Below are 54,192 nucleotides of genomic sequence, written 5' to 3'. Positions count from 1 at the left end.
ACCGCCCGCCTCGCCCGAAGGCCCCAAGGCCGGCGACGTGTACCAGAACGTGAAGGTGCTGGGCCACCTGAGCGTGGGCGACTTCACCAACCTGATGGCCTCCATGACGCAATGGGTGGCGCCTGAAAAGGGTTGCGTGCATTGCCACAACGCCGCCAACTTTGCCGACGACAGCCTGTACACCAAGCTGGTGGCGCGCGACATGATCAAGATGACGCAGACCATCAACGCCGACTGGAAGAACCACGTGTCGACCACCGGCGTGACCTGCTTCACCTGCCACCGCGGGGAACCGGTGCCCAAGTTCGTCTGGTTCAAGCCCGTGCCGCAAAACGCCGGCGCGGACTTCATCGGCAACAAGATGCGGCAGAACACGCCCGCGTCCAGCGTCAAGCTGGCCTCACTGCCCTACGACCCCTTCTCGTCCTACCTTCTGGGCAAGGAACCGATCCGCGTGGCAGCGACCAAGGCGCTTCCGACCGACCACAAGGCCAGCATCGCGCAGACCGAGAAAACCTACTCGCTCATGACGCACATGTCGGCCTCGCTCGGGGTGAACTGCACCTTCTGCCACGCCACGCAGTCGTTTGGCAAATGGGAAGGCGGCCCGCCGCAGCGCGTCACGGCGTACCACGGCATCCGCATGGTGCAGGCGCTCAACAACGAGCACATGCTGCCGCTCACCGACACCTTCCCGCCCAACCGCAAGGGCGAGCTGGGCGACGTGGCCAAGCTCAACTGCGCCACCTGCCACCAGGGCGCGTACAAGCCCGTGTTTGGCGCCCCGATGCTGAAAGACTCGCCGGGCCTGGCCGCGCTGCGCACCGCCTTCGAGAAGATGGCCACCGCGCCCACGGACGGCCCCGCTGCCGCGCCCGCTGCGGCGGCTCCTGCCACCCAGTGATGCGGTGACGCCATGAGCACCCCGGCCCACCACCTCGTCAAGCTCTCCGGGGTGGTGACGGTGGTGCTGGCCAACGTGCGGCGACCGCACCAGTCCTGGGCCTGGATGCGCCTGGTGCAAGGGCCCAGCCCGCTCAAGGCCACCCCCGGCCTGATGTTCTGCAAGGTCATGGGCAGCGGCGCGGGTGGCGGCTTCGGACTGCGGCCCAGCCCGAGCCACCAGGGCCTGATCACGCTGATGGACCACGCCGACCACGCCCGCGCCTTTCTCTCCAGCCCCGTCGTGCAGGCCTACCGCGAGCGCGCCGACGAGTTCTGGTGCGGCATGCTCGAAGTGGTGTCGGCCCGCGGGATGTGGGATGGCGAGGCCTGGGGCGTCACACCCGCCACCCAGCTGGGTGCGCATGGCATTGCCGCCAACGACGACCCCTCGTTCACCGACCCCAGGCCCCTGGCCGCGCTGACGCGCGCCAGCATCCGCCCGGGCAAGGCGGTGGCCTTCTGGCGCCATGCGCCGGCCGCGCATGCCGCCATGCAACAGGCGCGCGGCTGCACGCTGGCCATGGGCCTGGGCGAGATACCGCTGATCCGGCAGTGCACCTTCAGCCTGTGGCAAGACACGCCTTCGATGCTGGCCTATGCGCACCAGGGCGCGCACCAGCAGGCCCTGGCCGCGGCCTACAAAGACCAGTACTTCTCCGAGTCCCTGTTTGTGCGCATGCGCCTCCTGGAACAGCAAGGCCAGTGGCCCCGGCCCAACGACCTGGGCGATGGTCCCGCCGACAGCGGCGGCGTGCACCACCTGCCCGTGCAACGCCGACAGGGTCACCGGTCATGAGCGACCACCGCGTCGTCGTCGTGGGTGCGGGCATGGGCGGTCTCGCCTGCGCATTGCGCCTGGCGCAGCAAGGCCTGCACGTGACGGTGGTCGAGGCCGGCGCAGCGCCCGGCGGCAAGCTGCGCCAGTTGCAGGTGAACGGCGCGCCGGTCGACAGCGGCCCCACCGTGTTCACCATGCGCTGGGTGTTCGACCAGCTCTTTGCCGCCGTGGGCACCACGCTGGAGGCCGAGCTGCGCATCCAGCCGCTGCCGGTGCTGGCGCGCCACTGGTGGGACGACGGCAGCCAGCTCGACCTGCACGCCGACCCGGCCGCATCGCTCGACGCCGTGGCCCGCTTCGCCGGCGCAGCAGAGGCAGAGCGCTTTACCCGCTTCTGCACGCAGGCCCGCGCCGTGTACCAGACGCTGGAAACCCCCTACATGCGCCAGCCCCAACCCCACCCGGTGCGCCTGACGCGCGACATCGGTCTGAAGGGTCTGGCCATCCTCACCGCGCTCGGGCCGCTCACCAGCCTCTGGCGCAGCCTGGGCCGCCAGTTCGCCGACCCGCGCCTGCGCCAGCTGTTTGCGCGCTATGCCACCTACACCGGCTCGTCGCCCTGGCAGGCCCCCGCCACGCTGATGCTGATCGCCCAGGTGGAGATGGACGGTGTCTGGTCCATCGACGGCGGCATGCACGCGCTGGCGGCCTGCCTGGAGCGGCTCGCCCGCGCACGCGGCGCCGTGTTTCGCTACGGGCAGCGCTGCGAGCGCATCGAGCTGCACCACGGCCGTGTGTGCGGCGTGCGCCTGGCCGGTGGCGAGACGCTGCGGGCCGACAGCGTGGTCTTCAATGGCGACGCGGCCGCATTGCGCACCGGCCTGCTGGGTGCACCCGTGCAAGGCGCCGTGCCCGCGCGGGCACCGCAGCGCTCGCTCTCGGCGCTCACGTGGAGCCTGAACGCACCCACCGGCGCGCTGGCGCTGGACCGCCACAACGTGTTTTTTCAGCACCCCGGCACAGCGCCGTACGCCCGCGAATTCAGCGACGTGTTCGACCACCACCGCCTGCCCGCAGCACCCACCGTCTACGTCTGCGCACAGGACCGCGGCACCGCGTCTGCGCCCCCCGGCGGCGCGCCGGAGCGCCTGCTCGCCCTGGTCAACGCCCCTGCCACGGGCGACCAGCAAGACATCACCCACGAGGAACTTGACCGATGCGAGACTCAAGCCTTTCAGCTGCTGAGCCGCTGCGGCCTGCATCTCTCACCCCACAGCACGGGCGCCCTGCGCACGACCCCGGCGGACTTCCACCGCCTGTACCCGGCCACGGGCGGCGCGCTGTACGGGCAGGCGAGCCACGGCTGGGGCTCGGCGTTTGCCCGCCCGGTGGCGAGCACGCCGGTGCCGGGCCTGTTTCTGGCGGGGGGCAGCGTGCACCCGGGGCCCGGGGTGCCGATGGCGACCCTGTCGGGGCAGTTCGCGGCCGAGGCGCTGATGGCCAGCCCCGGTTTGACCAGGCGGTGGCACCCGGCGGCTACCTCTGGTGGTACCTCGATGCCCTCAGCGACGACGGCCAACACGGCCTGAGCCTGATCGCATTTGTCGGCAGCGTTTTTTCGCCCTACTACGCGTGGGCGCGCCGCAAGGGCCCCGGCAACCCGGACGACCACAACGCACTCAACGTCGCCCTCTACAGCCCCGGCGCCGGACGCTGGAGCATGACCGAGCGCGGCGCGCCGCACTGCCACCGCGAACCGGACCGCTTCACCATCGGCCCAAGCCAGCTGCGCTGGGACGGGCACGCGCTGAACATCGACATCGACGAAGTGGGCGTGCCGCTGCCGCGCCGCATCCGGGGCACCGTGCGCGTGGTGCCCGAACGGCTCTTCACCTTCAGCACCGCACTCGACCCCCATGGCCGCCACCACTGGGGCCCGCTGGCGCCCGCAGCCCGCATCGAGGTGGATCTGCAGCACCCGGCGCTGCGCTGGAGCGGCCACGCCTACCTCGACAGCAACGAAGGCAGCGAGCCGGTGGACCGCGCCTTCCGGGAATGGGACTGGTCGCGCAGCCCGCTGGCCGACGGCAGCACCGCGGTGATCTACGACGTCGAACCCGGCCAACCCCACGGCCGGCGGCTGGCCCTGCGCTTTCACCCGGACGGCCGCGTCACCCGCTTCGAAGCGCCCCCGCTGCAGCGCCTGGCGCGCACCGCGTGGCGCCTGCCCCGGCGCATGCGCAGCGACGGGCCGGTGAGCGTGGTGCAACAGCTCGAGGACACGCCCTTCTACCAGCGCGCCGTGCTGCGCAGCCAGCTGCTGGGCGAAGAGGTCACGAGCTTTCACGAAACCCTGAACGTGCCGCGCCTGGTGTCGCCCGCCGTGCAGGCCATGCTGCCGTGGCGCATGCCCCGGCGCGGCTAGCGCGCAAAATCGCCACCCATGCCCCATCCACTTGAAGCCGCCCTCAATGGCGAACGCCTGACGCTCCAGAGCGCCGGACACGCCGTGAACCTGTACGTGGCGGGCAGCGGCCCCGCGCTGCTGCTGGTCCACAGCGTGAATGCCGCCGCCTCGGCGGCCGAGGTGCGCCCGCTGCACGAGCACTTTCAGCGCACGCGCACGGTGTGCTCCATCGACCTGCCGGGCTACGGCTTCTCCGACCGCAGCGACCGGGACTACACGCCCCGCGTGATGACCGATGCGCTGCACGACGCCGTGGCGCTGATCCGCGAGCGCACGGGAAGCCCAGCCGTCGACGCGCTGGCCGTGTCCTTGTCGACCGAGTTTCTGGCCCGCGCCGCCACCGAAGCACCCGCGCACTTCCGCAGCCTGGCGCTGGTCAGCCCCACGGGCCTCGGCCGCAAGGACCAACGCCGTGGCCCGCCCGGCAGCACGCTGGCCATGCCCTGGCTGCTGGCGGCCCTGAAGGGTCCGGGCTGGGGTGGCGCGCTGTTCAGGGGGCTGACGCGGCCGGGCGTGATCCGCTTCTTTTTGAACAAGACCTGGGGCTCGAAACACATCGATGAGCGCATGTGGCGCCATGCCGTGGCCAGCGCGCAGCAGCCCGGGGCCGAGCACGCGCCCTTGCGGTTTATCTCGGGCGGTCTCTTCAGCCGCGACATCCAGACCGTGTACGAGCGCCTCACGCAGCCCGTCTGGTTGTCGCACGGCGTGCGCGGGGACTTCACCGACTACGGGCAGAAGTCGCTGTTGACCAGCAAGCCCCATGCACACGGCAGCGTGTTCCAGACCGGCGCCCTGCCGTACTTTGAACAACCGCAGGCGTTCTGCGCGCAGTACCAGGCGTTTCTGGACGGGGTCTGAGACAACGCCGCCGAGGCGTTCAGGGCGGGTCGCGTTCGGCCTTGTCCGCCGTGTCGCGCGCAGCCCGCCGGGCCTTTTCTTCCCGGGTGCGGGCCTGGGCTTTCTTCACGTCGCGCAGCTGCCAGAAGCCCCAGAGCAGCACCACGATGAACACGCCGAGTTCGAGCCAGATCCCCATGCTGCGGCTCCTTGCGTCAGTGCGCCACCCGCGCGCGGGCCGCCTCGTCCATGCGCTGTTGCTCCAGGCGTTCCATCAGCTCCAGCATCCACCCCACCCGGCCGATGTCGCTGCGCCGGGACGTGGCTGGCGGCTCCTTGCCATCGGCGCTGCAGCCGCAGTGCGCCACCAGGTAGGCAATGGCCGCCAGCGGTGGCGTGGCCGGCCCGGGCTGCTGCCGCCAGCCGGACTGCACACCCGCGCAGGCCAGCAGCACCAGCTTGCGCGAGGTGGGCACCACCGCGCGCCGGCTCACCGGGTCCAGGCCGTCGCGGCGCAGCTGCTGCCCGATTTCGGCATAGATGTGCCGCGCGGCCAGGATGGCCGAGCGGCAGTCGCGCGGCAGCATGGCCACGCCGGCGGTGGCCTGCGCGTAGAGCCGGTCCGCCTCTTGCAGCAGGCGCTCGATCACGCCCTGCAGCGCAGGTGTGCACACGGGTTTCTGCAGCCACGCATCAGCGTCGATGCCGGCCTCGGCCAGCCACTGGCGCGGCAGGTACAGGCGCCCGTTGCGCGCGTCTTCGCCCACGTCGCGGGCGATGTTGGTCAGCTGCATGGCCACACCGAGTTCGCAGGCGCGGGCCATGGCCTGCTCATGGCGCACGCCCATGATCCAGCACATCATGGCGCCCACACTGCCGGCCACACGCGCGCCGTAGTCGTGCACGTCTTCCAGCGTCTCGTAGCGGCGGCCTTCGGCGTCCCAGGCGAAGCCGTCGAGCAGCGCATCGAGCAGCGCGCGCGGCAGGGCGTGGCGCTGCACCACCACGGCCAGCGCGCGGTCTTCCACCGGGTCTTGCGGTTGGCCGGCGTAGACCGCATCCAGCCGCTGCGACAGCAGCGCCATGGCATCGGCCAGGCTGTGCCGCCCGCCATCGACCATGTCGTCGGCCACGCGGCAGAAGGCATAGAGCGCGATGGCCGAGGCGCGCACGCGCACGGGCAGCAGCCGGCTGGCGGCAAAGAAGGTCTTGGAGCCGGTGCGCATGAGCGCGTTGCAGGCCTCCAGGTCGAACGCGCCTGCGGCACCGGACGGCAGGCCCGCGGGCATGGTGCGCACAGACGGTGAAAAAGAGTCAGCGGCCAGTTCGTTCATGGGCGGTCCTTGCGAGAAAGGTGGTGGCGTCAGGCACCACCGAGTCGAGCGCCTTGGCCGACATCAGCACGCCCGGCACACCCGCACCGGGGTGGGTGCTGGCGCCGACCATGTACAGGCCGTCCACGTCTTCGCTGCGGTTGTGCGGCCGGAACCAGGCGCTCTGCATGAGCAGCGGCTCCAGCCCGAAGGCGGCACCCTTGAAGCTGAGCAGGCGGTCGTGAAAGGTTTGCGGTGTGGTGATCAGCGAGGCGCTGATGTGCTGCTCGAAGCCGGGCAGCACGGTGCGGTTCAGCACCTCGGCGATGGCGCGGCGCATCGGCTCGGCCTGGGTGGCCCAGTCGGTGCCGCTGTCCAGGTGGGTCACGGGCGCCAGCGCGTAGAAGGTGTCGTGCCCGGCGGGCGCCATGGAAGCGTCGCTCGCGGTGGGGCGGTGCAGGTAGAGGCTGAAGTCGTCGGCCAGCTTGTGGCGGCGGAAGATGTCGGTGAGCAGTTCCTTGTAGCGCGGGCCGAGCAGCATCATGTGGTGCGGCACGTCGCTGTACTGCCGGTGGGTGCCGAAGTACCAGACGAACAGGCTCATCGAGTAGCGGCCCTTGTCGATGCGGTGGTTGGTCCAGTGGCGGCGGTGCTGCGGCTCCACCAGGTGGCGGTAGGTCCAGGCGGTGTCGGCGTTGGAGACGACGATGTCCGCGGCGATGCGCTCGCCGCTGGCCAGCGTGACGCCGGTGGCGCGGCCCCGGTCCACTTCAATGCGGCGCACCTCGGCGTTGCAGCGCAGCGTGCCGCCCTGACCTTGCAGCAGCCGGGCCAGCCCCTGCACCAGTTTGCCGGTGCCGCCCACCGCCCAGTGCACGCCCCACTGCCGCTCCAGCGCGTTGATGAGGCTGTAGATGCAGGTGACGGCAAACGGGTTGCCACCGATCAAGAGGCTCTGCAGGCTCATCGCCATGCGCAGCTTGGGGTGCTTGAGGTGGCTGGCCACCATCGCGTGCAGGCTGCGCCAGCCGCGCATGCGGAAGATGGCCGGGCTGGCTTTGAGCAGGTCGCCCACGGTGTCAAAGGCCTTGGCCCCCAGCGCCTCGAAGCCCAGCCGGTAGCAGTGGTCGGCCTCGGCCATGAAGCGCTCGTAGCCGGCGGCATCGCCCGGGCTGATGCGGCGCACTTCGGCGCGCATCTTGTCCGGGTCGCCGCTGTAGTGAAAGACGTCGCCGTCGTCAAAGCGGATTTGGTAGAACGGGTCGAGCGAGCGCAGCTCCACGTCGTCGCTCAGTTTCTTGCCCGCCAGCGCCCACAGCTCGTCGAAGAGAAACGGCACGGTGATGATGGTCGGGCCCGCATCGAACACATGGCCGTTCTGCTCGTGCACATACGCGCGGCCGCCGGGCGCGTCCAGCTTTTCCAGCACCGTCACGCGCCAGCCCTTGGCCGAGAGGCGAACGGCCGAGGCAAGGCCACCAAAGCCGCTGCCGATCACGATGGCGTGCGGCGCGTGCGCATGGCGGCGCGAGGCGGGGCCCGAAGGCGGTTCGTCGGATGAGCGCGGCGGCCAGAATTCGTCGGACGTGCGCAGGGTACCGGTGGCGATGGTCATGAGGGCGTTCAGGCGGCGGGCGCCTGGTCCGGTTGGATCGGCACCGGCGCTGCAGCGGCAACCACGGCAGGCGGATGGCGATCACTCGCCGGGCTGCGCGACATGGCCCAGCCCCAGAGTTTCTGCATGGGCGTGGGAAACGCCATGATCACGTGCTCGACGATGGCCAGCCCCAGCAGGCTGGCCAGCAGCACCCAGCCGGTGGACACGACCACACGGCCGCTCACCACTTCCCACACGATCCAGGCCCACACGGCGCACGAGGCGCTCACGCTGAGATAGAAGAACGCGCTGAGGCGGCCCTTGCGAAAGTAGCTGCCAAGGTAGACCAGGTGGCGCGGCAGGTACTGCTCGCCCACTTCGGGCACGCCGAAGAAAAGATTGAGCTTGGCCGAGAAGCGCATGCACCACAGCACGGCAAAGGTGCACAGCGCCACGTGGCTGGGCTGGCCCTGCTGCATCCACACCAGCACGCCGAAGTTGAGCAGCAGTGCGAGCTCGTGCCAGATCACCACCTGCGTGGACTGGCTGAAGCGCTGCCAGCCGCGCGCCCCCGGCTCCAGCGGCACGCGGCGCGGGCCGGTGACCGAGCCGGTGAGAAAGGCCAGCTCGTGCCAGCCCCACATCACGATCACGCTGGCAAAGCCGAGGTAGGCGTTGCCCACCGTCTGCGCCTGCATGCTGAGCTGCGTGGTCCAGAGGCTGAGCGCCAGCAGCACGCTGCAGACCACCAGGCTGCGGCGAAAGGCCGCCGGCGGGCGCCGCACCAGCCACAGGATGGCCCCGGTGCCAAACCACCAGCACAGCAGCGCAAACAGCGCAGCCGCGGCGATGGAGCTGGACAGCCCGGTCATGTCAGTCGCCCTCGTAGGCAAACAGCCGACGAGCGAAGGAGCCCCACCCAGAGACACCGCCGGGCTGGCTTTGCCAGACGGCTGGTGTCGCCCCCTCGAGGGGGTCGCGCGCAGCGCGGCGGGGGTGTTTCATTGTTCACCAGACGGGGTCGAGCCGGATGTCCTTGGGCAACTCGTGCTGCTTCACCGGCACGAGGAACAGCCGGCCGAAGGTGAAGAAAGCCTGGACCGCACACACACCACGCTGCACCGCGCCGACCACGCCCCCGCGCGCCACGGCGCGGTCGTTGGCCTGCGAGATCGACAGCAGCCGCGCCAGGCAGGCGCGGAAGGTGGGGTGGTCGATGTCGACCTCGACCGGAAACACCTGGCGGCAGATCTGGCTGGTGATGCGGAACACCTCGTAGTCGTACTCGGTGGACTTGAAGCCCATGGCCTCGTGCAGCATGGGGCGCGTGTGGTCGCGCACGTACATGGTGGCGTACACGGCGAGGATGAAGAAGCGGATCCAGAGCTTGTTCACACCGGTGAGCAGGTGCGGCTGGGCGCGCATCATCAGCGCGAAGGATTCGCCGTGGCGGAATTCGTCGTTGCACCAGCGCTCGAACCAGCGAAAGATCGGGTGGAAGCGCTTGTCGGGGTGGCGCTCGAGCTGGCGGAAGATGGTGATGTAGCGCGCGTAGCCGATCTTCTCGCTGAGGTAGGTGGCGTAGAAGATGTACTTGGGCTTGAAGTAGGTGTAGGCCTTCACGCGCTTCAAGCTGCCCAGGTCGATGCCGAGGTTGAAGTCTTTGAGCGACTGGTTGATGAAGCCGGCGTGGCGCGATTCGTCGCGCGCCATGTAGGCCATCAGCTGCTTGATGTCGGGGTTGCTGACGTTCTTGCGGATCTCGTTGTAGAGGATGCAGCCCGAAAACTCCGAGGTGCAGGAGCTGATGAGGAAGTCCATGAACTCCTGGCGCAGCTCGGGCGAGAGCTGGGGCATCAGCACCTTGAGCTCTTCGCCAAACGCGGCGTCGCGCTTGAAGTGGTCCTGGTTGTTGTCGCCTTCGTACTCGGCCATCATGCGGTCCCACTCGGCGCGCACGGGCGAGACGTCCAGCGCGTCCATGGCCTTGAAGTCGGTGGTGTAGAAGCGCGGCGTGAGCATGGTGCTTTTGGCGGCGCGTTCGGTGGCGCTTTCGACGTTCTTCATGCCGTCCATCAGCAGGGCGACGTGATCGGTCTCGACGTCGGTGCGGTCTTCGGTGGTGGTGCTCATGGCGGTGCTCCAGAAGAAAAACGGGGGGTCACTGCGCCCACTGCAACTGCGAGAACACAGCCGAGTTGGTGGGGCCAAAGGATTCGAGGGCGATGCGCTGGCCGGTGGCGGTGTCGCGCAGGGTCAGGCGGCCATCCACGTGGCCGGTGAGTTCAAACGCGGCCTGCGGCCCCATGCCACGGCGCTGGCGTTCGCGGGCCAGCGCGCGCAGGCTGCCGCGCAGAAAGCCCTGCTCGCCCTGGAAGCGCGCCACTTCGCGCTGGCTGGCGGCGTCGAGCACGGCGATGTCGCCGTTGGGCCGGTCTTCAAACCGCAGGCTGCGCTGCCACTGCACCGAAGGCACGTCGTCTTTCACCGGCCCGCCCCCGATCTGGCTCTGCCAGGCCACCACGGCCAGCGTGAGCAGCAGCAGGCCGCCCAGCGCCCAGATGGGCCAGGGCGTGCCCTGGCCGAGGGGGGAGTCGTTGTGGGTGTGCATGGCGAGACCTTCGGCGGTGGTGAGGGATCAGGCGGCGCTGGGCATGCCGCGTTCGCGCACCGGGCGCGCCACGGGGGTGGACGCGGGAACCTGCACCGGTGAAGCCACCGGCGAGGCCTCGGGCATGCCCACCAGGACCGCGGCCTGCGGGTGGGCGGCAAGCCAGGCTTGCTGGATGCGCTCGCCCACAGCGGCGGCGCCGGGCACGCAGCGCAGGCTGGGCTGCGGGTTCTTCAGCTGCCAGGGGCGTGCGTGCGGCCACAGGTTGAGGTAGGCGATGCGGTCCTTGCCCGCCAGGGTGAGGGCAATGTCGCCGTGGCCACCGGCCTGGGGCTTGAAGGCCGCGCCCGCGATCTGCTTGAGCGGCAGGTTCAGCGTGAGCGTGAGCACCACGCCGATGCGCATCACGATGCGGCGGTCGGTGAGCGTGTAGAGCGTGGTGCGCGCAGCAAACCAGGCGGTGACACCCAGCAACAGCAGCGCCAGCGACGCCATGACCGCGCTGGTCAGCAGCGGCTTGAGCAGGGCGGCCTGCGGCTCGCCGAGCAGGTAGAGCCACTGCAGCCCCAGCATGGCGCTGAAGTAGATGGCGAGCTTGCGCACATGGAAGGCATGCACGGCGAGCTGCACCCAGTCGGGGCTGCCCTGCCAGATCAGGCGCTCACCGCGCGGCAGCGGTTCGGGCAGCCCGGGGGCGGCCTCGAACTCGTGTTCGTGGTGCGCATTCACAGCAGCGGCTCCTGGCGCTGGGGCGTGGCGTACAGCGTGCCGGCGCCGTAGTAGGCGGTGATCTTTTCTTCTTCGAGCATCGTCACCTGCTCGGGGTGGCGCGTGGTGGGCACCAGGGCGAACTGCTCGGCCAGCAGCGCGTCCACGAACACGCCGTGGCGCTTGATCACCGAGAAGGTCATGGGCAGCAGCACCGAGGCACCGCTGGGCAGGCCCACTTCGAGGTAGCGAAACATCATTTCCGACTTGTCCACCCACAGGTCGCGGACGGTGCCGGCCTGTTCGCGGTCGGCGCCGATCACGGGCAGGCCGCGCGGGTCGGTGTCCTGCACGGCCACGCCGTGGTCGCCGGCCACGCGCAGCGGCACGATCTTGGCTTCGCCTTCAAAGGTCATGTCGGGCACGTCGGCGCGCTTGGCCCAGGCGCCCGGGCCCACACCGGCCAGCAGCGGGTTGCCCACCGGCTCCAGCGGTGCGCCGATCCAGCCATGGGCGGGCTGGCCGTTGTAGTCACCGTCGGCGCGCGCATGGTCGGGCGAGAGCACCTCGTGGCCGTTGGCGAGCTTGTAGACCTTGGGTGTGGGCACGGCCGGCCAGCCGTCGGTCTTGGGTCCGTTCTCGCGGCCCGGGGCCATGGGGTAGCCCTCGCGGTGGTTCTCGCGCAGCAGGTAGTAGATCAAGCCGGCAAAGAAGGCCCAGAAGGCGTACAGCACGAGCTGTGCCACGTCGACGTACTGGGTGATGGCGCCTGTTTCCATGGGATTCTCCTTCGGTGAGGGACGGGCAAAAAAGTGCAGGTTCAGCCGGGCAGCTCGGCCAGGCCAATGGGGTGAGCGGAACGGGAAGCGGTGTTGGCGCTGCGCCGGACCAGCGGGCCCAGGGCGATCAGCACCACGAAGAGCAGGTAGATCTCGAGGTGGAACACGAAGCTGTAGCCGGTGACGGGCGAGTTGAGCGCCGAGCCCAGCCAGCCGCCGGTGGCCAGGCTGCCGACCACATCGCGCAGCACGCCACCGATGGCCATGGACACGCCGGCCGCCGTGGCCTGCACCGCGCCCCAGGCGCCCAGCACCAGGCCGGTGAGTTCGCGCTCGGGCAGCTCCATGGCGGTGAGCAGCATGCCGACCGAGAACAGTCCGCCTGCAAAGCCGATCAGCGCCGCGCCGGTCTGGAACAGCCAGGGCGCGTCCAGCGGGGCCGAGAAGATCACGCAGGCAAACGCCGGCAGCCCGAGCAGCGCGCCCGAGGCGGCCAGGCGGATGGTGTCCATGCCGCGCGAGAGGATGCGCGACGACATCGCAAAGGCCAGCAGCGCGCCACCGGCGCTCATCGCGGTGAGCGAGCTGGTCAGGCCCACGTTCATGCCGAGCACTTCGCCGCCGAAGGGTTCGAGCACCACGTCCTGCATGCTGAAGGCCACCGTGCCCAGGCCCACGGTCCAGAGGAAGCGGCGGATTTTCGGTATGGCCATCAGGCGCGCCCAGCTGCGGCTGAAGCCGTCGGGCGCCCGCGCACCGCGCCGGGCACCGCGCGCTTCCTGTTTCCACAGCGAGGTCACATTGAGCAGCACCACGACCACCGCCGAGCCCTGCACCACCTGCACCAGCCGCGTGGGGCTGAATTCGGTGAGCACCCAGCCCAGCAAGGCGCTGCCCACGATCATGCCCAGCAGCAGCGTGCTGTAGAGCAAGGCGACCACGCGCGGGCGCTTCTCTTCGGGCGAGATGTCGCTCGCCAGCGCCAGGCCGGCGGTCTGGGTGATCTGCATGCCAGCACCCACCAGCAGGAAAGCCAGCGCCGCGCCGATGCGCCCGGCCCAGACCTCCACACCGTGGCCTGCAGGCAGCGAAAGCAGCAGCAGCGCAAACGGCATGATGGCCAGGCCACCAAACATGAGGATGGTGCCGATCCACATGTAGGGCATGCGCTTGAGGCCCAGTGCAGACGGGTGCGTGTCGCTGCGGTAGCCGATCAGTGCGCGCAGCGGCGCAAACACCAGCGGCAGCGCCACCGACAGCGCCACCCACCAGGCCGGCACACCCAGCTCCACAATCATCACGCGGTTGAGCGTGCCCACCAGCAGCGCCATCGTCATGCCGATGGACAGCTGGAACAGCGAGAGGCGCAGCAGCCGGCCCAGCGGCAGTTCGCTCGACGCGGCGTCGGCAAACGGCACATACCGCTGGGTGATCTTCATCGCCCAGGCGGGGGAGAGCAGGCGCTGCAGGTTCACCGCGTCCACTCCCAGGCTTGCGAGGTGTAGAAGCCGCTGGCCACGCGCAGGCTGCGGCCTTCGCGCCAGCACGCCACGCCGATGCTCTCTTGCAAGCCCTGCCGCAGCCGGGGCTGTGCCACAGGGGTGAGCGCGGGGGAGCGGTCGCTGCGCGGAAACAGCCGCCCCACGCTGTGCATGGCCGCCAGCAGCGGCGTGCGCGGCGCGAACGTGAAGAGCAGGCTGCCGCGCGTGCGCAGCGAGAGGCGCTCCAGCGCGGCCACGATGTCGGGCGTGTCGTAGTGGATCAGCGAGTCCATCGCGACCACGTGGTCGAAGTGGCCCAGCGATTCGTCGAGCATGTCGCCCGAGGTGAAGTGGATGCGGCCGCCACTCAAGTGGGCGGGCAGGCTCTGGTGGCGCTCGCGCGCGAGTTGCACCAGCGTGGGCGAGAGGTCGATGGCCACCACCTCGGCGCCGCGCGCTGCGGCCTCCATGGCCAGCGCGCCGGTGCCGCAGCCGGCATCGAGCAGGCGCAGACCGCGCATGTCCTGGGGCAACCACGAGAGCAAGGTGCCGCGCATCTGGTCGCGCCCGGCGCGCACCGTGGCGCGGATGCGGCCCACCGGGGCATTGGAGGTCAGGCGCTCCCAGGCTTGCGCGGCGGTGCGGTCGAAATAGGTTTCGATCTGCTCGCGGCGTTCGAGGTAATTGGTGTGGGCCATGGTGTGTGCCTTGGTGTGTCGGGCCGGTTCAGTCAAAGCCCAGCAGGTCGAAGATGTCGCGGTCTTTCATGGGCACGGCCGCCAGCGGCTCCACACCCAGCCAGAGCGATGCGGCCAGGCGCATGTACTCGGCCTTGACCAGCTCCAGCTCGGGCGAGGTCTCCATCTCGAACAGCGTGCTTTTCTTCAGGCGGCTGCGGCGGATCACGTCGAGGTCGGGGAAGTGCGCCGCGAGCTTCAGGCCGATCTGCTGGTTGTATTTGTCGATCTGGTCGGTGGCGGCGCTGCGGTTGGCGATCACACCGCCCAGGCGCACGTTGTAGTTCTTGGCCTTGGCGCCGATGGCCTGCACGATGCGGTTCATCGCGAAGATCGAGTCGAAGTCGTTGGCGGTGACGATGAGCGCGCGGTCGGCGTGCTGCAGCGGGGCGGCAAAGCCACCGCAGACCACATCGCCCAGCACGTCGAAGATCACCACATCGGTGTCTTCGAGCAGGTGGTGCTCCTTGAGCAGCTTCACCGTCTGGCCCACCACGTAACCGCCGCAGCCGGTGCCCGCCGGCGGGCCACCGGCCTCCACGCACATCACGCCGTTGTAGCCGGGGAACACGAAGTCGTCGGGGCGCAGCTCTTCGGGGTGGAAGTCCACCGTTTCGAGCACGTCGATCACGGTGGGCAGCATCTTCTTGGTGAGCGTGAAGGTGCTGTCGTGCTTGGGGTCGCAGCCGATCTGCAGCACGCGCTTGCCCAGGTGCGAGAAGGCAGCGGACAGGTTGGAGCTGGTGGTGCTCTTGCCGATGCCGCCCTTGCCGTAGATGGCGAACACCTTGGCGTTGCCGATCTTCATCGACGGATCGAGCTGCACCTGCAGGCTGCCCTCGCCATCGGTGCGCGAGGGGCGCCCTGCCGCCCGCCTCAGGTCGGTCAGGGGAACGCTGGTTTCGGTGATCATGCGGGGGCTCCTTCAAATACGCCTTCAAGCCGGTCTTCCAGCTCTTCGCTGGCTTCGCGCAGCGCCTTCAGGACCGAAGGATCGGGTTGCCAGAACTGGCGGTCGGACGCTTCCAGCAGGCGGCTGGCCAGCCGCGCGGAAGCCGTGGGGTTGAGCTCGGCCAGGCGCCGGCGCATCTCCGGGTCGAGCATGAAAGCCTGCGTCAGCTGCTCATACACCCAGGGCTGCACCTGGCCGGTGGTGGCCGACCAGCCCATGGTGTTGGTGAGGTGCACCTCGATCTGGCGCACACCCTCAAAGCCGTGCTTGAGCATGCCTTCGGTCCACTTCGGGTTGAGCATGCGGGTGCGGGTTTCGATGGCGACCTGCTCGCCCAGCGTGCGCACCGTGCCACCGCCCAGGCTGTCGCGCGTCTGGTCGCCGATGTAGACCGGCGCCACCGCCGCGCCCGCGCCATCGCGCTGCGCCTTGGCGCGCTGGATCGCGCGGCTCACGCCGCCCAGCGTGTCGAAGTAGGTGTCCACCGTGGTCACGCCCAGCTCCACGGAGTCGAGGTTCTGGTAGGCCAGCTTCACGTCGGCCAGCACGCTCTTGAGCAACTGCGCCTGCGCCACCGGCTGGCCGGCGCGGCCATACGCAAAGCCCTTGCGGCGGCTGTAGGTCTCGGCGAGTTCGTCGGGGTCTTGCCAGCGGCTGTTGTCGATGAGGCTGTTGACGTTGGAGCCGTAGGCGCCTTCGGCGTTGCCGAACACGCGCAGCGAGGCGGTTTCCAGATCGACACCGTGCTCGGCCTGGTAGGCCAGCGCGTGGCGGCGAATCGCGTTCTGGTCGGCCGGCTCGTCGGCGCCGGCGGCCAGGAAGGCGGCTTCGGCCAGCAGGCGGATCTGCAGCGGCAGCAGGTCGCGGAAGATGCCCGAGAGCGAGATCACCACATCGATGCGCGGGCGGCCCAGCTCGGCCAGCGGGATCAGCTCGGCGCCGGCGAGACGGCCATAGCTGTCAAAGCGCGGGCGCGCGCCCATGAGCGCCAGCGCCTGCCCGATCGGGCCGCCTTCGCTTTTGAGGTTGTCGGTGCCCCAGAGCACCATGGCGATGGAATCGGGAAAGCTGTTGCCGTCGGCCATGTGGCGCTCGATCAGGCGCTCGGCCTGGCGCGCGCCGTCTTTCACCGCGTAGGCGCTTGGAATGCGGAACGGGTCGAAGCCGTGCACGTTGCGGCCGGTGGGCAGGATCGCGGGCGTGCGCAGCAGGTCACCGCCCGGCGCAGGACGCAGGAAGCGCCCATCGAGCGCGCGCAGGATGCCGTCCATTTCGTGGTCTTCGCACAGCAGCGCATCGGTCTTGGCGAGCTCGCGCAGCACGCCGAGCAGCCGGGCCTGGGGGTCGGCATCGGGCGCCACGGCGGTGGGCGCGCGCTGCAGCAGCACGGCCAGTGCGGCCTCTGGCGTGGCACCGGCCACCAGCGCTTCAATGGCCGGGCGCAGCACCTGTTCGCCACCGGGTTGCCCGTGCGCGGCCTCTGCGCAGGCCAGCAGCAGCTCAATGCGCTCGCTGGCATTGGGCGCCTGCCCCACCACGTGCAGGCCGCAGGGGATCAGCGTGTATTCCAGCTCCAGCACCGCGTCGGTCAGGCGGACCACCTGCGCTTCGGGGTCGTTCCAGGCGCTGCCTTCTGCACACAGTTCGAGCTCCTGCGCCAGCGTCTGGATCATCGGCAGCATCTCGTCGCGCTCGGCTTGCGCCTCGGGCTCCAGGCTGCGAAAACGCTCCAGCAGGCCCTTGAGTTCCACCAGCCCCTTGTAGAGGCCCGCCTGCGCCACTGGCGGCGTGAGGTAGCTGATCAGCGTGGCCGCGGCGCGGCGCTTGGCGATGGTGCCTTCCGACGGGTTGTTGGAGGCGTAGAGGTACATGTTGGGCATGTCGCCGATCAGCCGGTCGGGCCAGCAGTCGGCGGTCAGGCCGTTCTGCTTGCCGGGCATGAATTCGAGCGCGCCGTGGGTGCCGAAGTGCAGCGCGGCGTGGGCACCGAAGTCTTCGCGGATCCAGCGGTAGAAGGCCGAAAACGCGTGGGTGGGAGCGAAGCCCTGCTCGAACAGCAGGCGCATCGGGTCGCCCTCGTAGCCCATGCCCGGCTGTATACCGACGAACACATTGCCGAAGCGCTCGCCCATGATGAAAATGCGCTGGCCGTCGCTCAGCAGCTGGCCGGGCGCCGGGCCCCACTGGGCCTCGATCTGCCGCAGGTGCCGTTCGCGCCGCACGTGGTCGTCCACCGCCACCAGGGCGTGCACGTTGGCCGGTGCGCCGTACTGTGCGGCGTTGCCCGTGATGATGCGTTCGCGCAGCGCGTCGACGCTGGCGGGCAGCTCCACCGTGTAGCCCTGGCGCTGCAGGGCGGTCAGGGTGTTGAAGAGCGACTCGAACACCGCGAGGTGTGCGGCGGTGCCGGTGTTGCCGGCGTTGGGCGGGAAATTGAAGATGACCGCGGCCACCTTGCGCTGGGCACGATCGGAGCGGCGCAGGGCGATCAGCTTGCCCACGCGCGCGGCCAGTGCGTCGGCGCGCTCGCTGCAGGTCTGCATGTCGTGGGCATCTTCGGCGCTGTCGAAGGTGCAGGCCTTGTCGCAGCCGTGGCAGCTGATGTGCCGGGCGCCACCGCGCCCGCCATACACCATGGAGCCGGTGGCGCCGTCGAGCTCGGGAATCGCCACCATCATGGTCGACTCAACGGGCAGCAGGCCGCGCTTGGAGGCGCCCCAGTGGTCCAGCGTCTGGAACTCCACCGGCGTGACCGCGAGGTAGGGCACGTCCAGCTTCGCGAGGATGTGTTCGGCGGCGTGCGCGTCGTTGTAGGCCGGTCCGCCGATCAGCGAGAAACCGGTGAGCGAGACCATGGCGTCAATCGCGGGCTGACCGTCCTTGAAGAAATACGCGTCGATGGCCGGGCGGTTGTCCAGCCCGGTGGCGAAGGCGGGAATCACCTTCATGCCGCGCGCCTCCAGCGCCGTGATCACGCCGTCGTAATGGCCGGTGTTGCCCGCCAGCAGATAGGAGCGCATCACCAGCAGCCCCACGGTGCCCCCTTTGCCGCTGGTGGCCACGCGCGGCAGGTCGCCCAGCCCGGCCGACAGGCGCTGCGCCATGCGCGGGTGGTACACGCCCACCTCCGGGTACTCCAGCGGAACGCCGGGCTTGAGGGTGCCGCGCAGCCCGCGCCGCGCGCCTGCGGCGTAGCGGTCCACCAGGAACTGCACCAGGTTGAACATGTTTTGTTCGGAGCCGGCCAGCCAGTACTGCATGGTCAGGAAGTACGCGCGCACGTCCTGTGCGGTGCCGGGGATGAAGCGCAGGATCTTGGGCAGGCGGCGCAGCATGCGCATCTGCCGCGCGCCGGCGGTGGTCTTGTCCTCGGCCGAGGTGTTGACGTCGGCGCTGCTCTTGCCGCGCAGCTTCTTCAGAAAGGCCATCGGCCCGGTGCTGGGCGCGCTCATGTCGAACTTGCCCATGCGGGTGAGCCGGGTGACCTCGGCGGCCGACATCAGGCAGACCATGGCGTCGCACTGGTCGCGGCGCGCCTGCAGCGCGGGCAGCACCGGCAGGAAGTGGTCTTCCATGAAAAGCATGCTGACGAGCACGATGTCGCCACGGTGGATGTCGTCGATGCAGCGTTGCAGCGCAGCGGCATCGTCGCGCCATTCGGATGCCGCGTGCACCACCAGCGACAGCCCCGGCACGGCCCGCGCCAGGCTGCGGTGGGCGCGCTCGGCGGCGCTGGCGAGGTGGCTGTCCATCGTCACCAGCACCACCCGCATGCCAGGCACCACGGTGGCCGTGCCCGGCCTGCCGTCAGCGGCTGAAGTGAGCTTTGGCATCGTAGAGGGTCTCCAGGGTGATCACGGGCAGGCCTTTGTCCCTGGCATAGGTTTCGGTGTTGCGGCGGGCCTTGCCGCGAACAAAAAACGGAATCTTGCGAAGCTCTTTCTCGGCCTCGGCGGCCCAGGTGGCGACCACTTGCGCGGAGCTGTCGGCCGCGGCAGCGATGGCCGCTTCGGCCTGCGCGGCGATGGCTTCGGGCATCTCGGCTTCGGTGGCTTCAACCGCTGTCGGTGCGGCCACCGGACGCGCTGCGCTGCCGCCCAGGTGCGACGGCGCGGCGTCTTCGTGGAACTCGGCGTCGCCGCGGAACATGCCGATCAGGTGCTCTTCCAGCCCCATCATGAGCGGGTGCACCCAGGTGTCGAACAGCACGTTCGCGCCTTCAAAACCCATTTGCGGCGAGTAGCGCGCGGGGAAGTCCTGCACATGCACCGGTGCCGAGATCACCGCGCAGGGAATGCCCAGGCGTTTGGCGATGTGGCGCTCCATCTGCGAGCCGAGCACCAGCTCGGGCTGCAGTTCGGCGATGCGCGCTTCCACGTCCAGGTAGTCGTCGCTGATGAGGGCCTCGACTCCGTAGCGCGCGGCAGCTTCGCGCACATCGCGCGCGAACTCGCGGCTGTAGGTGCCCAGACCCACCACGGTGAAGCCCATCTCGTCCTGCGCAATGCGCGCGGCAGCCACCACATGGGTGGCGTCGCCGTACACGAACACGCGCTTGGAGGTGAGGTAGGTGGAATCGACCGAGCGCGCGTACCAGGGCGCGCGGGCATTCGGGCCTTCGCAACGGCTGAGCGCCTCGTCCGCATCGAGGCCGGCCAGGGTGGCGACCTCGCGGATGAAGTCGCGCGTGGCACCGCTGCCGATGGGCACCACCTTCGTCGCGGGCTGCCCGAAGGTGCGCTGGAGCCAGCCGGCCGCGACCGAGGCGATCTCGGGATAGAGCACGACGTTGAAATCGGCGTCGCCGATGCGGGCCAGGTCGGCCGGGGTGGCGCCCAGCGGCGCGGTGACGTTGATGTCCACCCCCAACTGCCCGAGCAGGCCGGTGATCTCGCGCAGGTCGTCGCGGTGGCGAAAGCCCAGCGCGGCCGGGCCGAGGATGTTGCAGCGGGCGCGCTGGCCGGATTCGCGCGGCGCGCGGCGCTGCGTGGTGTCGGCCAGCTGGCGCACCATCTGGTAGAAGGTTTCGGCAGCGCCCCAGTTTTCCTTGCGCTGGTACGAAGGCAGCTCCAGCGCCACCACCGGCACCGGCAGATCCAGTGCCTTGCACAGGCCGCCCGGGTCGTCCTGGATCAGCTCGGCGGTGCACGACGAGCCCACCATCATGGCTTGCGGTGCAAAGCGCTCAAAGGCTTCACGCGCGGCGTTCTTGAAGAGCTCGGCCGTGTCGCCACCGAGGTCTCGCGCCTGGAAAGTGGTGTAGGTCACGGGCGGGCGCTGGGCGTCGCGCTCGATCATGGTGAAGAGCAGGTCGGCGTAGGTGTCGCCCTGCGGAGCGTGCAGCACGTAGTGCACGCCTTTCATGGCGGTGGCGATGCGCATGGCGCCCACGTGCGGCGGGCCTTCGTAGGTCCAGAGCGTCAGTTGCATGGCAATGCCTCCGTGCGCGCAGCGCCTGCGGGCAAGGGTGTGGCGGTGCGCGCGCCTGTCGGGCTCACCGACAGCCGCGTGCGGCGCACCAGCGGTCGGGCAAACAGCTCGGCCAGATCGGGCGCCTGCTCATAGCCCTGGATGGGCGTGAACACCAGCTCGATGGCCCACTTGGTGGTCATGCCTTCGGCCTCCAGCGGGTTGGCCAGCCCCAGGCCGCAGACCACGATGTCGGGCTGCGCGGCACGGCAGCGGTCGAGCTGCTTTTCCACGTCCTGCCCTTCGCTCAACAAGGTGCCTTCGGGCAACAACGCCAGCTCGTCAGCCAGGTGGCTGCGGTGCAGGTAGGGCGTGCCGACTTCGGCCAGCGACATGCCGAGCTCGCGCGAAAGAAAGCGGGCCAGCGGAATCTCGAGCTGCGAGTCGGGAAAGAAAAAGATCGTCTTGCCGGCCAGCTGGGCGCGCTGGCGGGCGAGCGCTGCGGTGGCGCGCTCGCGGGCCGGCGCGGTCACGTCGGCCAAGGTCTGGTCGCTCACGCCGAAGGCACGTGCGGCCGCCTGGAGCCAGGCCGTGGTGCCCTCCACGCCGAGCGGAAACGGTGCCGCCAGCCGCTGCGCGCCACGCGCCTCCAGGGCCGCTGCGGTGTCGGCCAGGAAAGGCTGGGCCAGCAGGAAGCGGGTGTGGGGGCCCACCGGCGGCAGATCGGTGGCCTGGCGCGGCGGGAAGAAGCGCACCGGGCCAATGCCCAGCTGCTTGAACACGCGGGCAAACTGGTCTTCAACCACATCGGCCAGGGTGCCGACCACCATCAACTCGGCCGGTGCATGGGGCGTGGGCGCGGGCAGGCTGGGCACGAGCGACGCCAAGCACGCGTCTTCGCCCTGGGTGAACGTGGTCTCGATGCCGCTGCCCGAATAGTTCAGCACGCGCACGCTGGGGTTGAAGCTTGTGGACAGCCGCTGCGCCGCGCGCGAGAGGTCCAGCTTGATCACCTCGGAGGGGCAGGAACCCACGAGGAACAACAACTTGATCTCGGGCCTGCGCTGGATCAGCCGCGTGACCACGCGGTCCAGTTCTTCGTTGCAGTCGGCCAGGCCGGCGAGGTCTCGCTCGTCGATGATGGCCGTGGCAAACCGGGGCTCGGCAAAGATCATCACGCCCGCCGCGCTCTGGATCAGGTGCGCACAGGTGCGCGAGCCGACCACCAGGAAAAACGCGTCCTGGATCTTGCGGTGCAGCCAGATGATGCCGGTCAGACCACAGAACACCTCGCGCTGGCCGCGCTCCTTGAGCACCGGCGCATCGCTGCACCCGCGCGAAACGGCCTGGATCGGAATCACGGTGGCGGTGCTCATGCCGTTGCTCCGGTGGGCGTCAGGGTGGCCTGGCCGTGCAACCGCGCCATGCGCAGCTTGTAGAGGAACTGGGCGGCATTGACCACGTACGTGGCATAGGCCGCCAGGGCCAGCCACATCAGGCCGTGCGCATCGAGCCAGCCGTTGAACAGGGCCAGCAGGTAGGCGGTGTGCAGCGCCAGCACCGCCATGCTGAACACGTCTTCCCAGAAGAAGGCGGGCGCAAACAGGTACTGCCCGAACACCACCTTTTCCCAGATGCAACCGGTCACCATGATCGTGTAGAGCGTGAGCGTCTTGACCACCACCGACAGCGTGGCGGCCTGCTCGCCTTCGCCGGTGACCAGAAAGCGCAGCACCAGCGCCAGGCTCACCAGAAACACCAGGAACTGCACCGGGGCCAGCACACCCTGCACCAGCGTCCACACCGACCCGTCACGGCGCTGGCGCTGCAGCGGCGTGTAAAGCGGTGGGCGCTCAGGTGTCACCCCGTGGGTCTCGGCAAGCATCGGTCATGTCTCCTGTGGCTGCGGAACCCAATTTAGAACTTCCCGATGGAAGTGTCAATTTAAATTGACGTATATTTTTCTTGACACCAAAACGGCCCGAGCTAAAGTGCCTGCAGGTTTCTTCACAAATGTTTTGACGATCGCAGTGGTCAGCAGTACAAACGGACACAGTCGGAGGCGCCTCGGATTTGGGAAGGGCGTCCATCCGGCGCGGAAATGCCCCGACGCAAATCATTTGCGGCCGTAAGAAAGCACCGGCAAAAGTACCGTGGCCCCTGCGTGAACCGGCAGTAGCGCACCAGCGCAAGGAGACATGGATGGGCTCTTTTTCAAGGGAAAGGTCTCCGCACGAGACCGACGCCCCGACCAATCGGTTTGCCGACGAGTGGGCCGAAGGCCTCGCCTCGGCGGGCGTGCCGCCGGGCATCGAAGAGCTGCTGCGCTCCTCCGTCGACATGCCGCTCAACGAAGACGGCCTGCGTGCGGTGCTGCTGTCCAAGGCTGTCGAGTACGAGATCATTCCCCGGCTCATGCTGGCCCACCGTGTTCCCGAGGAATGCGCGTCTTCCCCCATCGCCACCAACCAGCGGGTCACGCCCGAAGACGTGGCCTTGTTTGCCGAGCTGGTGCTGCACGAGGACGACCGCGCGGTGCGCGACTGCGTAATCGCGCTGCGCGACCGGGGCGTGCCGACGGAGGCCATCTTTCTTGAGCTGCTCTCTCCGGTAGCCCGGCACCTGGGCGAGATGTGGGAGCGCGACCTGTGCACCTTTTCCGAAGTCACGGTCGGCCTGGGCCGCCTGCAGAAGGTGCTGCGGGAGAACAGTGCGGCCGCCAGCCAGTTCGACCAGGACGCACAGAGCGGGCAGCGCCAGCGCATCCTGCTCATGCCCTGCCCCGGCGAGCAACATACCTTTGGCCTGTCCATCGTGGCAGAGCTGTTTCACCGGGCGGGCTGGGACGTGGTGACCTGCTTCCTGGCCACCGATTCGGCGGCCACGATGGTGCAGAAAGACTGGTACGACGTGGTGGGGTTCTCGCTGGGCAGCGCGGCCGGTGTGCCCAGGTTGCGGGCGGCCATGGAGCTGGTGCGCCAGGTCAGCCAGAACCCCCATCTCCCTATAATCGCCGGAGGTCCTATTTTCCAGCTGCACCCCGAGTTCGGGGAGCAGATCCAGGCCGACGCCATCATCACCCACGGCGCGCACGCTCCCTCGCAGGCCGACAAACTGGTGGCTGCCAGCCGCTTGCGCCCCTAGGCCACTGGCAACCACAAGACGCTATTGCGTTCACATACCGGAAGGCACAGATGACCCAGGGCATTCAAGCGATGGTGAAGGGGCAGTTTCTGAACCCCGCCCCGCTCCTGGCCGACATGAGCGGGGATGCCGTTGCTGACCTGATCACCGCCGCTGCAGACGTGGTGCTGATCCTCGACCACGAGGGCATCATCCGCGACATGGCCCTGGGCAGCGAAGACATGCTGGAGAGCGGTTGCCATCACTGGCTGGGCAAGTCGTGGGCACAGACCGTCACCGCCGAAAGCCAACCCAAGATCGAGGCCTTGCTCAAGACCCAGGGCGCGTTGACCGCCGACGGCGTGCGCTGGCGCCAGGTGAACCAGCGTCTGGACGACGGCGGGGATCTGCCGATTGCATACTCGGTGGCGCCCATCCGCGGCGGCGCGCGCAGTGTGGCGTTTGGTCGCGATCTGCGGCCACAAGAGGTGCTGCAGCAGCGCCTGGTCACGGCCCAGCAGACCATGGAGCGCGACTACTGGCGCCTGCGGCAGATCGAGACCCGCTACCGCCTGCTGTTCCAGATGGCGTCCGAGCCGGTGCTGATTTTCGAGGGCGACATCGACAAGCTGGAGGAAGCCAACCCCGCCGCCTACGAACTGCTGGGCGATGCAGCGCGTCAACCCGGCTGGTCGCTCGCCGACAGCCTGCATCCCGACCACCTGACAGACGTGCAATCCATGGTGGAACGGCTGCGTGCCACCGGCCGCGCCGAACCCTGCCAGGTTCGACTGACAGGCAGCAACGAACCGATGTTCATCACGGCCACGCAGTTCCGCCAGGACAACCGCCTGTTTTTCCTGATGCGCGTGACGCGGCAGCAAGAGGGCGAACTCAGCATGCCGGCGGCGCGCCAGCAGTTGGTGCAGGTGATGGAGTCGGCACCCGACGCGCTGGTGGTCACCGACACCGAAGGGCGCATCCTCAGCGTGAACCGCGCGTTCCTGGACATGGGCCAGCTGAGCACCGAAGAGCAGGCGCGCGGCGAGATGCTCGACCGCTGGCTGGGGCGCACAGGCGTGGACTTCCGCGTTCTGCTGTCCAACCTGCGCCAGCACGGCACGGTCCGGCTGTTTGCCACGCAGCTGCGCGGCGAGTTCGGCTCGCACTCGGAGGTGGAGGTGTCGGCCGTGTCGGTGGTGGGCGGCGCACACCCTTGCCTGGGCTTCACGATCCGCGACATGGGCCGACGGCTCAGCCACGACCCGCGCGCCAGCAAGGAGCTGCCGCGTTCGGCCAGCCAGATGACCGAGCTGGTGGGCCGCCTGCCGCTCAAGGACATCGTGCGCGAAACCACCGACCTGATCGAACAGCTGTGCATCGAGGCGGCCCTGGAGCTCACGGGCGACAACCGCGCGTCGGCGGCCGAGATGCTCGGGCTTTCACGCCAAAGCCTCTACATCAAGCTGCGCCGCTTCGGCATCATCGAAGGCACCAGCGACGACGTGCACTGATGCTGCCAGCAGGCGCCGCACGTGAAGCATCGAGCCCCAGGAGGGCTCGATTTTTTTGGTGACGGGCGCACGCGGTTCAGGGCGAAGGAACAGGGCCGGCAGGTCGGGCACACGGAAGTGTCAACCTCTATTGACACAACAAAGTGTCAGGCGTAAAACCCAATGAATGCAACGCCCTGCCCTGTCGGCCGTCACCGAGCTGTTCAAGCCCATCACGTGGTTTCCCCCCATGTGGGCGTTTGCCTGCGGCGTGGTCGCATCGGGGGTATCGCTGCAGGACCGGTGGTGGCTGGCCATCGTGGGCATCGCGCTGGCCGGTCCGCTGGTCTGCGCCACCAGCCAGGCCGTCAACGACTGGTTTGACCGGCACGTCGACGCCATCAACGAACCCCAGCGACCCATTCCCTCGGGTCGCATGCCTGGTCATTGGGGCCTGTACCTCGCGATTGCCTGGACCGCGGTGTCCTTGCTGGTGGCGCTTGCGCTCGGCCCATGGGGGTTCGGCGCCGCCGCGCTTGGCCTGCTGCTGGCCTGGGCCTACAGCGCACCGCCGGTGCGTCTGAAAGAAAACGGCTGGTGGGGCAACGCCGCTTGCGGCATCAGCTACGAGGGCATCGCCTGGGTGACGGGCGCCGCGGTGATGGCCGGCGGCGCCATGCCCGGCGGGGAGTCCCTGGCACTGGCCGCGCTGTACAGCGCGGGCACCCACGGGATCATGACCCTCAACGACTTCAAGGCCGTGGCGGGCGACCGCCAGATGGGCGTGCGCTCGCTGCCGGTGCAGCTGGGCGTGGACCGGGCCGCACGCGTGGCCTGCTGGTTCATGGTGCTGCCGCAGGTGGTGGTGATAGGCCTGCTGATGCATTGGGACCAACCCGGCCACGCGGCGGGCGTGGCAGCCCTGCTGGTGGCACAGGGAGCGCTGATGCGGCGCTTCCTGGCCGCTCCGTCGGCCCGTGCGCTCTGGTACAGCGGGTTCGGCGTGCCGCTGTTTGTGGCCGGCATGATGGTCAGCGCCTTTGCCTTGAGGGGGATGGCATGACGCCTTTTGGCTGGACCAGCATTGCCCGATTGGGCCTGGTGCAGGCGTCGCTCGGCGCCATCGTGGTGCTGACGACCTCGACCCTCAACCGCGTGATGGTGGTCGAGCTGGCACTGCCCGCGCTGCTGCCCGGTTTTCTCGTGGCGCTGCACTACCTGGTGCAAATGGCACGGCCGCGCATGGGGCACGGCTCGGACGTCGGGGGCCGTCGCACACCCTGGATCTTGGGCGGCATGGCGGTGCTCGGCGTGGGTGGCGTGGTGGCCGCGCTGGCCACCGTCTGGATGGCGACCCACCGACCTGCAGGCATGGCGCTGGCGGTGCTCGGCTTTGCGCTGGTCGGGCTGGGCGTGAGCGCCAGCGGCACCTCACTGCTGGTGATGCTGGCCAAGCGCGTGCCCGATGCCCGCCGGGGCGGTGCCGCCACCCTGGTCTGGATGATGATGATCGCGGGCTTTGCCATCACCGCTGGCCTGGCGGGCCAGTGGCTGGACCCGTACTCACCCGAGCGCCTGCTGCAGGTGACCTCAGCGGTATCTCTGCTGGCCTTTGGGGTGACGGTGCTGGCGTTGCGCGGGCTGGAGGGCGATGTCACCCCCGCTGGCCAGGGGCTGTACCGCAACGAGGCAAAGCCCGACTTCCGGCGGGCCCTGTCGGAGGTCTGGCAGGAACCGGTCGCGCGGCGCTTCACCGTGTTTGTCTTCGTCTCCATGCTCGCCTACAGCGCGCAGGACCTGATCCTGGAACCGTTCGCCGGCACCGTTTTCGGCTACAGCCCGGGCGCGTCCACGCAGCTCTCGGGCGTGCAGCATGGGGGCGTGCTGTGCGGCATGCTGCTGGTGGCGATGTCGGGCGCCTTGGCCGCGCGCGTCGCCCGATTGCGCTGGCTTGGTTCCCTGCGCGGCTGGACCATCGGCGGCTGCATCGCGTCGGCCCTTGCGCTCTTCGGCCTGGTCATGGCGGGCGTGAGCGGTCAAGGCGACACGCTCAAGGCGCTCGTGTTTGGTCTGGGTGCAGCGAATGGTGCTTTTTCCATCGGCGCCATCGGCTCCATGATGCGGCTGGCCAACGAAGGACAGGGCTCCCGCGAGGGCGTGCGCATGGGCCTCTGGGGCGCAGCGCAGGCCATCGCGTTCGGGCTCGGTGGCCTTGTGGGCACCGGTGCCAGCGACCTTGCCCACGTCCTGATTTCGTCCCCCGGTACGGCGTATGCGTTCGTGTTCGCGCTCGAGGCGCTGACCTTCATCGCCGCGGCGCTGCTCGCGTGGCGCATCTCCGCCCCGCCGTCGACACCGGTGGCGGCATCACCCAGCCGCACCGTTGGTGTGGCCATCGGAGCCCCACGCGGCTGATCGCATGAACACTAGCAACGAAACCTTTGACGTGGTGGTGGTGGGCGGTGGGCCTGCAGGCGCTACAGCGGCACACGAACTGGCGCGCCTGGGCCGCTCGGTGCTGCTGCTCGATAGGGCCGGGCGCGTCAAGCCCTGCGGTGGCGCAATTCCTCCACGGCTGATCAAGGACTTCGAGATCCCCGACGAACTCCTGGTCGCCAAGGCGCGGTGCGCGCGCATGATCGCCCCATCCAGCCACCGGGTGGACATTCCCATCGACAACGGTTTTGTCGGCATGGTCGATCGTGACCGCTTTGACGAATGGCTGCGTGTGCGCGCACAGGCTGCGGGCGCCGTGCGACGCACCGGCAAGTTTGTGTCGCTGGCCCGCGATGCCGAGGGCCTCACCGAGGTCCACTACACCGTGCGGGAACGCCGCGCGCTGGGCGAAGGCCTGCCCTGCATGGTTCGCGCGCGCTGCGTCGTCGGCGCAGACGGCGCCCGCTCGGAAGTGGCCCGCCAGGGCGGCGTGCCTGGCGCAGAGCGCACACGCTACGTGTTCGCGTACCACGAGATCCTGAAAGCGCCAGCGGCCACACAGCGAGCGGCCGACTACGACGACAGCCGCTGCGACGTCTACTACCAGGGCCGCTTCTCACCCGACTTCTACGGCTGGGTCTTTCCCCACGGCGACACGCTGAGCATTGGCACTGGCAGCGCGGACAAAGGCTTCTCGCTGCGCGGCTCGGTGCAGCACATGCGGGATGTGTGCGGTCTTGCCGGCGCAGAGACATTGCGCCGCGAGGGTGCACCGATTCCCATGAAGCCGCTGCCGCGCTGGGACAACGGCCGCGACGTCGTGCTGGCCGGTGACGCGGCCGGCGTGGTCGCGCCTGCGTCTGGCGAAGGCATTTACTACGCCATGGTCGGTGGTCAGCTGGCGGCCGAGGCAGCGCAGACCATGCTCACGAGCGGCAACCCCGCCGCACTGCGCCTTGCGCGCAAGAAATTCATGAGGTTGCATGGCACCGTGTTCCGTGTGCTGGGCGTGATGCAATGGTTCTGGTACAGCAGCGAGCGGAGGCGGGAACGCTTCGTCAAGATCTGCGAAGACCGCGATGTGCAGCAGCTGACGTTTGACTCCTACATGAACAAACGCCTGACCCGCAAGAAGCCGATGGCGCACGTGCGCATCTTCCTCAAAGACGTCGGTCATCTGCTGGGGCTGGCGCGGGTATGAAGCGGCACGCCGAGATGGCCTGCAAGGATTGACTGTGGCGTCTCTCTGGTACGGCGCGTGGCTGGTAGATGCGGCCATCGCCATCACCTTGGTGGAATGGCTGGCCTTGGCGGTCTACCACCGAATCACCGCCCAGGGGATCACACCGAAAGATTTCCAGTGGAATCTGGCGTCCGGCTTGTGCCTGATGCTGGCACTGCGCTGCGCGCTTCAGGATGCAGCGTGGCCTTGGGGAGCAGGATGCCTCGCCGCCTCAGGCGCTGCCCATGTCACCTACCTCAGGCAGCGCTGGCAAACCCGACGCAGAGCCGCCCAGGCCTTGGTTGCGAAAACGGCCACCTTGACCTGACCCAACCCGTGGGCCGATCAGCATGGCGAAGCACTCGGCATCTACTTTGATGGCGACAACCGTCGCTTGGCTCGGTGGTCGACATGGCCATCCGTTCAGCCGAGTCTTCAAAAAGAAGCCTGCAACGCCTCCGCGCAACAGATCTCTCGGCGCAGATCGCGACGCCAGCCAAAAACAAAAAAGCCCTCGTTTCCGAGGGCTTCAGTGACAAGCAGATGCTTGATTGGGTTGGTTGCGGAGGCAAGATTTGAACTTGCGACCTTTGGGTTATGAGCCCAACGAGCTACCAGGCTGCTCCACTCCGCGTCAAGCCTTATATTCTATCACGCTTTGTCAGCGTCAGCCGCTGGTGCAGCGTCTTCTGCACGATCCACCAGTTCCACGAGCGCCATCGGGGCGTTGTCGCCCACACGGAAGCCCATCTTCAGGATACGCGTATAGCCACCAGGACGGGCCTTGAAACGGGGGCCAAGTTCGTTGAACAACTTCACGACGACATCGCGATCGCGCAGACGGTCAAATGCCAGGCGGCGGTTGGCCAGCGTGGGTTCCTTGGCGAGGGTGATCATGGGCTCGACCACGCGGCGCAGCTCTTTGGCCTTGGGCACCGTGGTCTTGATGACTTCGTGCGTGAGCAGCGAGTTCATCATGTTGCGAAGCATCGCAAGGCGGTGCTCGCTGGTGCGGTTGAGTTTACGAAGTCCGTGTCCGTGACGCATTTTTTGATCCTTTCAGTTTTTTACCCCCAGCCGTGTCAGGTACTGGAGGTTCGTCCGAGTCTGGCCCTAAGAGCCAGACACAACGGTTCAGTGCTTGTCCAGGCCAGCGGGTGGCCAATTCTCAAGCTTCATACCCAAGGTGAGGCCACGCGAGGCGAGGACTTCCTTGATTTCGTTGAGCGACTTGCGACCCAGGTTAGGGGTCTTGAGAAGCTCGTTCTCGGTGCGCTGAATCAGGTCACCGATGTAATAAATATTCTCGGCCTTGAGGCAGTTGGCCGAGCGCACCGTCAACTCCAGCTCGTCCACTGGACGCAAGAGGATCGGGTCAAACTGCTGTGAGCTGCGCTGTGCTGGGGCGTCGAAAGCGGAAAGCTCGACACCTTCCAGCTGGGCGAACACCGCCAGCTGTTCCACCAAAATTTTGGCAGACGCACGGACCGCTTCTTCCGGACCAATCGATCCGTTGGTTTCGATTTCCAGCACCAGCTTGTCCAAGTCGGTGCGCTGTTCGACGCGAGCGCTTTCCACCGTATAGCTCACGCGCTTGACGGGCGAAAACGATGCATCCAGCACGATGCGACCGATCGAGCGCGTTTGGTCGTCGTTGCGGCGCAAACTGCCCGGCACATAGCCACGGCCTTTCTCGACCTTGATCTGCATGTCCAGCTTGGCGCCTTGCGACAGCGTGGCGATGACATGTCCTGGATTGACGATCTCGACGTCATGCGGCGTCTGGATGTCAGCAGCCGTGACCAAGCCTTCTCCGTCTTTGCGCAGGCTCAGCGTGACTTCGTCGCGGTTGTGGAGCTTGAACACCACGCCCTTGAGGTTCAGGAGCATGTTGACGACATCTTCCTGCACGCCGTCGATCGACGAATACTCGTGCACGACGCCTGCAATGGTGACTTCGGTCGGCGCGTGGCCGGTCATGGACGACAGCAGAACCCTGCGCAGGGCGTTGCCCAGCGTGTGGCCATAACCGCGCTCGAAGGGCTCGAGCGTGACTTTGGCGCGATTGGTCGAGACTTGCTCGACATTGATGGTCTTGGGCTTCAGCAGATTGTTCAGCATTCAAACTTCCTTCAGGACCCTCGGCTCGTTACACCGATAAGGCAGACGGAGCATGGCCCGACCGCACCGCAAGGATGCAGGCCGGGAACGGAATTAACGGGAATACAGTTCGACGATCAGCGATTCGTTGATGTCGGAGCCGAACTCATCGCGGTCAGGCGACTTCTTGAAAACGCCTTCGACCTTCTCGGCCGACACCTCAACCCAAGCAGGGAAGCCGATCTGCTTGGCCAGTTCGAGCGCCTCGATCACGCGACCTTGCTTTTTCGATTTCTCGCGCACGGCGATCACGTCACCGGCCTTGACCGAGTACGACGGGATGTTGACGGCCTGGCCGTTCACCGTGATGGCCTTGTGCGACACGATCTGACGCGCTTCGGCACGGGTAGAGGCGAAGCCCATGCGGAACACCACGTTGTCGAGACGCGCCTCAAGCAGGAACAACAGGTTGGCACCCGTGTTGCCACGGCGACGGTCTGCCTCTGCGAAGTAGCGACGGAACTGGCGCTCCAAAACGCCGTAAGTGCGCTTGACCTTCTGCTTCTCGCGCAGCTGCACGCCGAAGTCGGAGGTACGCTGACCCGAAGTGCGGCCATGCTGACCAGGCTTGGAGTCGAATTTGGCCTTGTCGCTGATCGAGCGGCGAGCGCTCTTGAGCAACAGGTCGGCGCCTTCACGGCGGGAGAGTTTGGCCTTGGGGCCGAGGTAACGTGCCACGTTGGGTTCCTTGATTTACTGCCGCAACCAGTTGTTGCGGGAGCCGCCTTGCATTGAAGGTGGCAGTGGGCTTAGCAAAAATGCCACCGCAGGCAACTGCGGTGGCGCTCAAAAAAGCCTTTGATTGTACCGCGTTCAGCGGCAGGGCGTCAGATGCGACGGCGCTTTTGCGGACGGCAGCCGTTGTGCGGCACAGGCGTCACGTCGGCAATCGAATTGATGCGGATGCCCAATGCGCCCAATGCACGCACCGACGACTCACGGCCAGGACCGGGGCCCTTGATCTCGACGTCCAGGTTCTTGATGCCCTGCTCGATGGCAGCGCGACCAGCGACTTCGGACGCGACCTGCGCGGCAAACGGCGTGGACTTGCGCGAGCCCTTGAAGCCCTGACCACCCGACGAAGCCCACGACAAAGCGTTGCCTTGGCGGTCGGTGATGGTGATGATCGTGTTGTTGAACGAGGCGTGCACGTGCGCAATGCCGTCGGACACGTTCTTGCGAACTTTCTTGCGAACGCGAGCAGATGCGCTGCTGGAGGGAGACTTGGCCATGAGGGTCCTTCTAACCGATTATTTTTTCAGCGACTGGGCAGCCTTGCGGGGACCCTTGCGCGTACGGGCATTGGTCTTGGTGCGCTGACCACGCAGCGGCAGACCACGGCGGTGGCGGAAGCCACGGTAGCAACCGATGTCCATCAAACGCTTGATGTTCATGGTGGTCTCACGACGCAGGTCACCCTCGATCGTGAACGTACCGACCTGGTCGCGCACCTTTTCGAGTTCTGCGTCGCTCAGATCCTTGATCTTCTTGGCATAGTCGATACCGCATGCCTCGCAGATCTTGCGAGCGCGGGTGCGACCAATACCGAAGATTGCCGTCAAGCCGATTTCGGCGTGCTTGTGCGGCGGAATGTTGATGCCTGCAATACGAGCCATGTTGGGTCCTCTTAACTAACCAATCAGCCTTGACGCTGCTTGTGACGCGGGTCGGTGCAAATGACTCGCACAACGCCATGCCGCTTGATGATCTTACAGTTGCGGCACATTTTCTTGACCGAAGCCGAAACTCTCATAGTCTTCTCCTAGAAATTCCTAAAACATTCAACAACTGACCGTTCACTTCGAGCGAAATACGATTCGAGCTCGAGTGAGGTCGTAGGGCGTGAGCTCTACTTTGACCTTATCTCCAGGCAAGATCCGGATGTAATGCATCCGCATCTTGCCGCTGATGTGCCCCAGTACCACGTGACCGTTTTCGAGCTTGACCCTGAAGGTCGCATTGGGCAGGTTCTCTACAACCTCTCCCTGCATCTCGATCACGTCGTCCTTGGCCATAAGCGAAGTTCAAGGGGCTGTTTTGAAATTGGCCTTCTTGAGCAGCGACTCATATTGCTGCGACATCATGTAGTTCTGAACCTGCGCCATGAAGTCCATGGTGACCACCACAATGATCAACAGGGAAGTGCCACCAAAATAGAACGGCACGTTGTACTTCAGGATCAGGAACTCGGGGAGCAAACACACCGCGGTGATGTACACGGCACCGGCCAAAGTCAGTCGCAACAGAATCTTGTCGATGTAGCGCGCTGTTTGATCGCCTGGCCGAATGCCGGGAATGAATGCACCGCTCTTCTTCAGGTTGTCCGCCGTCTCGCGGCTGTTGAACACCAGCGCTGTGTAAAAGAAGCAGAAGAAGACGATGGCAGCGGCATACAGGGCCACGTAGATCGGTTGCCCGGGCGACAAGGCGGAAGCGATGTCGCGGAGCCAACGCGTTGAGTCGCCGGTGCTTACCCAGCTCACCACGGTGGTGGGCAGAAGAATGATCGACGAAGCGAAGATGGGCGGGATCACGCCGGCCATGTTCAGCTTGAGCGGCAGGTGAGACGACTGCCCACCATAGACCTTGTTGCCAACCTGACGGCGCGCGTAGTTAACCAATATCTTGCGCTGGCCACGCTCGACGAACACCACGAAATACGTCACGAGGATCACGAGCGCAATGATGAATATCGCGACAAGAATATTCATCGCGCCAGTGCGCACGAGCTCAAGCAAGCCCCCAACAGCGCTGGGCAAACCAGCCGCGATACCTGCAAAAATCAGGATCGAAATGCCATTGCCCAGACCCCGCTCGGTGATCTGCTCACCCAGCCACATCAGGAACATCGTCCCAGCCACAAGGCTCACCACGGCGGTCAGCCTGAAGCCCATGCCCGGATCAATCACCAGACCAGGAGAGCCTTCCAGCGCCAAAGCAATACCCATGGATTGGAAAATTGCCAAAGCGAGCGTGCCATAACGGGTGTACTGCGTGATCTTGCGTCGACCTGCCTCGCCTTCCTTCTTCAATTGCTCGAACGTGGGCACCACGTACGTCATCAGCTGCATGATGATGGAAGCCGAGATGTACGGCATGATGCCCAACGCGAACACGGTGAAACGCGACAGCGCTCCGCCCGAGAACATGTTGAACAAGCTCAGAATGCCGCCCTGCTGCCCCTGAAACAATTGAGCCAGTTGAGCGGGGTCGATACCGGGCACAGGGATGTGCGCCCCGATACGGTAGACCACCAGGGCCAGCAACAGGAAAACGAGTCGGCGACGCAAGTCGCCGAACTTTCCAGTTTTGGCCAGGGACGCGGAACCAGTTGCCACAGGTGTTTCCCGTTCGTGTGGACTCAGGCCGCCAGCGAACCGCCGGCTGCTTCGATGGCCTGCTTGGCACCGGCAGTCGCTGCGATGTCCTTGAGGGTCACAGCACGCGAGATTTCACCAGTCTTGACGACCTTGACGCGCTTGGCCAGGTGCGGCACGAGGCCCGCCTGCTTGAGCACCAGCATATCGACATCGGTGACCGACAGCGCGTTGAGGTCGCTCAGAGTCACTTCTGCATTGAACTGCAGCTGCGCCGACTTGAAACCGCGCTTGGGCAAGCGACGCTGAAGGGGCATTTGGCCGCCTTCAAAGCCGACCTTGTGGTAGCCGCCCGAACGCGACTTCTGACCTTTGTGGCCACGACCGGCTGTTTTACCCAGGCCCGAACCGATGCCACGACCGACGCGGCGCTTGGCATGCTTGGCGCCTTCAGAGGGCTTGATGGTATTGAGTTGCATGTCAATGACTCCGATCAGACGATCTTGATCAGGTAGCTGATCTTGTTGATCATGCCGCGCACAGCGGGCGTGTCCTGCAGCTCGCTGACGCTATTGAGCTTGCGCAGACCCAGGCCACGGACGGTGTCGCGGTGAGATTGCTTGGTACCAATGGGGCTGCGCACCAATTGGACCTTGACGGTGTTTTGAGTGGTCATGATCTCTCCAATCAACCCAGAATTTCTTCGACAGACTTGCCACGCTTTGCAGCCACATCGGAAGGGGTCGTCGAGTTCTTCAGTGCGTCCAGCGTGGCGCGCACCAGGTTGTACGGGTTGCTCGAACCATGGCTCTTTGCAACGACGTCGGTGATACCCAGCACTTCAAACACTGCGCGCATCGGACCACCTGCAATGATGCCGGTACCCTTGGCGGCCGGCAGCATCATCACGTTGGATGCGCCGTGCTCGCCATGCACACTGTGATGCAGGGAGCCGTTCTTGAGCGACACCTTGATCATGTTGCGGCGGGCTTGCTCCATGGCTTTTTGCACAGCCACTGGCACTTCACGCGCCTTGCCCTTGCCCATGCCAACGCGGCCATCGCCGTCACCGACCACGGTAAGCGCTGCGAAACCGAGAATGCGACCGCCCTTGACCACCTTGGTCACGCGGTTGATCGCGATCATCTTTTCGCGCAAACCGTCTTCGTTCGCTTCGTTCTTGATGTTTGCCGTAAATTTAGCCATTTTGTGTATCCCGCCTGATCAGAACTGCAGACCGGCTTCACGGGCCGCATCTGCCAGGGCTTTCACCCGGCCGTGGTATGCAAAACCGGAACGGTCAAAGGCCACCTTTTCGATGCCGGCAGCCTTGGCCTTTTCAGCAATGCGCTTGCCCACCAGGGCAGCAGCGGTGGTGTTGCCACCCTTGCCAGCGCCACCGATCTGCGCGCGCACCTCGGCTTCTGCCGTGGAAGCGGCAGCCAGCACGCGGCTGCCGTCGTCGGAAATGACAGTGGCGTAGATGTGCAGGTTCGTGCGGTTCACGCTCAGGCGCACGGCGCCTTGTTGCGCAATGCGGATGCGCGTCTGGCGGGCGCGACGGAGACGTTGCTCTTTTTTGGTCAACATGATCCTGATCCTTATTTCTTCTTGGTTTCCTTGATCACGACCTTCTCATCCGAATAACGGATGCCCTTGCCCTTGTAAGGCTCAGGGGGGCGAACAGCTCGCACCTCGGACGCAATCTGGCCCACACGCTGGCGGTCGGAACCCTTGATCAGAATTTCGGTCGGCGTCGGGGTTTCCACCTTGATACCAGCAGGCATGTCCATCACCACAGGGTGGGAGTAGCCAACCGTCAGGTTTAGCTTGCTGCCCTGTGCCTGGGCCTTGTAACCCACACCCAGCAGCGTCAACTTCTTCTCGAAACCCTTGCTCACGCCGTTGACCATGTTGTTCACCAGCTGGCGCATGGTGCCGGACATGGCGTTGGCTTCGCGAGAGTCATCGACGGGGGCAAAGGTCAGCGTGCCCGCGTTGTTTTCGATCTTGACCAGCGCGTTTTGCGTCAGGGCCAGGGCACCCAGGGCGCCCTTGACATTGATCTGGTTGTCTTTGACCGCGACTTCCACCCCGGCAGGGACGGTAACGGGCAGTTTTCCAATACGTGACATCAGTTTCTCCTCAATGCCCGCATCAGGCGACGTAACACAGGACTTCGCCGCCCACACCGGTGGCGCGCGCCTTGCGGTCGGTCATCACGCCCTGAGGCGTGGTGACGATGGCCACGCCCAGACCGTTCTGGACCTGAGGGATGGCGTTGCGGCCACGGTAAACGCGCAGACCAGGACGGCTCACGCGCTCGATGCGCTCGATCACCGGACGGCCAGCGTAGTACTTGAGGGAAATCTCAAGCTCGTTCTTGCCGTCGGCACTCTTGACCTGGAATCCGTCGATATAGCCTTCGTCCTTCAGGACCTGGGCGATCGCGGCTTTGACCTTGGATGCCGGCATCGTCACGCTGGCCTTCTCGACCATCTGTGCGTTGCGGATGCGGGTCAACATGTCGGCAATAGGATCACTCATGCTCATTTGTGGTTCTCCTAGTGCTTACCAGCTGGCTTTGGTGATACCGGGGATTTCACCGGCAAACGCCATTTCACGGACCTTGGCGCGAGCCAGGCCGAAGTGGGCGAACGTGCCACGCGGACGACCGGTGATCTCGCAGCGGTTGCGCTGACGGGTCGGGTTTGCGTTGCGGGGCAGCTTTTGCAGCGCGAGGCGAGCGGCATCGCGCTCTTCTTCGCTTTTCTTGGCGTCGCTGGACGTCGCCTTGAGCTCGGTGTATTTCTTGGCGAACTTGGCCGCGAGCTTCTCGCGCTTGAGTTCACGTTGGAGTAGTGCTTGTTTAGCCACGCGCCACCTCAGTTCTTGAACGGGAAACGGAAACCAGCCAGGAGAGCCTTGCACTCTTCGTCGTTCTTGGCGGTCGTCGTGATGCTGATATTGAGACCGCGCAAGGCATCAACCTTGTCGTACTCGATCTCAGGAAAAATGATTTGCTCTTTGACGCCGACGTTGTAGTTGCCGCGACCATCAAAAGAACGGCCGGAGATACCACGGAAGTCACGCACACGGGGCAGTGCCACGGTCACGAAGCGGTCCAGGAATTCGTACATGCGGGCGCCACGCAGGGTCACCATGCAGCCGATGGCCTGCTGTTCGCGGATCTTGAAACCCGCAATGGCCTTGCGCGCCTTGGTCACCACAGGCTTCTGCCCGGCGATCTTGGTCAAGTCGCCAACTGCGTTGTCCATGACCTTCTTGTCAGCCACAGCCTCGCTCACACCCATGTTGAGCGTGATCTTGGTGATGCGCGGGACCTCCATCGTCGACTTGTAGCCGAACTTCTTCATGAGGTCCGGAGCGATGGTGTCGCGGAAAATTTCTTGCAAACGTGCCATGGTCATGCCGCCTTGATTTCTTCGCCGCTGGACTTGAAGACGCGCACTTTCTTGCCGTCGGCCAGGAGCTTGATGCCCACGCGATCCGCCTTGCCCGTGGCGCCATTGAAGATGGCGACGTTGGACTGGTGAATAGGCATGGTTTTTTCAACGATGCCGCCAGCGATACCCTTCATGGGATTGGGCTTGGCGTGCTTCTTGACGAGGTTCACGCCCTCGACCACCAACCGGCTGTCGTCGCTGCGCAGCACGACCTTGCCGCGCTTGCCCTTGTCGCGCCCGGCGATCACGATGACTTCGTCACCACTACGAATCTTGTTCATGATGATTCCTCAGAGAACCTCGGGTGCCAGCGACACGATCTTCATGAACTTCTCGGTGCGCAGCTCGCGCGTCACCGGTCCGAAGATGCGGGTGCCAATCGGCTCCAGCTTGGCGTTGAGCAACACAGCTGCGTTGCCATCGAATTTGATCAAGGCGCCATCCTGACGACGGATGCCCTTGGCGGTGCGAACCACCACAGCGTTGTAGACCTCGCCTTTTTTGACGCGGCCACGGGGCGCAGCTTCTTTGATGGTGACCTTGATGACGTCACCCACGCTGGCGTAACGGCGCTTGGAACCGCCGAGCACCTTGATGCACATCACGGACTTCGCACCCGTGTTGTCAGCAACATCGAGTCGAGATTGCGTTTGAATCATTTGATTTAAGTCCCAACTTGAATCCCCCCAGCCACCACGGCCGGGAGTGATCAGTCTTGGGCCCGTCGTTGAAGGCTTGCCAGACAGAATGCCTTGCGAGCCCGCTTCGGTGGGCAGATAGCTCTCCGCTTTTTCAAGCGAAGCCGCGAATTATGGCATGAACTCAGATCGTGCGTCAACCTGTGTTGGTCGATGCAGGCAGATACCGGGCACACAGCGCTTGAAACGCTGCCAGTTCTGGATCGGCGCCCAGCTCCTCAACGAGGATGGCAGCCACCAACGGCGCCATGCGGGCCGCCTCGGCCGCGTCCAGGAAGATGACGCGCCAGCGGCGGGCCAGCACGTCCTCAACGGTCTGCGCATGTTCGAAGCGGGCGGCGTAGCGCACCATGGCCTCGGTCAGGCCGGCGCCGAGCATCACCGCCTGCCCGGGGCAGGCCGCCACGGCAGCCTGCTCGGTGCCGTACAGGTGCGGGCCGGGTGCAGCGTGCAAGGGCACCACCGGACTGCTGACCGCAGCCGCGCCCATCAGGACATGGTGCGCACTCTGGCCGCCCGAGCGGCGCGGCAGCAGTTGATGATCGAAACAACGCTCAAGCACGTCCTCGGCCATCGCGCGGTAGGTGGTCCATTTGCCGCCCGTGACCGTGACGAGCCCGTTGGGGTCGACCAAGATGGTGTGCTCCCTCGACAGCACCTTGGTGCCCCCTTCGGCGGCCTCGGGCGCCGCCACCAGCGGGCGCAGGCCGACCCAGAGGCTGCGGATGTCTTCCCGGCGCACGGGTCGGCTCAAGGCCTGACTGGCCTCGCTGAGGATGAAGTCGAGCTCTTCGGCAAATGCATCGGGCTCACGGGGCAGGTCGCGCCGCGGGGTGTCGGTGGTGCCGAGCACCAGCTTGCCCAGCCACGGGACGGCAAACAGCACGCGGCCATCTCGCGTCTTGGGCACCAGCAAGGCGTGGCCACCGGGCATGAACTCTCGGTCGACCACCACATGCACGCCCTGGCTGGGGCTGACCATGCGTGATGGCATCCCCTGACTCGCCGCCGGCTGGGTGTGGTCGCGCAGCGCGTCCACCCAGACGCCGGTGGCATTGACCACGCAACGGGCCTGCAACGCCATCGATGCGCCGGTGCGCCGGTCTGTCACTTGCAGCGCCGAGAGCGGCTGTGCGCCTGCGCTGAGCTGGCTCACCGCAGTGACTTCTGCGTAGTTGAGCACCTGCGCGCCCGCAGCCTCCGCGCTGCGGGCCAGCGCCAAGGCCAGTCGCGCATCGTCGAACTGTCCATCCCAGTACTTGACGCCGCCGCGCAAGCCTTCCGGGTTCACGCCCGGCAAGGCCTGAAGCGCCTCGGCGCGGTTGAGGAATTCGGTTCTGCCCAGACCGGCGGCGCCTGCGAGCAGGTCATACAGCTTGAGGCCCAGGCCATAGAAAGGGGTCTGCCACCAGCGGTAGGACGGCATGACAAAGGGCAGCGGTTGCGCCAAATGGGGCGCGATGCGCAGCACAGTGGCCCGTTCGGCCAGCGCCTCGCGCACCAGGGACAAGTTGCCCTGGGCGAGGTAGCGCACGCCCCCGTGCAACAGCTTGGTGGACCGGGACGACGTTCCGCCGGCAAAGTCGTGGGACTCGAGCAGCACGACGGAGAAACCGCGCAGCGCGGCGTCCAGTGCCACGCCCAGGCCGGTGGCACCACCGCCGACGACGGCCAGGTCGTACACACCGTGGCGGGTCAGCGATTCAAGCAGTTCTGCGCGTTTCATGGGAAAGAAAGTGGCCCTTTGCACCTCTTTGGCGCAAAGGGCGGGTTGCTACAAAAAATGACGCGCTACATCAGCGGGCCTTGCCATTCTTCCATGCGTTGAGCAGCTGGTCGTAGGCAATGGTTTCTCCCTTGGGCTTTTCATTGGCCAGCTTCTTCCACGGGGCGGACTTGTCACTGAGCCACTTGTCGGCGCTTTCCTTCTTGTTGAGCTTGGGTGCGCAGCGCTCCATGCCGGCCCGTTCCAGACGTCCCATCACCTGGTCCATCTGCTCAGCCAGGTTGTCCATGGCTGCCTGCGGTGTCTTCTCACCTGTCACGGCCTGTGCCACGTTCTGCCACCAGAGCTGTGCCAGCTTGGGGTAGTCGGGCACGTTGGTGCCGGTGGGCGTCCAGGCCACGCGGGCCGGGCTGCGGTAGAACTCGACCAGCCCGCCCAGCTTGGGCGCGAGGTCGGTCATGGCCTTGCTCTGGATATCGCTCTCGCGGATGGGTGTGAGGCCCACGATGGTCTTCTTGAGCGAGGTGGTCTTGGCGGTCACGAACTGCGCATAGAGCCAGGCGGCGGCGGTCTTGTTTTCGTCGTGACCGTTGAAGAACGACCACGAGCCCACGTCCTGGTATCCGTTCTGCATGCCCTGCTTCCAGTACGGGCCATTCGGGCCGGGCGCCATGCGCCACTTGGGCGTGCCGTCGGCATTGACCACCGGCAGGCCGGGCTTGGTCATGTCGGCGGTGAAGGCGGTGTACCAGAAGATCTGCTGCGCGATCTGGCCCTGGGCGGGCACCGGGCCGGCTTCGCCGAAGGTCATGCCGGTGGCTTCTTTCGGCGCGTACTTCTTCATCCAGTCGATGTACTTGGTGAGCGCGTACACGGCGGCCGGCGAGTTGGTGGCGCCACCGCGCGACACGCTGGCACCCAGCGGCGTGCAGCCGTCTGCGCTGGCCCGAATGCCCCACTCGTCCACCGGCTTGCCGTTGGGGATGCCGATGTCGGCGGTGCCGGCCATGGAGAGCCAGGCGTCGGTGAAACGCCAGCCCAGCGATGGGTCTTTCTTGCCGTAGTCCATGTGACCGTAAATCGGCTTGCCATCGATGGTCTTGACGTCTTCGCTGAAGAACGCCGCGATGTCCTCGTAAGCGCTCCAGTTCAACGGCACGCCCAGGTCGTAGCCGTACTTGGCCTTGAACTTGTCTTTCAGGTCCTGGCGCGCGAACAGGTCGGCGCGGAACCAGTACAGGTTGGCGAACTGCTGGTCGGGCAGCTGGTAGAGCTTGCCGTCGGGCGCGGTGGTGAAGCTGGTGCCGATGAAGTCCTTGATGTCCAGGCCCGGGTTGGTGTACTCCTTGCCCTTGCCGGCCATGTAGTCGGTCAGGTTCATCATCTTGCCGTAGCGGTAGTGCGTCCCGATGAGGTCGGAGTCGCTGATCCAGCCGTCGTAGATGGACTTGCCCGACTGCATCGAGGTCTGCAGCTTCTCGACCACGTCACCCTCTTGAATGAGGTCGTGCTTGACCGTGATGCCGGTGATTTCGCTGAAGGCCTTGGCCAGGGTCTTGCTCTCGTACTCGTGCGTGGTGATGGTCTCGGACACCACGGAAATCTCTTTCACGCCCTTGGCCTTGAGCTTGGCGGCGGCGTCGATGAACCACTTCATCTCGGCGGCCTGCTGGGCCTTCGTCAGGGTGGAGGGCTGGAACTCGTTGTCGATCCACTTCTTGGCAGCGGCCTCATCGGCCCACGCCGGCAATGAACCCATGGCCAGCAAGGACGCCAGGGCCAGGGCGGTGTGTCGCAATCTCATGTTGTCTCCTCGAGCGGTGTGCTTCCCCGGTGTGTGACAGGTCTCGGCCCCGGGGAAGCAACGGGCCGAATACCGCAAAGAGAGTGAAAGCGTTCAGCCTTTGCGCAGCACCAGCGCCAGCCAGCCCATGGAAGCCACGAAGGCGATCCAGATGCTGGGCTCCTGCTCCAGCGAGAGCCACTCCATGAGCCAGCCCGCCAGGCCCACAAACGCCAGGTTGATGTACGCGGCGCCGAGCAGGCCGATGAAGAGGCGGTCGCCGCGGGTGGTCACCAGTGGCAGAAATCCCTTGCGCTCAACCGTGGGCGACTTGAGCTCCCACACGGTCATGCCGATCAGCATGAGCGCGATGCAGGTGAAGAAAACGGCCACGGGTGTGGTCCAGACCATCCACGCAAACATGTCAGACCCTCCCCATGGCAAAGCCCTTGGCGATGTAGTGGCGCACGAACCAGATGACGATGGCGCCCGGCACGATGGTCAGCACACCCGCCGCCGCCAGCGTGGCCCAGTCCATGCCGCTGGCGCTCACGGTGCGGGTCATGGTGGCCACGATGGGCTTGGCGTTCACGCTGGTGAGCGTGCGCGCGAGCAGCAGCTCCACCCAGCTGAACATGAAGCAGAAGAACGCCGCCACGCCCACGCCGGCCTTGATCAGCGGCAGGAAGATGGTGAAGAAGAAGCGCGGGAAGCTGTAGCCGTCGATGTAGGCCGTCTCATCGATTTCGCGCGGAATGCCGCTCATGAAGCCTTCCAGAATCCACACCGCCAGCGGCACGTTGAACAGCAGGTGCGCCATGGCCACCGCGATGTGGGTGTCCATCAATCCCAACGTGGTGTAGAGCTGGAAGAACGGCAGCAGAAACACGGCGGGTGGCGTCATGCGGTTGGTGAGCAGCCAGAAGAACACGTGCTTGTCGCCCAGGAAACGGTAGCGCGAGAAAGCGTAGGCCGCCGGCAGCGCCACGGTGAGCGAGATCACCGTGTTGATGCCCACGTAGATGAGGCTGTTGATGTAGCCCGAGTACCACGACGGGTCGGTGAAGATGGTTCGGTAGTTGTCCCAGGTGAACGCGGCCGGCCACAGGGAAAACGACGAGAGGATTTCCTGGTTGGTCTTGAAACTCATGTTGACCATCCAGTAGATGGGCAGCAGCGCGAAGACCAGGTAAGCGATGAGGAAGAGCGTCCTCTTCTTGAATCTGCGGTTATCCATGCCCCTGCTCCTTCTCCGATGTGCCCAGGCTTTGCATCCAGTTGTAGAGCACGAAGCAGAACAACAGGATGATGAGGAAGTAGATGAGCGAGAACGCCGCTGCCGGACCGAGATCGAACTGGCCGACGGCCTTGGTGGTGAGGTACTGCGAGAGGAAGGTGGTGGCGTTGCCGGGGCCACCGCCCGTGAGCACAAAGGGCTCGGTGTAGATCATGAAGCTGTCCATGAAGCGCAGCAGCACCGCGATCATGAGCACGCCGCGCATCTTGGGCAGCTGGATGTAGCGGAACACCGCCCACTTGCTTGCGCCGTCGATGCTGGCCGCCTGGTAGTAGGCGTCCGGAATGCTGCGCAGGCCGGCAAATGCCAGCAGCGCCACCAGCGGTGTCCAGTGCCACACGTCCATGATGAGCACCGTCCACCAGGCGTGCGTGGGGTTGCCGGTGTAGCTGTAGTCCATGCCCGCCCACTGCAGGAAGTAGCCGAGCAATCCGATGTCTGCGCGGCCAAAGATCTGCCAGATGGTGCCGACCACGTTCCATGGGATCAGCAGCGAGAGCGCCACCAGCACCAGCACCGCCGACGACTTCCAGCCCTGGGCGGGCATGGACAGCGCCAGCGCGATCCCCAGCGGAATCTCCACCAGCAGCACCGCGAGCGAAAACTGGATCTGCCGCCACAGCGCCAGGTGCAGCTCTTCGTCGCGCATGACGGCGGCAAACCATTCGGTGCCCACGAACACGCGGCGGTCGGGCGATAGCACGTCCTGCACCGAATAGTTCACCACCGTCATCAACGGCAGGATGGCCGAGAACGCCACGCAGACGATGACCGGCAGCACCAGGAACCAGGCCTTCTGGTTGACGGGTTTGGAAGTCGTGCTCATGAAATCAGGGCCTCATGCTGGTAGAAGCAGGTGTGCTCGCCGAGCAGCCTCAGGTGCACGGTCGCGCCGGGCTGCGGCGCGGGCACTTCAGGGGTCAGGCGGCATTTCAGGCGGTGCTCGCCGGCTTCGCAGGTCACCATCACGTAGGTGCCGATGTCCTGCACGCGCGTGACCTTGGCGGGCAGGGTGTTGGGCTCGCCGGCGGCGCCCAGGGCCAGGTACTCCGGTCGAATGCCGAGCTTGAGCTCGCCCTCGGGCAGCACCTGTCCATGGGTGAGCGCCAGCGGATGCCCCAGCACCAGCAAGCCGCCGCGCACACCCGTGGCGGGCAGGAAGTTCATGCCCGGCGAACCGATGAAGTGCCCCACGAAGGTGTGCGCTGGTCGCTCAAAGAGCGCCTTGGCCGCGCCCACCTGCACAGCGCGTCCGCGCGTCATCACCACGACCTCGTCGGCAAAGGTGAGCGCCTCCACCTGGTCGTGCGTGACGTAGATCAGCGTGAGCTTGAGCTCGTGGTGGATCTGCTTGAGCTTGCGCCGCAGCTGCCACTTGAGGTGCGGGTCGATGACGGTCAGCGGCTCGTCGAACAGCACGGCCGACACGTCCGAGCGCACCAGGCCGCGGCCCAGCGAGATCTTCTGTTTCTGGTCGGCAGACAGGCCGGCGGCGCGCATGTCGAGCTGGTGGCTCATCTCCAGCATTTCCGCAATGCGGCCCACCTGCGCCTTGATTTCCGCCTCGGGCACCTGGCGGTTCTTCAGCGGGAACGCCAGGTTCTGCGCCACGGTCATGGTGTCGTAGATCACAGGGAACTGGAACACCTGCGCGATGTTGCGCTGCTGCGGGCTCTGCCGCGTCACGTCCTGCCCGTCGAAGCGCACGCTGCCGTGGGAAGGCACCAGCAGGCCCGACATGATGTTGAGCATGGTGGTTTTGCCGCAGCCCGAAGGACCGAGCAGCGCGTAAGCGCCACCGTCCTCGAAGGTCATCTGCAAGGGAAGCAGTGCGTAGTCTTCATCCGCCTTCGGGTTGGGCTTGTAGGCGTGCGCCAGGTCAAGTTCGATGCGTGCCATCAGCCGACCCTCCCGTGGCGCGAGGGCGCCAGCACCTGCGGGCCTTCGGCGTCAAAGACGAACAGACTCTGCGGCTGCAGGTACAGCGTGATGGGGTCACCCAGCGGGCAGTCGTGCACGCCGGTGAGCTGCGCCACCAGCTCGCCCACGGCGGTGTGCACGTGCACGAAGGTGTCCGATCCGGCGATCTCCGCCAGCTCCACGCGGCCTGCAATGGCGACATCGCCGGGGCGCTCGACCACGCGCAACCCGCCCGCGCGCAGGCCCAGCGTGAGGCGCGTGGGTGCGTTCGCCGGCAGGGGCAGCGGCCAGATGGCGCCGCCCTGCACCTTCACGCCTGCGGGCACGGCCTGCGCCTCCATCAGGTTCATCGGCGGGTCGCTGAAAGCGCGCGCCACCCGGATGCTGCCCGGCGCATGGAACACCTCGGCGGTGGGGCCGTACTGAAGCAGTTCGCCAGCGTCCATGACCGCGGTGTAGCCCCCCAGCAGCAGCGCCTCGCCGGGCTCGGTGGTGGCATACACCACCGTGGAATCGCTCGTGGCGAAGAGCTGGGTGAGCTCCTCGCGCAGCTCTTCGCGCAGCTTGTAGTCCAGGTTCACCAGCGGTTCGTCAAACAGCATCAAGGGCGCCTGCTTGGCCAGCGCACGGGCCAGCGCCACACGCTGTTGCTGACCGCCCGAGAGCTCGGCCGGGAGCCGGTCCAGGAACATCTCGATGTGCAGGCGTTCTGCGAGTTCGCGCACGCGCTGGTCCACGTCGCGGTCGCCCCGCAGCCGCATGGGCGACGCAATGTTCTGCGCCACCGTCATCGACGGGTAGTTGACGAATTGCTGGTAGACCATGGCCACGTTTCGCTGGCGCACCGGCACGCGCGTCACGTCCACGCCGTCCACCCGCACGCGCCCGGTGCTGGCGATGTCCAACCCGGCCATCACGCGCATCAGGCTGGTCTTGCCGGCCTGGGTGGCGCCCAGCAGCACCGTGACCGCGCCGGGCGCGAGGTTCAGGCTCTGCGGATAGAGGTGGACGGCGGGCCCCACGGTTTTGCCCACGTGCTCCAGTGACAGCTGCATTCAGTCCCCAGTGTGAAAAAGCGCACATCCCGACGCGGATGGCGATTCGTTTCGATCATTATGTTGTTGGTTTATGTTCCTTTTTATTCGGTATTTACCCTGACGGGGGCACCAACAAATTCCGTTATGTTCGAACCGTCTTTTTCGCCCACGACCCGCGCACCGATGAACCTCAACCCCCGCCACACGCAGCTGCTCGACGAAGTGCGCACCCACGGTCCACAGACGATCGAGGCGCTGGCCGAGCGGTTTGGCGTCACGCTGCAGACCGTGCGAAGGGATGTGCAGCGGCTGGCCGAAGCCGGTCTGCTCTCGCGCTTTCATGGCGGCGTCCGGCTGCCCGGCTCCACCACTGAAAACATCGCCTACCGACAGCGCCAGGCCATGCAGGCCGATGCCAAGACGCGCATCGCGCGCGAGGTGGCGCGCCGCGTGCCCAACGGCTGTTCGTTGATCATGAACATCGGCACCACCATCGAGGCCGTGGCGCGCGAACTGCAGCGTCACCGCGGCCTGCGCGTGATCACCAACAACCTGCACATCGCCTCGCTCATGAGCGCCAACCCGGACTGCGAGGTGATCGTGGCCGGTGGCCTGGTGCGCGGCGCCGACCAGGGCATCGTGGGCGAGGCCACCGTGGACTTCATGCGCCAGTTCCGGGTCGACATCGGCCTGATCGGCATCAGCGGCATCGAGGCCGACGGCACGCTGCGCGACTTCGACTACCGCGAAGTCAAGGTGGCGCGCGCCATCGTCGAGCAGTCGCGCGAGGTGTGGCTGGCCGCCGACCACAGCAAGTTCAACCGGCCCGCCATGGTCGAACTGGCGCGGCTGGACGACATCGACGTGGTCTTCACCGACCTGCCACCACCACCGCCTTTTGCCGACCTGCTGGCCAACGCCAACGTGGAGTGCGTGCGCGCCGGCGCAGACACCACCGCCCTCACCGCCGCCTGACCGACTTTTCAAGCACCGTCATGACCTACCTGCTCGCCCTGGACCAGGGCACCTCCAGCTCCCGCAGCATCGTGTTTGACCGCGCCGGTCGCGTCGTGACCCTGGCACAGCGCGAGTTCCGCCAGATCTACCCGCAGCCCGGCTGGGTGGAGCACGACCCGGTTGACCTGTGGCAAACCCAGCTGGCCACCGCGCGCGATGCCCTGAAGCAGGCCCACTTGCGTGCCGACCAGATCGCCGCCGTGGGCATCACCAACCAGCGCGAGACCACCCTGTTGTGGAACCGCAAAACCGGCGAGCCCATCTGCAACGCGATCGTGTGGCAAGACCGCCGCGCCGAAAGCACCTGCGCCGCGCTGCGCGAAGCCGGCCATGCCGACACCGTGCTGCAGAAAACCGGCTTGCGCATCGACGCGTATTTCTCGGGCACCAAACTCAAGTGGATGCTGGACCACGTGAGCGGCGCGCGCGCGGCGGCCGAGCGCGGCGAGCTCGCCTTCGGCACGGTGGACAGCTGGCTCATCTGGCAGCTCACCGGCGGCGCACGCCACGTGACCGACGTGAGCAACGCCTCGCGCACCATGCTCTTCAACGTGCACACCCGCCAGTGGGACGACGAGCTGCTGGCCCTGCTCGACATCCCGAAAAGCCTGATGCCCGAGGCCCTGCCCTCGAGCGCGCACTTTGGCGAGATCCAGGCCGAATGGCTGGGCGCGCCGCTGGAAATCGGCGGCGTGGCCGGCGACCAGCAAAGCGCCCTCTTCGGCCAGGCCTGCTTCACCGCCGGCATGGCCAAGAACACCTACGGCACCGGCTGCTTCATGCTCATGCACACCGGCGAGCGCTTCCAGGTCAGCCAGAACGGGCTGATCACCACTGCCACGGCGCAGCCATCGGGCCCCTCGCAGTACGCGCTCGAAGGCAGCGTGTTCATTGGCGGCGCGGTGGTGCAGTGGCTGCGCGACGGCCTGCGCGCCATCGAGTCCAGCAGCGAGGTGCAGTCGCTCGCCGAGAGCGTGCCGGATGCGGGCGGGGTGGTGCTGGTGCCCGCCTTCACCGGCCTGGGCGCGCCGTACTGGCAGCCCGACGCACGCGGCAGCATCACCGGGCTCACGCGCGGCACCACCATCGCGCACATCGCGCGCGCCGCACTGGAGAGCATTGCCTTTCAGAGCGCCGCCCTGCTCGACGCCATGAGCCGCGACGCCGTGGCCGCCGGTGGCGTGCCGGTGAGCGAGCTGCGGGTGGACGGCGGCGCCTGTGTCAACAACCTGCTGATGCAGATCCAGGCCGACCTGCTGGGCATCCCGGTGGTGCGGCCCGCCGTGATCGAGACCACCGCGCTGGGCGCGGCGTACCTGGCCGGCTTGCACAGCGGCGTGTACGGCGGGCTGGACGAGCTCTCGAAGCAGTGGCGCGCCGAACGCACCTTCCACCCCACGCTCTCGCGCGAGCGGGCTGCCGAAAAAATGGCGCAGTGGGAACACGCGGTGCGGCAGACCATCGCGCCCTGAGGTCCGGCTGAGCGGCGCGCGACAATGGCGCGATGAACACACCCACCCACCCCACCATCACCTTCATCGGCGGCGGCAACATGGCCAGCGCCATCGTCGGCGGCCTGCTGCGCCAGGGCCATCCGGCCGGCGCCCTGCAAATCGTCGAACCCTGGGACGAGCAGCGCGAGAAGCTCGCCAAGCAGTTCCCCGGCGTCTCGCTGCTGGCCACGGCCAGCGCGGATCTGCGCCCTTCAGACCTCGTGGTCTGGGCGGTGAAGCCCCAAACCTTCAAGGAGGCCGCGCTCGCCAGCCAGCCTCATCTGTCCAACGCACTGCACCTGAGCGTGGCCGCCGGCATCACCAGCGAGAGCATGGCCGGCTGGCTGCAGACGCAACGCATCGTGCGCGCCATGCCCAACACACCAGCGCTGGTGGGCCTGGGCATGACGGGTCTCTTCGCCCGCAACGGCGCCAGCACCGCCGACCGGGCGCTCGTTGAAGCGGTGGTGAAAACCACCGGCGAGCTGGTGTGGGTGAACACCGAGCCGCAGCTGGACGCGGTGACCGCGCTCTCCGGCTCAGGCCCGGCCTACGTGTTCTATTTCCTCGAAGCCATGCGCGACGCGGGCGCCCGCATGGGCCTGCCGCCCGAGCTGGCCTACCAGCTCGCGGTGGGCACCTTCGTGGGTGCGTCGACCCTGGCCCAGCGCTCCGACGCCCCGCCGCAGACACTGCGCGAGCGCGTCACGTCCAAGGGCGGCACCACGTACGCCGCGCTCACGTCCATGGACGCAGCGGGCGTGAAGCCGAAGTTTGAAGAGGCGCTGTTCGCTGCGCAGAAGCGCGCGGAGGAACTGGGGCGGGAGTTCGGGCGCTGAAGCGCTCGCGCATCAAGACGGCGGATGCCAGGTCGACACCACGGTGGGTGTGCTGGCCGACACACTGCCCGCCAGTGCGTACGACAAGGCGTTGGCCGCGTTGATCACCGCCTTCGCGTGCATCTCGAGCACGTCCTCGGTCAGCCGGGCGGCCGGGCCCGAAATGCACACCGAGCCCAGCAGCTTCCAGTGCGCGCCAAAGACCGGGGCCGACACCGTGGCCACCCCTTTCTCGCGCTCGCCGATGGACAGGCAGTAGCCTTGCTGCCGGATGCGCTCGTAGGCAGCGCCGCGCTCGCCTGAAAACGCGAGGATCACCCGGCCGGGCGAGCCCTTGTCCAGCGGCAGCGCCTCGCCCATGCGCGCATGGTGGCGCAGGGGCTGCACGCCCTCGACGCGCATCAGGCAGGTGCGCACATCGCCTTCGCGCACGTAGAAGGCCGCACTCTCGCGGGTGGACTTCGACAGCTTGCGCAGCATCGGCTCCACCACGTCCTGCACATCGAAGCCCGACTGGTAGCGCGCGCCCAGCCAACCCGCCGCCGGCCCCAGGCGCCACGCACCGTTTTCGCAGGGCACCACATAGCTGGCGGCGGCCAGCGTGCGCAGGATGCGCAAGGCGGTCGTCTTGTGCATGGCGCAGCGCCGGCTGATGTCGGCCAGTGAGAGCTTGGCCTCGCCCAGGGCAAACGCATCGAGCAACTGCATGGCACGCTGCACGGCCACGACGCTGCCCGTGCTCGGGCCGCTGTTCTCGGCCTCTTCATCGCGCGCCTGAAGCCGTGGGGATGTCGCTGCGTGGGTGTTTCGCATGTCAGTACGCGTTTCGTTTGACGAAACGGCATTGTATTCGTCGAAACCCCTCACTACAGTCCAACCCCGCCCGCCAGCACGGCTGGCGATTGCAAAAAACCCAGGAGACAAACCCATGCGCTTTCCGCACGCCACCACCCGCCGCGCCCTCCTCGCGCTGGCCCTTGCCGTCACCGGCACCACCGCCTTCTCGCAAGCCGCCTACCCGTCCAAGCCGATCCGGCTGGTCGTGCCCTTCCCGCCCGGCGGCGGCACCGACCTGATCGCGCGCACCGTGGCGCAAAAGCTCACCGACAGCCTCAAGTGGACGATCGTGATCGACAACCGCCCGGGCGCCGGCGGCAACATCGGCGTGGACGCGGTCGCCAAGGCCGCACCCGACGGCTACACGCTGGTGATCGGCCAGACCAGCAACCTCGCGGTCAACCCCACGCTCTACAGCAAGCTGCCGTACGACCCGATCAAGGACTTCGCGCCCGTGGTGGTGCTCTCGTCCTCGCCGATCGTGATCGCCGTGGCCGCACAGTCGCCCTTCAAGACCTTCGCCGACGTGGTGGCCGCCGCCAAGAAAAAGCCCAAGACCCTCACCCTGGGCTACTCCGGCAACGGCACGGTCGCGCACCTGTCGAGCGAGCTGGCGCAGAAGACGGCGGGCATCGAGCTGCAGCACATTCCCTACAAGGGCGCGTCGCAGGCCATGACCGACGTCATGAGCGGCCAGGTCGACCTGTACATGTCTTCCGTGCCCACGCTGCTGGGCCATGTGCGCGACCAGAAGCTGCGCGCGCTGGCGGTCACGTCCATCAAGCGCTCGGGCGAGCTGCCGGACACGCCGACGCTCGCCGAGTCGGGCTACAAGGACTTTGACGCCGTCACCTGGTTCGGCATCCTCGCGCCCGCCGGCACACCCGCCGATGTGGTGCGCACGCTCAACACCGAATTCAACAAGGCGCTGCGCGACCCCGCCGTGGCGGCCAAGCTGCGCTCCGACGGTGGCGACGTGATCGGCGGCACGCCCGAGCAGTTCTCGGCCTTGATCAAGTCGGAGATCCCGCGCTGGGGCCGGATCGTCAAGGACTCGGGCGCCACCATCGACTGAACCCCCACCCACCTCCACCGTTTCAAAGCCCCGACCATGAGCCAGCTCCCCGATATCGTTCGCGAGTTCGAACGCGTTTCCCCCGATGTGGTGGCCAAGGCGGCCACGTACCAGGCCGCCATCCTGGCCGACGTCGCCGGGCGCCGCGGCACCCTGCATGCCCGCGTGGCGCCTGTGCACCATTCGATGGCCGTTGCGGGCCCGGCCTTCACGGTGGAGGTGCGCCCCGGCGACAACCTGATGATCCACGCCGCCATCGCCCTGGCGAAACCGGGCGACGTGATCGTGGTGGACGGCAAGGGCGACCTGACCGCCGCACTGATGGGCACGCTCATGCTGAGTGCCTGCAAGAAGCTCGGCATTGCCGGCGTGGTCATCGATGGCGCCATCCGCGACCGCCTGGAGCTGTTCGACCTGGGGTTCCCGGTGTTCGCCGCAGGCTTCAACCCCGCCGGCCCCACCAAGTTCGTGCCCGGTCGCATCAACCACCCGATCTCGGTCGGGGGCGCCACCGTGCATCCCGGCGACCTGGTGGTGGGTGACGCCGATGGCGTGGTGGTGATCGAGCGCCTCAAGGCCCCCGCCATGCTGGCGTTGGCCGACAAGAAGGTGGCCGACGAAGCCGCACGGCTGGACGCGATCGCGCGCGGCGACACGGCCTCGAAGTGGCTGCCGGCCGCGCTGCGCGCCGCCGGTGTGCTCAAGGAAGGGGAAACGCTGTGAACACCATCGTCATCACGGGCGCAGACCTCGCACCCCAGGCGTTGCAGCTGCTGCAGGACTTCGAGATCGTCTACGCCGGCAAGGCGCCGACCGAAGAAGACCTCATCGCGCTGTGCCAGCGCCACGACCCGGTGGCCATCATCGTGCGCTACGGCAAGGTGGGCGCGAGCGTGATGGACGCGGCGCCTTCGCTCAAGGTCATCTCCAAGCACGGCAGCGGCACCGACACCATCGACAAGGCCGCCGCGCAGGCGCGCGGCATCCAGGTGGTGGCAGCGGCGGGGGCCAACGCCGCGGCCGTGGCCGAGCAGGCACTGGCCCTGCTGCTGGCCTGCGCGAAGTCCGTGGTGTCGCTGGACGCGCGCATGCACGCCGGCCACTGGGACAAGGCGACCCACAAAAGCCTGGAGCTTGGCGGCCGCACGGTGGGCCTGGTGGGCCTGGGCGCCATCGGCCTGCGCTTCGCCCGCATGGCAGACGCCATGGGCATGCGCGTGATCGGCTTTGACCCCTTTGCGAAGCACCTGCCTGCGTACGTGACCGCCGTGGACCTCGACACGCTGTGGCGCGAGTCCGATGCCGTGTCGCTGCATTGCCCGCTGACCGACGACAACCGGGGCCTGCTCAACGCGCAGACGCTGGCGCAATGCAAGCGCGGTGTGATCGTGGTGAACACCGCGCGCGGCGGCCTGATCGACGAAGCCGACCTGCTGGCGGCATTGCAGTCGGGGCAGGTCGGCAGCGCCGGGCTGGACAGCTTTGCCGTCGAACCCATGACGGAGGGCCACCCCTTCCAGGGCCAGCCGCGCATCGTGCTCAGCCCCCACATTGGCGGCGTGACCAGCGATGCCTACGTGAACATGGGCGTGGGCGCCGCGAAGAACCTGCTGGCGGTGCTGGCCAGCCAGGCCACGGCGGCGGCCTGATCGACCCGCAGCGCCTGCCCGGCGCTAGCGCAGGCCGAGCACCACGCCGGCAAACACGGTGAACCCCAGCCAGTGGTTGAGCCGGAAGGCCTTGAAGCAGCCTTCGCGGCTGCGGCTCTTGATGAGCTGGAAGTGCCAGGCCACCTGGGCCAGCGCCAACACGAGCATGGCCGCCCACACCACGGGGTTCACCACGGCCCAGAGCGCCACGCTCCAGATGGCGAGGTAGATCAGGTAGAAAGCGATCACGGCCGGCACGTCGTAGGCGCCGAGCGTGATGGCCGAGGTCTTCATGCCGATGCGCAGGTCGTCGTCGCGGTCGACCATGGCGTATTCGGTGTCGTAGGCCAGCACCCAGAACAGGTTGCCCGCGAGCAGCACCCAGGCCAGCAGCGGCACCTGCGCCTGCACGGCGGCAAACGCCATGGGCACGCCGAAGCTGAAGGCCACGCCCAGCACCGCCTGCGGCATGGACACGAAGCGCTTGGCGTAGGGGTAGATCAGCGTGATCGCCAGCGCCGCAAACGACATCCACACCGTGGGCGTGTTGGTGGTAAGCACCAGCCCAAAGGCCGCCAGCGCCAGCACCGCACCGACCGCGAGTGCCTCGCGCGTGGACACCTTGCCGGACGTGACCGGGCGCTGCGCGGTGCGCTTGACGTGCTTGTCGAACTCGCGGTCGGCCACGTCGTTCACGCAGCAGCCGGCACTGCGCATGAGGATGGTGCCGAGCGTGAACACCGCCAGCAGGTGCCAGCCGGGAAAGCCGCCTGCCGCCACCCACAGCGCACCCAGCGAAGGCCAGAGCAGCAGCAGCCAGCCGGCCGGGCGGTTCCAGCGGATCAGGTCCAGGTACAGCGCGAAGCGCGAAGGCGCGGGGGGAGCGGAGGTGAGCATGGTGCGGGGCCGGGGGCGGTGACTTCATCCAGTGGCACCGCGGACCCGGCTTCGCCGGACCGCTGGTGCCGCCCCCTTGAGGGGGTGAC

General features: G+C 66.7%; 60 protein-coding genes and 1 tRNA gene (1 of these 61 only partly in view). 18 read left to right on the top strand and 43 right to left on the bottom strand.

The features are described 5' to 3' along the window. The 5 genes in view from pufC to KXJ60_RS03960 are tightly spaced (at most 18 nt apart) and all read left to right on the top strand, a layout consistent with a single transcriptional unit that may run on beyond the window. Positions 1 to 904: the 3' portion of a photosynthetic reaction center cytochrome PufC gene (gene pufC / locus KXJ60_RS03980; RefSeq protein ID WP_291124309.1), read on the top strand. Its footprint begins 194 nt before the window's first position; only the last 904 of its 1,098 coding nucleotides appear in the window; its start codon lies off the left edge, out of view; it ends in the stop codon at positions 902 to 904. Positions 905 to 916: 12 nt separating this feature from the next. Then, positions 917 to 1,741, top strand: a complete 825-nt coding sequence (locus KXJ60_RS03975) for a hypothetical protein (RefSeq protein ID WP_291124307.1) — start codon at positions 917 to 919, stop codon at positions 1,739 to 1,741. Beyond that, entirely contained in the window at positions 1,738 to 3,312 is a 1,575-nt protein-coding gene (gene crtD, locus KXJ60_RS03970; protein ID WP_291124305.1) for a 1-hydroxycarotenoid 3,4-desaturase CrtD, read from the top strand. The genes KXJ60_RS03975 and crtD overlap by 4 nt, the downstream gene beginning before the upstream one ends. After that, positions 3,246 to 4,148, top strand: a complete 903-nt coding sequence (locus KXJ60_RS03965; RefSeq protein WP_291124304.1) for a carotenoid 1,2-hydratase — start codon at positions 3,246 to 3,248, stop codon at positions 4,146 to 4,148. Before crtD ends, KXJ60_RS03965 begins: the two co-directional genes overlap by 67 nt. A gap of 18 nt (positions 4,149 to 4,166) precedes the next feature. Continuing rightward, positions 4,167 to 5,051, top strand: coding sequence for an alpha/beta hydrolase (locus KXJ60_RS03960; RefSeq protein ID WP_291124302.1), 885 nt, complete (start codon positions 4,167 to 4,169; stop codon positions 5,049 to 5,051). 19 nt (positions 5,052 to 5,070) lie between these two features. Here KXJ60_RS03960 and KXJ60_RS03955 read toward each other — a convergent pair whose 3' ends face one another. The 15 genes from KXJ60_RS03955 to bchF all read right to left on the bottom strand — a co-directional run bounded on the left by KXJ60_RS03955 (position 5,071) and on the right by bchF (position 22,502). Then, entirely contained in the window at positions 5,071 to 5,229 is a 159-nt protein-coding gene (locus tag KXJ60_RS03955) for a hypothetical protein (protein ID WP_291124300.1), read from the bottom strand. A gap of 16 nt (positions 5,230 to 5,245) precedes the next feature. Further along, positions 5,246 to 6,364 carry a phytoene/squalene synthase family protein gene (locus KXJ60_RS03950; protein ID WP_291124298.1) on the bottom strand — a complete coding sequence of 373 codons (1,119 nt, stop codon included), beginning with the start codon at positions 6,362 to 6,364 and terminating at the stop codon, positions 5,246 to 5,248. Next, positions 6,345 to 7,958, bottom strand: a complete 1,614-nt coding sequence (locus tag KXJ60_RS03945) for a phytoene desaturase (protein ID WP_291124296.1) — start codon at positions 7,956 to 7,958, stop codon at positions 6,345 to 6,347. Before KXJ60_RS03945 ends, KXJ60_RS03950 begins: the two co-directional genes overlap by 20 nt. Positions 7,959 to 7,966: 8 nt before the next feature. Beyond that, positions 7,967 to 8,812: a putative photosynthetic complex assembly protein PuhE gene (puhE, locus tag KXJ60_RS03940; RefSeq protein ID WP_291124294.1), complete on the bottom strand. Its 846-nt coding sequence runs from the start codon at positions 8,810 to 8,812 to the stop codon at positions 7,967 to 7,969. Between the two features lie 136 nt (positions 8,813 to 8,948). Then, positions 8,949 to 10,073, bottom strand: a complete 1,125-nt coding sequence (gene acsF, locus KXJ60_RS03935) for a magnesium-protoporphyrin IX monomethyl ester (oxidative) cyclase (protein WP_291124292.1) — start codon at positions 10,071 to 10,073, stop codon at positions 8,949 to 8,951. A gap of 28 nt (positions 10,074 to 10,101) precedes the next feature. Beyond that, positions 10,102 to 10,551, bottom strand: a complete 450-nt coding sequence (gene puhC, locus KXJ60_RS03930; RefSeq protein WP_291124291.1) for a photosynthetic complex assembly protein PuhC — start codon at positions 10,549 to 10,551, stop codon at positions 10,102 to 10,104. A 27-nt stretch (positions 10,552 to 10,578) separates the two neighbouring features. Further along, entirely contained in the window at positions 10,579 to 11,280 is a 702-nt protein-coding gene (gene puhB, locus KXJ60_RS03925; RefSeq protein ID WP_291124289.1) for a photosynthetic complex putative assembly protein PuhB, read from the bottom strand. After that, a complete protein-coding gene (puhA, locus tag KXJ60_RS03920; RefSeq protein ID WP_291124287.1) occupies positions 11,277 to 12,038 on the bottom strand; it encodes a photosynthetic reaction center subunit H in 762 nt (253 codons plus the stop codon). The genes puhB and puhA overlap by 4 nt, the downstream gene beginning before the upstream one ends. A 41-nt stretch (positions 12,039 to 12,079) precedes the next feature. Beyond that, positions 12,080 to 13,513: a BCD family MFS transporter gene (locus KXJ60_RS03915; RefSeq protein ID WP_363318045.1), complete on the bottom strand. Its 1,434-nt coding sequence runs from the start codon at positions 13,511 to 13,513 to the stop codon at positions 12,080 to 12,082. Then, a complete protein-coding gene (gene bchM, locus KXJ60_RS03910) occupies positions 13,510 to 14,217 on the bottom strand; it encodes a magnesium protoporphyrin IX methyltransferase (protein WP_291124285.1) in 708 nt (235 codons plus the stop codon). Before bchM ends, KXJ60_RS03915 begins: the two co-directional genes overlap by 4 nt. 28 nt (positions 14,218 to 14,245) lie before the next feature. Then, the gene (gene bchL / locus KXJ60_RS03905) at positions 14,246 to 15,169 is read right to left on the bottom strand and encodes a ferredoxin:protochlorophyllide reductase (ATP-dependent) iron-sulfur ATP-binding protein (RefSeq protein ID WP_291124283.1); all 924 of its coding nucleotides are present in this window, start codon (positions 15,167 to 15,169) and stop codon (positions 14,246 to 14,248) included. After that, positions 15,166 to 19,041, bottom strand: a complete 3,876-nt coding sequence (locus KXJ60_RS03900; protein WP_291124281.1) for a magnesium chelatase subunit H — start codon at positions 19,039 to 19,041, stop codon at positions 15,166 to 15,168. Before KXJ60_RS03900 ends, bchL begins: the two co-directional genes overlap by 4 nt. Beyond that, entirely contained in the window at positions 19,016 to 20,638 is a 1,623-nt protein-coding gene (gene bchB, locus KXJ60_RS03895) for a ferredoxin:protochlorophyllide reductase (ATP-dependent) subunit B (RefSeq protein ID WP_291124279.1), read from the bottom strand. Before bchB ends, KXJ60_RS03900 begins: the two co-directional genes overlap by 26 nt. Continuing rightward, complete coding sequence (locus tag KXJ60_RS03890) at positions 20,629 to 21,993, bottom strand: ferredoxin:protochlorophyllide reductase (ATP-dependent) subunit N (RefSeq protein ID WP_291124277.1); 1,365 nt, start codon at positions 21,991 to 21,993, stop codon at positions 20,629 to 20,631. Before KXJ60_RS03890 ends, bchB begins: the two co-directional genes overlap by 10 nt. Next, complete coding sequence (gene bchF / locus KXJ60_RS03885; RefSeq protein WP_291124276.1) at positions 21,990 to 22,502, bottom strand: 2-vinyl bacteriochlorophyllide hydratase; 513 nt, start codon at positions 22,500 to 22,502, stop codon at positions 21,990 to 21,992. The genes KXJ60_RS03890 and bchF overlap by 4 nt, the downstream gene beginning before the upstream one ends. A gap of 317 nt (positions 22,503 to 22,819) precedes the next feature. Here bchF and KXJ60_RS03880 point away from each other — a divergent pair, with 317 nt between their 5' ends. The 7 genes from KXJ60_RS03880 (at position 22,820) to KXJ60_RS03850 (ending at position 29,470) form a co-directional block, all read left to right on the top strand. Continuing rightward, positions 22,820 to 23,761, top strand: coding sequence for a cobalamin B12-binding domain-containing protein (locus tag KXJ60_RS03880; protein WP_291124274.1), 942 nt, complete (start codon positions 22,820 to 22,822; stop codon positions 23,759 to 23,761). A gap of 50 nt (positions 23,762 to 23,811) precedes the next feature. Further along, positions 23,812 to 25,254 (top strand): transcriptional regulator PpsR, encoded by a 1,443-nt coding sequence (gene ppsR, locus KXJ60_RS03875; protein WP_291124272.1) that lies wholly within the window; start codon positions 23,812 to 23,814, stop codon positions 25,252 to 25,254. A gap of 166 nt (positions 25,255 to 25,420) precedes the next feature. After that, positions 25,421 to 26,296 carry a chlorophyll synthase ChlG gene (gene chlG / locus KXJ60_RS03870; RefSeq protein WP_291124270.1) on the top strand — a complete coding sequence of 292 codons (876 nt, stop codon included), beginning with the start codon at positions 25,421 to 25,423 and terminating at the stop codon, positions 26,294 to 26,296. After that, complete coding sequence (locus tag KXJ60_RS03865; RefSeq protein ID WP_291124268.1) at positions 26,293 to 27,648, top strand: BCD family MFS transporter; 1,356 nt, start codon at positions 26,293 to 26,295, stop codon at positions 27,646 to 27,648. Before chlG ends, KXJ60_RS03865 begins: the two co-directional genes overlap by 4 nt. Before the next feature lie 4 nt (positions 27,649 to 27,652). Continuing rightward, complete coding sequence (locus KXJ60_RS03860) at positions 27,653 to 28,870, top strand: geranylgeranyl diphosphate reductase (RefSeq protein WP_291124266.1); 1,218 nt, start codon at positions 27,653 to 27,655, stop codon at positions 28,868 to 28,870. A 34-nt stretch (positions 28,871 to 28,904) separates the two neighbouring features. After that, complete coding sequence (locus KXJ60_RS03855; RefSeq protein WP_291124264.1) at positions 28,905 to 29,219, top strand: hypothetical protein; 315 nt, start codon at positions 28,905 to 28,907, stop codon at positions 29,217 to 29,219. A gap of 83 nt (positions 29,220 to 29,302) precedes the next feature. Continuing rightward, complete coding sequence (locus tag KXJ60_RS03850) at positions 29,303 to 29,470, top strand: hypothetical protein (RefSeq protein ID WP_291124262.1); 168 nt, start codon at positions 29,303 to 29,305, stop codon at positions 29,468 to 29,470. Here KXJ60_RS03850 and KXJ60_RS03845 read toward each other — a convergent pair. The 26 genes from KXJ60_RS03845 to KXJ60_RS03720 all read right to left on the bottom strand — a co-directional run bounded on the left by KXJ60_RS03845 (position 29,449) and on the right by KXJ60_RS03720 (position 46,314). Then, positions 29,449 to 29,525 (bottom strand) — tRNA-Met (locus tag KXJ60_RS03845). The genes KXJ60_RS03850 and KXJ60_RS03845 overlap by 22 nt on opposite strands. Before the next feature lie 17 nt (positions 29,526 to 29,542). Next, positions 29,543 to 29,938, bottom strand: a complete 396-nt coding sequence (gene rplQ, locus KXJ60_RS03840) for a 50S ribosomal protein L17 (protein WP_291124261.1) — start codon at positions 29,936 to 29,938, stop codon at positions 29,543 to 29,545. A gap of 87 nt (positions 29,939 to 30,025) precedes the next feature. Then, the gene (gene rpoA / locus KXJ60_RS03835; protein WP_291124259.1) at positions 30,026 to 31,012 is read right to left on the bottom strand and encodes a DNA-directed RNA polymerase subunit alpha; all 987 of its coding nucleotides are present in this window, start codon (positions 31,010 to 31,012) and stop codon (positions 30,026 to 30,028) included. 93 nt (positions 31,013 to 31,105) lie between these two features. Then, entirely contained in the window at positions 31,106 to 31,729 is a 624-nt protein-coding gene (gene rpsD / locus KXJ60_RS03830) for a 30S ribosomal protein S4 (protein ID WP_291124257.1), read from the bottom strand. Positions 31,730 to 31,878: 149 nt separating this feature from the next. Further along, positions 31,879 to 32,283: a 30S ribosomal protein S11 gene (gene rpsK, locus KXJ60_RS03825; RefSeq protein ID WP_291124255.1), complete on the bottom strand. Its 405-nt coding sequence runs from the start codon at positions 32,281 to 32,283 to the stop codon at positions 31,879 to 31,881. Between the two features lie 18 nt (positions 32,284 to 32,301). After that, positions 32,302 to 32,667, bottom strand: coding sequence for a 30S ribosomal protein S13 (gene rpsM / locus KXJ60_RS03820; protein ID WP_137917294.1), 366 nt, complete (start codon positions 32,665 to 32,667; stop codon positions 32,302 to 32,304). A 23-nt stretch (positions 32,668 to 32,690) separates the two neighbouring features. Further along, positions 32,691 to 32,804, bottom strand: a complete 114-nt coding sequence (gene rpmJ / locus KXJ60_RS03815; RefSeq protein ID WP_009514917.1) for a 50S ribosomal protein L36 — start codon at positions 32,802 to 32,804, stop codon at positions 32,691 to 32,693. Between the two features lie 43 nt (positions 32,805 to 32,847). Next, a complete protein-coding gene (gene infA, locus KXJ60_RS03810) occupies positions 32,848 to 33,066 on the bottom strand; it encodes a translation initiation factor IF-1 (protein WP_066267877.1) in 219 nt (72 codons plus the stop codon). 9 nt (positions 33,067 to 33,075) lie between these two features. Beyond that, positions 33,076 to 34,389, bottom strand: a complete 1,314-nt coding sequence (gene secY, locus KXJ60_RS03805) for a preprotein translocase subunit SecY (protein ID WP_291124251.1) — start codon at positions 34,387 to 34,389, stop codon at positions 33,076 to 33,078. A gap of 23 nt (positions 34,390 to 34,412) precedes the next feature. Beyond that, positions 34,413 to 34,847 carry a 50S ribosomal protein L15 gene (gene rplO / locus KXJ60_RS03800; protein ID WP_291124250.1) on the bottom strand — a complete coding sequence of 145 codons (435 nt, stop codon included), beginning with the start codon at positions 34,845 to 34,847 and terminating at the stop codon, positions 34,413 to 34,415. Between the two features lie 14 nt (positions 34,848 to 34,861). After that, positions 34,862 to 35,044: a 50S ribosomal protein L30 gene (gene rpmD, locus KXJ60_RS03795; protein WP_291124248.1), complete on the bottom strand. Its 183-nt coding sequence runs from the start codon at positions 35,042 to 35,044 to the stop codon at positions 34,862 to 34,864. A gap of 11 nt (positions 35,045 to 35,055) precedes the next feature. Beyond that, entirely contained in the window at positions 35,056 to 35,574 is a 519-nt protein-coding gene (rpsE, locus tag KXJ60_RS03790; RefSeq protein WP_291124246.1) for a 30S ribosomal protein S5, read from the bottom strand. Positions 35,575 to 35,592: 18 nt separating this feature from the next. Further along, positions 35,593 to 35,958, bottom strand: coding sequence for a 50S ribosomal protein L18 (gene rplR, locus KXJ60_RS03785; RefSeq protein ID WP_291124245.1), 366 nt, complete (start codon positions 35,956 to 35,958; stop codon positions 35,593 to 35,595). An 11-nt stretch (positions 35,959 to 35,969) separates the two neighbouring features. Then, positions 35,970 to 36,503, bottom strand: a complete 534-nt coding sequence (rplF, locus tag KXJ60_RS03780; RefSeq protein WP_291124243.1) for a 50S ribosomal protein L6 — start codon at positions 36,501 to 36,503, stop codon at positions 35,970 to 35,972. A gap of 22 nt (positions 36,504 to 36,525) precedes the next feature. After that, complete coding sequence (rpsH, locus tag KXJ60_RS03775) at positions 36,526 to 36,921, bottom strand: 30S ribosomal protein S8 (RefSeq protein WP_291124241.1); 396 nt, start codon at positions 36,919 to 36,921, stop codon at positions 36,526 to 36,528. A gap of 18 nt (positions 36,922 to 36,939) precedes the next feature. Then, on the bottom strand, positions 36,940 to 37,245 hold the full coding sequence (gene rpsN / locus KXJ60_RS03770) for a 30S ribosomal protein S14 (protein ID WP_291124240.1): 306 nt from the start codon (positions 37,243 to 37,245) through the stop codon (positions 36,940 to 36,942). An 8-nt stretch (positions 37,246 to 37,253) separates the two neighbouring features. Continuing rightward, positions 37,254 to 37,793, bottom strand: a complete 540-nt coding sequence (rplE, locus tag KXJ60_RS03765) for a 50S ribosomal protein L5 (RefSeq protein ID WP_291124239.1) — start codon at positions 37,791 to 37,793, stop codon at positions 37,254 to 37,256. A gap of 2 nt (positions 37,794 to 37,795) precedes the next feature. After that, positions 37,796 to 38,116: a 50S ribosomal protein L24 gene (gene rplX, locus KXJ60_RS03760; protein ID WP_291124237.1), complete on the bottom strand. Its 321-nt coding sequence runs from the start codon at positions 38,114 to 38,116 to the stop codon at positions 37,796 to 37,798. A gap of 9 nt (positions 38,117 to 38,125) precedes the next feature. Continuing rightward, positions 38,126 to 38,494 carry a 50S ribosomal protein L14 gene (gene rplN / locus KXJ60_RS03755; RefSeq protein WP_056268999.1) on the bottom strand — a complete coding sequence of 123 codons (369 nt, stop codon included), beginning with the start codon at positions 38,492 to 38,494 and terminating at the stop codon, positions 38,126 to 38,128. A 175-nt stretch (positions 38,495 to 38,669) separates the two neighbouring features. Beyond that, on the bottom strand, positions 38,670 to 40,259 hold the full coding sequence (locus KXJ60_RS03750) for a glycerol-3-phosphate dehydrogenase/oxidase (RefSeq protein WP_291124235.1): 1,590 nt from the start codon (positions 40,257 to 40,259) through the stop codon (positions 38,670 to 38,672). 70 nt (positions 40,260 to 40,329) lie between these two features. Beyond that, entirely contained in the window at positions 40,330 to 42,063 is a 1,734-nt protein-coding gene (locus KXJ60_RS03745) for an ABC transporter substrate-binding protein (RefSeq protein WP_291124233.1), read from the bottom strand. A 93-nt stretch (positions 42,064 to 42,156) separates the two neighbouring features. Next, positions 42,157 to 42,465 carry a DUF2160 domain-containing protein gene (locus KXJ60_RS03740; protein WP_291124232.1) on the bottom strand — a complete coding sequence of 103 codons (309 nt, stop codon included), beginning with the start codon at positions 42,463 to 42,465 and terminating at the stop codon, positions 42,157 to 42,159. Between the two features lies 1 nt (position 42,466). Next, positions 42,467 to 43,279 (bottom strand): carbohydrate ABC transporter permease, encoded by an 813-nt coding sequence (locus KXJ60_RS03735; RefSeq protein ID WP_291124230.1) that lies wholly within the window; start codon positions 43,277 to 43,279, stop codon positions 42,467 to 42,469. Beyond that, positions 43,272 to 44,165 (bottom strand): sugar ABC transporter permease, encoded by an 894-nt coding sequence (locus KXJ60_RS03730; RefSeq protein ID WP_291124228.1) that lies wholly within the window; start codon positions 44,163 to 44,165, stop codon positions 43,272 to 43,274. Before KXJ60_RS03730 ends, KXJ60_RS03735 begins: the two co-directional genes overlap by 8 nt. Continuing rightward, the gene (locus KXJ60_RS03725) at positions 44,162 to 45,238 is read right to left on the bottom strand and encodes an ABC transporter ATP-binding protein (RefSeq protein WP_291124226.1); all 1,077 of its coding nucleotides are present in this window, start codon (positions 45,236 to 45,238) and stop codon (positions 44,162 to 44,164) included. The genes KXJ60_RS03730 and KXJ60_RS03725 overlap by 4 nt, the downstream gene beginning before the upstream one ends. After that, positions 45,238 to 46,314: an ABC transporter ATP-binding protein gene (locus KXJ60_RS03720; protein WP_291124224.1), complete on the bottom strand. Its 1,077-nt coding sequence runs from the start codon at positions 46,312 to 46,314 to the stop codon at positions 45,238 to 45,240. The genes KXJ60_RS03725 and KXJ60_RS03720 overlap by 1 nt, the downstream gene beginning before the upstream one ends. Before the next feature lie 165 nt (positions 46,315 to 46,479). On the opposite strand from KXJ60_RS03720, the gene KXJ60_RS03715 reads away from it, so the two are divergent. Genes KXJ60_RS03715 through proC form a run of 3 tightly spaced genes read left to right on the top strand, consistent with a single transcriptional unit; the run spans position 46,480 to position 49,645 of the window. Continuing rightward, positions 46,480 to 47,271, top strand: coding sequence for a DeoR/GlpR family DNA-binding transcription regulator (locus KXJ60_RS03715; protein WP_291124222.1), 792 nt, complete (start codon positions 46,480 to 46,482; stop codon positions 47,269 to 47,271). Between the two features lie 20 nt (positions 47,272 to 47,291). Continuing rightward, positions 47,292 to 48,785: a glycerol kinase GlpK gene (gene glpK / locus KXJ60_RS03710; RefSeq protein WP_291124220.1), complete on the top strand. Its 1,494-nt coding sequence runs from the start codon at positions 47,292 to 47,294 to the stop codon at positions 48,783 to 48,785. Between the two features lie 32 nt (positions 48,786 to 48,817). Next, positions 48,818 to 49,645: a pyrroline-5-carboxylate reductase gene (gene proC / locus KXJ60_RS03705; RefSeq protein ID WP_291124219.1), complete on the top strand. Its 828-nt coding sequence runs from the start codon at positions 48,818 to 48,820 to the stop codon at positions 49,643 to 49,645. Positions 49,646 to 49,657: 12 nt separating this feature from the next. On the opposite strand, the gene KXJ60_RS03700 is transcribed toward proC, so the two are convergent. Beyond that, positions 49,658 to 50,458, bottom strand: a complete 801-nt coding sequence (locus KXJ60_RS03700) for an IclR family transcriptional regulator (RefSeq protein WP_291124218.1) — start codon at positions 50,456 to 50,458, stop codon at positions 49,658 to 49,660. Positions 50,459 to 50,573: 115 nt separating this feature from the next. Here KXJ60_RS03700 and KXJ60_RS03695 point away from each other — a divergent pair, with 115 nt between their 5' ends. Genes KXJ60_RS03695 through KXJ60_RS03685 form a run of 3 tightly spaced genes read left to right on the top strand, consistent with a single transcriptional unit; the run spans position 50,574 to position 53,206 of the window. After that, positions 50,574 to 51,557: a tripartite tricarboxylate transporter substrate binding protein gene (locus KXJ60_RS03695; RefSeq protein WP_291124217.1), complete on the top strand. Its 984-nt coding sequence runs from the start codon at positions 50,574 to 50,576 to the stop codon at positions 51,555 to 51,557. A gap of 36 nt (positions 51,558 to 51,593) precedes the next feature. Continuing rightward, positions 51,594 to 52,280, top strand: coding sequence for an RraA family protein (locus KXJ60_RS03690; protein ID WP_291124215.1), 687 nt, complete (start codon positions 51,594 to 51,596; stop codon positions 52,278 to 52,280). Beyond that, a complete protein-coding gene (locus tag KXJ60_RS03685) occupies positions 52,277 to 53,206 on the top strand; it encodes an NAD(P)-dependent oxidoreductase (RefSeq protein ID WP_291124213.1) in 930 nt (309 codons plus the stop codon). The genes KXJ60_RS03690 and KXJ60_RS03685 overlap by 4 nt, the downstream gene beginning before the upstream one ends. 24 nt (positions 53,207 to 53,230) lie before the next feature. Here KXJ60_RS03685 and ubiA read toward each other — a convergent pair whose 3' ends face one another. Then, positions 53,231 to 54,103: a 4-hydroxybenzoate octaprenyltransferase gene (gene ubiA, locus KXJ60_RS03680; RefSeq protein WP_291124211.1), complete on the bottom strand. Its 873-nt coding sequence runs from the start codon at positions 54,101 to 54,103 to the stop codon at positions 53,231 to 53,233. Positions 54,104 to 54,192: the final 89 nt, after the last annotated feature.

Source organism: Hydrogenophaga sp. (genome assembly GCF_019264445.1).
In the GTDB taxonomy this organism is placed as follows: domain Bacteria; phylum Pseudomonadota; class Gammaproteobacteria; order Burkholderiales; family Burkholderiaceae_C; genus Hydrogenophaga.
This window is presented reverse-complemented; position numbering and strand designations above follow the sequence as displayed.

Bases quoted from the DNA above. Each gene is read 5' to 3' on its own strand.
- KXJ60_RS03975 (WP_291124307.1), top strand. From the start codon at position 917: ATGAGCACCCCGGCCCACCACCTCGTCAAGCTCTCCGGGGTGGTGACG.
- crtD (WP_291124305.1), top strand. From the start codon at position 1,738: ATGAGCGACCACCGCGTCGTCGTCGTGGGTGCGGGCATGGGCGGTCTC.
- KXJ60_RS03960 (WP_291124302.1), top strand. From the start codon at position 4,167: ATGCCCCATCCACTTGAAGCCGCCCTCAATGGCGAACGCCTGACGCTC.
- KXJ60_RS03955 (WP_291124300.1), bottom strand. From the start codon at position 5,229: ATGGGGATCTGGCTCGAACTCGGCGTGTTCATCGTGGTGCTGCTCTGG.
- KXJ60_RS03950 (WP_291124298.1), bottom strand. From the start codon at position 6,364: ATGAACGAACTGGCCGCTGACTCTTTTTCACCGTCTGTGCGCACCATG.
- KXJ60_RS03945 (WP_291124296.1), bottom strand. From the start codon at position 7,958: ATGACCATCGCCACCGGTACCCTGCGCACGTCCGACGAATTCTGGCCG.
- puhE (WP_291124294.1), bottom strand. From the start codon at position 8,812: ATGACCGGGCTGTCCAGCTCCATCGCCGCGGCTGCGCTGTTTGCGCTG.
- acsF (WP_291124292.1), bottom strand. From the start codon at position 10,073: ATGAGCACCACCACCGAAGACCGCACCGACGTCGAGACCGATCACGTC.
- puhC (WP_291124291.1), bottom strand. From the start codon at position 10,551: ATGCACACCCACAACGACTCCCCCCTCGGCCAGGGCACGCCCTGGCCC.
- puhA (WP_291124287.1), bottom strand. From the start codon at position 12,038: ATGGAAACAGGCGCCATCACCCAGTACGTCGACGTGGCACAGCTCGTG.
- bchM (WP_291124285.1), bottom strand. From the start codon at position 14,217: ATGGCCCACACCAATTACCTCGAACGCCGCGAGCAGATCGAAACCTAT.
- bchL (WP_291124283.1), bottom strand. From the start codon at position 15,169: ATGATCACCGAAACCAGCGTTCCCCTGACCGACCTGAGGCGGGCGGCA.
- KXJ60_RS03900 (WP_291124281.1), bottom strand. From the start codon at position 19,041: ATGCCAAAGCTCACTTCAGCCGCTGACGGCAGGCCGGGCACGGCCACC.
- bchB (WP_291124279.1), bottom strand. From the start codon at position 20,638: ATGCAACTGACGCTCTGGACCTACGAAGGCCCGCCGCACGTGGGCGCC.
- KXJ60_RS03890 (WP_291124277.1), bottom strand. From the start codon at position 21,993: ATGAGCACCGCCACCGTGATTCCGATCCAGGCCGTTTCGCGCGGGTGC.
- bchF (WP_291124276.1), bottom strand. From the start codon at position 22,502: ATGCTTGCCGAGACCCACGGGGTGACACCTGAGCGCCCACCGCTTTAC.
- KXJ60_RS03880 (WP_291124274.1), top strand. From the start codon at position 22,820: ATGGGCTCTTTTTCAAGGGAAAGGTCTCCGCACGAGACCGACGCCCCG.
- ppsR (WP_291124272.1), top strand. From the start codon at position 23,812: ATGACCCAGGGCATTCAAGCGATGGTGAAGGGGCAGTTTCTGAACCCC.
- chlG (WP_291124270.1), top strand. From the start codon at position 25,421: ATGCAACGCCCTGCCCTGTCGGCCGTCACCGAGCTGTTCAAGCCCATC.
- KXJ60_RS03865 (WP_291124268.1), top strand. From the start codon at position 26,293: ATGACGCCTTTTGGCTGGACCAGCATTGCCCGATTGGGCCTGGTGCAG.
- KXJ60_RS03860 (WP_291124266.1), top strand. From the start codon at position 27,653: ATGAACACTAGCAACGAAACCTTTGACGTGGTGGTGGTGGGCGGTGGG.
- KXJ60_RS03850 (WP_291124262.1), top strand. From the start codon at position 29,303: ATGGCCATCCGTTCAGCCGAGTCTTCAAAAAGAAGCCTGCAACGCCTC.
- rplQ (WP_291124261.1), bottom strand. From the start codon at position 29,938: ATGCGTCACGGACACGGACTTCGTAAACTCAACCGCACCAGCGAGCAC.
- rpoA (WP_291124259.1), bottom strand. From the start codon at position 31,012: ATGCTGAACAATCTGCTGAAGCCCAAGACCATCAATGTCGAGCAAGTC.
- rpsK (WP_291124255.1), bottom strand. From the start codon at position 32,283: ATGGCCAAGTCTCCCTCCAGCAGCGCATCTGCTCGCGTTCGCAAGAAA.
- rpsM (WP_137917294.1), bottom strand. From the start codon at position 32,667: ATGGCTCGTATTGCAGGCATCAACATTCCGCCGCACAAGCACGCCGAA.
- rpmJ (WP_009514917.1), bottom strand. From the start codon at position 32,804: ATGAGAGTTTCGGCTTCGGTCAAGAAAATGTGCCGCAACTGTAAGATC.
- infA (WP_066267877.1), bottom strand. From the start codon at position 33,066: ATGGCCAAGGACGACGTGATCGAGATGCAGGGAGAGGTTGTAGAGAAC.
- rplO (WP_291124250.1), bottom strand. From the start codon at position 34,847: ATGCAACTCAATACCATCAAGCCCTCTGAAGGCGCCAAGCATGCCAAG.
- rpmD (WP_291124248.1), bottom strand. From the start codon at position 35,044: ATGACCACTCAAAACACCGTCAAGGTCCAATTGGTGCGCAGCCCCATT.
- rpsE (WP_291124246.1), bottom strand. From the start codon at position 35,574: ATGGCTAAATTTACGGCAAACATCAAGAACGAAGCGAACGAAGACGGT.
- rplR (WP_291124245.1), bottom strand. From the start codon at position 35,958: ATGTTGACCAAAAAAGAGCAACGTCTCCGTCGCGCCCGCCAGACGCGC.
- rplF (WP_291124243.1), bottom strand. From the start codon at position 36,503: ATGTCACGTATTGGAAAACTGCCCGTTACCGTCCCTGCCGGGGTGGAA.
- rpsH (WP_291124241.1), bottom strand. From the start codon at position 36,921: ATGAGCATGAGTGATCCTATTGCCGACATGTTGACCCGCATCCGCAAC.
- rplE (WP_291124239.1), bottom strand. From the start codon at position 37,793: ATGGCACGTTTGCAAGAAATTTTCCGCGACACCATCGCTCCGGACCTC.
- rplX (WP_291124237.1), bottom strand. From the start codon at position 38,116: ATGAACAAGATTCGTAGTGGTGACGAAGTCATCGTGATCGCCGGGCGC.
- rplN (WP_056268999.1), bottom strand. From the start codon at position 38,494: ATGATTCAAACGCAATCTCGACTCGATGTTGCTGACAACACGGGTGCG.
- KXJ60_RS03750 (WP_291124235.1), bottom strand. From the start codon at position 40,259: ATGAAACGCGCAGAACTGCTTGAATCGCTGACCCGCCACGGTGTGTAC.
- KXJ60_RS03745 (WP_291124233.1), bottom strand. From the start codon at position 42,063: ATGAGATTGCGACACACCGCCCTGGCCCTGGCGTCCTTGCTGGCCATG.
- KXJ60_RS03740 (WP_291124232.1), bottom strand. From the start codon at position 42,465: ATGTTTGCGTGGATGGTCTGGACCACACCCGTGGCCGTTTTCTTCACC.
- KXJ60_RS03735 (WP_291124230.1), bottom strand. From the start codon at position 43,279: ATGGATAACCGCAGATTCAAGAAGAGGACGCTCTTCCTCATCGCTTAC.
- KXJ60_RS03730 (WP_291124228.1), bottom strand. From the start codon at position 44,165: ATGAGCACGACTTCCAAACCCGTCAACCAGAAGGCCTGGTTCCTGGTG.
- KXJ60_RS03725 (WP_291124226.1), bottom strand. From the start codon at position 45,238: ATGGCACGCATCGAACTTGACCTGGCGCACGCCTACAAGCCCAACCCG.
- KXJ60_RS03720 (WP_291124224.1), bottom strand. From the start codon at position 46,314: ATGCAGCTGTCACTGGAGCACGTGGGCAAAACCGTGGGGCCCGCCGTC.
- KXJ60_RS03715 (WP_291124222.1), top strand. From the start codon at position 46,480: ATGAACCTCAACCCCCGCCACACGCAGCTGCTCGACGAAGTGCGCACC.
- glpK (WP_291124220.1), top strand. From the start codon at position 47,292: ATGACCTACCTGCTCGCCCTGGACCAGGGCACCTCCAGCTCCCGCAGC.
- proC (WP_291124219.1), top strand. From the start codon at position 48,818: ATGAACACACCCACCCACCCCACCATCACCTTCATCGGCGGCGGCAAC.
- KXJ60_RS03700 (WP_291124218.1), bottom strand. From the start codon at position 50,458: ATGCGAAACACCCACGCAGCGACATCCCCACGGCTTCAGGCGCGCGAT.
- KXJ60_RS03695 (WP_291124217.1), top strand. From the start codon at position 50,574: ATGCGCTTTCCGCACGCCACCACCCGCCGCGCCCTCCTCGCGCTGGCC.
- KXJ60_RS03690 (WP_291124215.1), top strand. From the start codon at position 51,594: ATGAGCCAGCTCCCCGATATCGTTCGCGAGTTCGAACGCGTTTCCCCC.
- ubiA (WP_291124211.1), bottom strand. From the start codon at position 54,103: ATGCTCACCTCCGCTCCCCCCGCGCCTTCGCGCTTCGCGCTGTACCTG.